The organism is Coriobacteriaceae bacterium, from assembly GCA_025993015.1.
In the GTDB taxonomy this organism is placed as follows: domain Bacteria; phylum Actinomycetota; class Coriobacteriia; order Coriobacteriales; family Coriobacteriaceae; genus Collinsella.
Window position 1 is genome coordinate 2,017,773 of the sequence record DAJPFV010000001.1, and the last position, 57,459, is coordinate 2,075,231.

Consider the following 57,459-nt stretch of genomic DNA (forward strand, 5'->3'; position numbering starts at 1 on the left):
GAGCGGCTGACCATGCGTGGCTCGGACAGCGATTGGATTTCGCATCCAGACGAGAACGTGGACTTGTGTGTACTGCCTATTGGCCCTGCTCTCAACGGTTTTATCCAGGCGGGTAAGCATCTGCTCACTATACCGCTCAGTCTGGAGCTGCTTCCGACGAAGACGCTGATTAAAGACATGGGCTGCATGGAAGAAGTGACCATGATCGGGTACCCCAACGGCATCTGGGACGAGGCCAACAACTTGCCAATCGTGCGCAGGGGAATCACGGCGACTCCCTACAGATACGATTATCGGGGCGAGAAGGAATTCTTAGTGGACATGGCTTGCTACCCGGGTTCAAGCGGTTCCCCTGTCTTCCTGTACAACGAGGGAACCTATCTCGAGAATGGCGCGGTCGTCGTGGGAAGCAGACTCTATCTGTTGGGCATTCTACGCGCTGTTCCCATTAGAAACGTTCTCGGTGATATCACCGTATCTACGATTGCTCACGTAAACGTTCAAGACATGTTGAACTTGGGCATCGTCATCAAGTCCGAACGCCTGAAAGACTTCGACCCAATCTTGAGAGAGCGCTTGAGTGTTCCAGAATAATATTTAGGTCGCCCGCCGCACGTGGCGTTGGCGCACCCGAGCGCTGCGGGCCTCGGTAGTCCGCGCCGAGTGCCGTCACCCGGCCTGTAGTGACCCTCACGTCATCGGTATGCCCGCGCCCCGGCCCTTCGCACACGGGTATGTCAGCGCCGCGGCCGGCGGGCGGCCAGCTGCCGGCCCGTTCGAAGCCCTACCTGAGTAGCTCGTTTGACCTGTATCGTTTTTTTCGGACACGCAGGCTGGAAGGACCGCGACACCGCGGTGCCTTAGACTGCATGTGGGCTGATAAACGAAAGGATTGCCGAATGGTCGCCAATCAGAAGAAGTACACCGACGGGATCAGGCGGGAGACCGCCGACTACGTCATCTCGACGGGGTGCCCATAGCCCAGGCCTGCGACGAGCTCGGGCTCAACGCCAAGACGGTTAACGACTGGGCGCTCAAGCGCCGGCGCGAGCTCTCCGGCGAGCCCGACCCGAGAGCCGAGGACCGCGAGCTGCGCGAGGCCAAGAAGCGAATATGCGAGCTCAAGATGGAGAATGCGTTCCTAAAAAAAGCCGCTGCCTTCTTCGCCAAAGAGAAGCACTCTAGCCAAGTGCGGGCTCGTGTTGCCGGAGAAAGGTAGCTTCGCGCTGACCATGATGGCCGGGGTGCTGGGGGTGAGAAGGTCGGGCTACTGGAGCTGGGCATCGAACGGCTGCCCTGAGGACGACTGGTCCGAGGTCCACGACGCCGTGCGGCGCGTGTGGCTCGATCCGACAGGCGCTTCGAGGCCCGCTTCATGAGGTGCTTCCTGTCCGACGTGCCTCGGGGCACGACCCTCTACTGCGCCAGCAAGGGCCGGTACGGCTCGCGCAAGATGAACGCGTCGCTCGATGGGTTGGCGTCGCCGCCACCCGCCGCCGTCAGCCGTCGCCGGGCCTTCCACATCATGAGGGGGAACGGCCCGGTTGGCGCATGCGGCAGGAAGAGGTTCAAGGTGCACCCCGGGGCGGTCAACGAGGCCGACGTGCCGAACGTCGTCGCGCGCGGCTTCGGCGGCAGGGCGCCGCGCACCCATATATGCAGCGACCTGACCTACGTGCGCGTCGGGGCCTCGTGGAACTACGTCTGCCTGCTCGTCGACCCCTGCAACAGGGAGATCGTCGGCCACTCCGCCGGGCCCAGGAAGGACGCCCGGCTGGTCAAGCCGGCGTTCGCGACGCCCTCCATCCCGATCCCGGACATCGAGGTGTTCCGCACGGGCCGCGGCAGCGAGTTCGACAACGCCGAGATCGACCTGATGCTCGAGGTCTTCGGCATAGAGAGGTCGCTATCGGCCAAGGGCTGCCCCTACGACAACGCCGTCGACGAGTCGACCGACAGGATACTGAAGGCCGGGCTCGTCCACCGTGAGGCGTTCGGCACGACGCGCGAGCTCCGGGCCAAGCTCTCGGACTACGTGCACTGGTACGACAACTTCAGGATCTACTCGACGCTGGGCTACATGTCTCCGATCGAGTCCAGGGAGGCGGGGCTGTCCCTCCCGGAATCGTCCAAATAGGTGTTGCCAATCCAACCGCCTCTTTGATTATCAGCCGGGGCTATCTCGGCTTTTTTGATTGGGGCGGTTGTTATGTTGCTGAATCTTTAAGGGACGAAGATTGTTTTTCAAAGGCCCACGATGTGCATCTGGTCACTCATATCTTTTCGAGACAGAACGATAAGAAGCTATATGATTCTCTTGTTTAAAGATGGTGAGTTCGATGATTCCCAGATTCCAAGAACTATTAGGTCTCTCCTAGATCCCTCTCTTCTTGCCCATTAGAAGATTCAAAGACGCGCGCGAGCGTTGCTTACTGGCGTTTGATTCATGAAGACCACGCTCTACTTTTCTTGAATGCGTTAGCCAGGCCACTCTTTCGATGAAGCCCCAGACGCCTCTGATACAAGCGAAACATTGGGGCATTTTGCTGTATTTCGCGGCTGCGTACACGCTTTCGTCGTCCGCCACGTGCTTAAACGAATTGCGTGCTTCAGTGGATTTTCGTGTCACTGGCGCTTGTGCTGTTTGGGGCGCCGCTAATTGCTTCAAAAACTAGAGCTAACACTGTGTCTATAGAAGGACTGAAAAACAAAAGTTTGCTGAGAACGTAACCTGCTTTTTATAAGAGCAGATTTCCGTCTGCCTTTATAACAATTCCCGCGCTTCGAATAACTGGACTTCCGATGCAGAAGGGATTGTAAGATAATCTTCTCTTAGTAACATCATTTGTGACGGGGGATTCGATATGAAAAAGGCATTGCGTGCCTCAACAGCTTTTTCTCTTGCTGGTCTTTTGACCATTTCATCCTTTATGGGCCCTGTGACTGCCGCCTACGCTGTGAGCAACGTCCCGTCTGCGGACGCTGCCGTGGACGCTGCGACTGCAGACAATGATGGCGTGGCCTCGCGTGATGCGGGCTCTGTCGATGTTGGCGCTGCAGATGACTCATCGTCGGCAACGAACGTTGACGAATCGGCTGATGAGGATTTTGGCGTTGATGTATCTGAGAACTATCAGCAGGCTGAACCGGTCGATTCTTCTTTCCAATATGTATATCTTGCCTCCCCGAGCCTTCCCAGCGGGACTGATCAGGTCGTTGCCTTTGCTACTCCCGATGACGACGATAGCCTTTCCTCCGCAACTCTCAACTATGTAAGTGCCAATGGGATTCAGGGGACTATTGAAGCATCTGGAACGGCTGACAATTCTGCTGCCTTTGTATTTGGCTCGACGTTGAAATCCAATACTTACTTTTTGACTTCGATAACCTATGTTTTGCGGGCCGATGACTCTGAGCATGAGTTGGATCTTTCCGACAGGGATTATTCGTTTACGGTCGTTGATAGCTCCGTGAGCTCCGAGGGCACTTCTGTTTACTATGCAGACGGTGATGGCAATGCCGTTGAGGCTCAATCAATCCAGCAGGCGTTGGAATGCGCTGATTCGCCTGATGGAGTATCTACCTACGCTGAGCGCTCCGCGCGTAATGTGGGGGTTATTGCACTTGACGCCGGACATGGCGGGGTGGATTCTGGCGCTCAGGGTAATGGCAAGAGTGAAGCCGACCTTACCTGGAAGATCATGACAGCCTGCAAAAATAAACTTGAAGCTTACGGCTTTAAGATCGTTCTTGCGCGCGAGCAGTCTGGCTACTATCCCAGCAATGATTATCTTTATCGCGTACAGCGCTGCATTGATCAGGGCGCGCAGGCCTTTGTTAGCTTTCACATCAACTCTGGGTCTTCTGGAGCTCACGGCGCAGAAGTTTATGCTCCTACCGCAAATGGCACCGACTACACGCAGGTCTCTGTTGAGCTTGCCAACAAGGTCATGAACAACCTTGCTGCTATGGGACTAACGTACCGCGGCGTATTTCAAATGGAGGTAGGCGACGAGTTCGCCGTTATCCGCTGCGCTCGCGAGCAGGGAATTCCAGGTATTCTTATCGAACATGGCTTTATCTCGAATTACGGTGATGTGGTCAACTATTTCTCGGACGATGGTTGCCGCCGTCTTGGCGAGGCTGACGCTGCCGCAATCATCGCGCAGTTCCCGCATCCCTACTCCGTCAATGGAATTTCCTTCTCGGAAGAACTGGGACATGCGGGGTCAACGGTAAAAATCGGTGTAAATGTTAGCGGCAAGACTGATGGCCTTAGATATAAGTTTGTTTGGCATAGGGCTGGGTCTGATTGGAGTGATTCCAATTGGGGTGTAATCGGTCAAGACTTAACTTCGCCGTCGATTTCTTGGACCCTGCCCCAGGCTGGTGAATATGAGATCTATGTTGATGTCATTGACTCCAATGGGTATGTGACTAGCACTTCTAAATACAAAGTTGTTAATTGGTCTCTTGAGTCGCTCGAAGTCTCGGGCGACGCCCGCTGCGGCAAGCCGGTCAAGCTGCAGGCCAAGGTGTCCGGCGACGCCTCCGGCCTCAAGTACAAGTTCGTCTGGGAGAAGGGCGGCTGGGCCAAGTGGGGCGTCGCCCAGCAGCCCTCCGCTGCCTCCTCCTGCGAGTGGACCCCGACCGAGCCGGGCGACTACACCGTCTACCTCGACGTGATCGACGGCTCCGCCGAGAGGCACCTGACCCGCAAGGTCACGGTCGGCGAGCGCTACTCCGTCGAGTCGCTCGAAGTCTCGGGCTCCGCCCTCTGCGGCAAGCCGGTCAAGCTGCAGGCCAAGGTGTCCGGCGACGCCTCCGGCCTCAAGTACAAGTTCGTCTGGGAGAAGGGCGGCTGGGCCAAGTGGGGCGTCGCCCAGCAGCCCTCCGCTGCCTCCTCCTGCGAGTGGACCCCGACCGAGCCGGGCGACTACACCGTCTACCTCGACGTGATCGACGGCTCCGCCGAGAGGCACCTGACCCGCAAGGTCACGGTCGGCGAGCGCTACTCCGTCGAGTCGCTCGAAGTCTCGGGCTCCGCCCTCTGCGGCAAGCCGGTCAAGCTGCAGGCCAAGGTGTCCGGCGACGCCTCCGGCCTCAAGTACAAGTTCGTCTGGGAGAAGGGCGGCTGGGCCAAGTGGGGCGTCGCCCAGCAGCCCTCCGCTGCCTCCTCCTGCGAGTGGACCCCGACCGAGCCGGGCGACTACACCGTCTACCTCGACGTGATCGACGGCTCCGCCGAGAGGCACCTGACCCGCAAGGTCACGGTCGGCGAGCGCTACTCCGTCGAGTCGCTCGAAGTCTCGGGCTCCGCCCTCTGCGGCAAGCCGGTCAAGCTGCAGGCCAAGGTGTCCGGCGACGCCTCCGGCCTCAAGTACAAGTTCGTCTGGGAGAAGGGCGGCTGGGCCAAGTGGGGCGTCGCCCAGCAGCCCTCCGCTGCCTCCTCCTGCGAGTGGACCCCGACCGAGCCGGGCGACTACACCGTCTACCTCGACGTGATCGACGGCTCCGCCGAGAGGCACCTGACCCGCAAGGTCACGGTCGGCGAGCGCTACTCCGTCGAGTCGCTCGAAGTCTCGGGCTCCGCCCTCTGCGGCAAGCCGGTCAAGCTGCAGGCCAAGGTGTCCGGCGACGCCTCCGGCCTCAAGTACAAGTTCGTCTGGGAGAAGGGCGGCTGGGCCAAGTGGGGCGTCGCCCAGCAGCCCTCCGCTTCCTCCTCCTGCGAGTGGACCCCGACCGAGCCGGGCGAGTACACCGTCTACCTCGACGTGATCGACGGCTCCGCCGAGAGGCACCTGACCCGCAAGGTCACGGTCGGCGAGCGCTACTCCGTCGAGTCGCTCGAAGTCTCGGGCTCCGCCCTCTGCGGCAAGCCGGTCAAGCTGCAGGCCAAGGTGTCCGGCGACGCCTCCGGCCTCAAGTACAAGTTCGTCTGGGAGAAGGGCGGCTGGGCCAAGTGGGGCGTCGCCCAGCAGCCCTCCGCTGCCTCCTCCTGCGAGTGGACCCCGACCGAGCCGGGCGACTACACCGTCTACCTCGACGTGATCGACGGCTCCGCCGAGAGGCACCTGACCCGCAAGGTCACGGTGGAGGGTACTCCAATTATGGGAAGTCTGCAGACTTCAGTTGATGCTATGGTGAACTTATATGAATCAACAGGACATACATATCCCTCAGACGCATTTGTTTCAAAGGGAGCACCTACTATTCGTGATTTTTGTTCATTAATTGTCGAAGCCGCTGTTTCTGAAGGGGTTCGCCCGGAAGTTGTTTTTGCTCAGGCTATGCTTGAGACTGGATGGTTGCAATTTGGAGGTTCCGTAAAGCCGAATCAGTGCAATTTCGCCGGACTGGGCGCCGTCAATCAACAATCGGGAGGCGCTAGATTTGACGATGTATATCAGGGCTTGCTTGCCCAAGTCCAGCATCTTAAAGGATATGCTACTGGTGCGGCGTTGAATAACACTTGTGTGGATCCTCGATATGAAGTCCTTCAGTCTAAGGGTTTTCTCGGAGTTGCGCCATATTTGGAAGATTTAAATGGCCGCTGGGCTGTTCCGGGTGACACATATGGTCAGAATATTGCGCGCATTATTTCTTTAATTGGCTAATATCAATATGAATTCTCTAGGTCGACTGCGCTGGTTGTAGTCGACCTTACTTGTATGGTAAATCTTGGCCTTAAATTGTTACTTGCTAGCAATATTATGTTGGAGTGAACTATCGGGGAGGTTCTATATGCATTTCTTTAGAAGTAAGGCTGTCCGTGTCGCTTTTTTCTTCTTTTATTTCTGTTTGGCCGTAACTCCTTGCTTTGGTTTGAGTGAAGCGGGCCTGTCTCCATCACAGATTGAAGATTCAACACGGGCCGATGATTTAAGTGCAACTTCGCCGGTTTCAGAGGACTACTCTGTCGACGGCCTCACGGCCAAGGCGTCCGATGGCGGGTCTCCTCTCCTGGGCGACCGCTGCTCGCTCGGCCTGACCGCGTCCGGCAACTCGGGCTCGGTCCGCTATAAGTTCGTCTGGGAGCAGGGCGGCTGGTCCAGGTGGGGCACCATCCGCCAGCTCGGGCCCGAGGCCTCCTGCGATTGGGTGCCGGAGGTCGCCGGCGACGTCAACATCTTGGTCGACGCCGTCGATTCGGCCGGCAACGTGAGGACCTGGAGGTTCCCCGTCAGGGTGGATGCCTGTCGCCTTTCCGTGAGCGGCGGGGATACGCTCGAGTGGAGCGGCGGAATGAAGGTCAATATCTCCGCCGCGGCGGCTCCCGGCGCAAAGATTAAATTCCTTTGGGAACGGGGCTCATGGTCCAAGTGGGGCGTCATCCAGGCAGCATCTGAGTCCGCCGCCTGTACCTGGACGCCCCCGTCTTCCGGCTCCTATACTCTCTATGCCGACGTCACGGTCGGCGGGCTCACGTCGACGTCAAGACTCCCCGTTCGCATCTCAGAGGACTACTCTGTCGACGGCCTCTCGGCCAAGGCGTCCGATGGCGGGTCTCCTCTCCTGGGCGACCGCTGCTCGCTCGGCCTGACCGCGTCCGGCAACTCGGGCTCGGTCCGCTATAAGTTCGTCTGGGAGCAGGGCGGCTGGTCCAGGTGGGGCACCATCCGCCAGCTCGGGCCCGAGGCCTCCTGCGATTGGGTGCCGGAGGTCGCCGGCGACGTCAACATCTTGGTCGACGCCGTCGATTCGGCCGGCAACGTGAGGACCTGGAGGTTCCCCGTCAGGGTGGATGCCTGTCGCCTTTCCGTGAGCGGCGGGGATACGCTCGAGTGGAGCGGCGGAATGAAGGTCAATATCTCCGCCGCGGCGGCTCCCGGCGCAAAGATTAAATTCCTTTGGGAACGGGGCTCATGGTCCAAGTGGGGCGTCATCCAGGCAGCATCTGAGTCCGCCGCCTGTACCTGGACGCCCCCGTCTTCCGGCTCCTATACTCTCTATGCCGACGTCACGGTCGGCGGGCTCACGTCGACGTCAAGACTCCCCGTTCGCATCTCAGAGGACTACTCTGTCGACGGCCTCTCGGCCAAGGCGTCCGATGGCGGGTCTCCTCTCCTGGGCGACCGCTGCTCGCTCGGCCTGACCGCGTCCGGCAACTCGGGCTCGGTCCGCTATAAGTTCGTCTGGGAGCAGGGCGGCTGGTCCAGGTGGGGCACCATCCGCCAGCTCGGGCCCGAGGCCTCCTGCGATTGGGTGCCGGAGGTCGCCGGCGACGTCAACATCTTGGTCGACGCCGTCGATTCGGCCGGCAACGTGAGGACCTGGAGGTTCCCCGTCAGGGTGGAGAGAAATCTATCTAACTTCACTTCAATAGATTTGAAATCTGATTCATCCAATTTGTGCGTAGGGGATACGCTTTCAATTACACCTCGGATTACCATCCGAAAGAATAACCAGATTTCATACAAATATGTTTGGATGCGGAACAACTGGGCTGAATGGGGTGTGATTGACTCCGGCAGAGGTAAATCCTCAATTGACTGGAGAGTCGATAAATCTGGCGCTGTCACCGTTTTTGTTGATGTTATTGATGAGGCCAACGATCAGACGATGACCTCGAAGACTGAATGCTCGATTGGCTCCGAGAAGTGGAATTACGAGTCCTTGAGTTCTTCTGCAACGCTTGTCAGGCCTAATGAAAGCACTGAGATCGATGCCAGATGCTCGGGTGATACTAATTACTTACAGTATAAGTTCGTCTGGAATAAGAATAATTGGGCTGACTGGGGCGTTGCTCAACAGGGCGCAAGTTCACACTTGCAATGGGCTCCAAAAGACGCCGGAGACTATGAATTGATCTGTGACGTTTCGGGGTCAGATGGAGTTGTCCAAACAAAAAGAACAATCATTAGCTGTTGGGATTTCTCGAGGATTACTGCAATTTCGACTGATGGCAATAATTCTTGGAGAGTTCGAGCTGATTTGGGAACGCTTGCAGCTGAAAAATCTGGGCAATTTCAGTTTAAATTTGTTTGGGCCAAGTCCGACTGGAGTAAATGGGGTGTTCTAAAAGAATTTTCCAGTGTGAATGACGCTTATTTCAATCCATCTGCACTTGGATTGCAAGATGGTTATTACGATCTTTACTGCGATGTCTTGCTTCCTGATGGCACTCTCCAGTCGAAGTCGACTCAGATTTACTACAGCCCATTTGGTAGCTCAACGGTTTTGGGGGTTAGTCGTATTGGACTCGTCACTTGGCTTACGTCGCATCAATTTGATGGCTATTATTTAGGAACGAGATATTCCGGTGGCTTCTCCTATGATAGTTGCCTTTACCCAAAAGGTGCCCCGAGATGGGATGGCTATACTGGCATGAATTGCACTGGCTTCGTGGCTCATGCTTATGCTGCGGTTGGTGGCGATGTCAATCGTATTGCGCAGAATAATAATCACTCTCCTTGGGCTGGGGGGCCAGGCGGTGGCGGCTATATTAACGCTTGGAGATGGTATGGCTATGCTCGAGATTTGGGATGCAAAATGTATGAGTTCCGTACTGTCCAAGATATGCTAAATAGTGGTTATGCTCAAAAGGGAGATATTATCTTCTTTAAGACTGACGGATCAATCGACTGTCATATTGGGTTCTTCTGGGGAGATAATCCGCATGACAATAAAATGTGGCATCAAATTCTGCCTGGGAATTTAATCGGACCCTGCTTTAACAATGCGAACAAAGGAGAGGTTCGGCAATCGGTTGTTCTGATTAAATAGTGCTTTAATTTCTGAATGGTATTTGAAGCAACTAATTGTGAAACGGTGATTCTGATAAGTAGCGCAAGCAGAAGACTTACTGGCATAATAATTACATATGGTTATATACTGGCTCAGGCTTTAGTCGGCTTTGTATATGTTCCGATGTTGTTGCAAAACATTGGACAAGACGAATATGGACTCTATCAATTGATAGGTTCTATCATGTCTTATATAGTTTCCATTAATGGGATTTTGTCTGCCGGTGTTGGGCGTTTTTATTGCAAGTATATGGCAGAGGGCAAAAATGACTTAATGGAGAATACACTCGCAATAGCTAGGCGTCTGTACTGGGTCCTATCTGTGTTCGTGATGCTAATAAGTTGCGTTCTCGCCGTGGTTGTTCGGTTTGTATATTCAGCCAGTTTTACAAACTCACAGCTTGATGAGTGTTCCGCAATGCTTGTTGTATTAGGGATCAACACAATTGTTATCATGAACAACACTATTAGCGTTGCGGCGATAACTGCTAATGAAAGGTTCGTTTTTTTGAAGGGCTCGCAATTGGCCGCCCTAATAGCTCAGCCTTTCATTGTGTATGGACTTACGACAATTTTTAAGAATGCATTAGCCGTATGTTTAGTTGTGCTTGTTACAAATGTGTTGTGCGCGGTGAGCCAGCGTTTGTTTGCTAAATATAATCTGCATATTAGTTTCAGATATCATGGCTGGGACATGAAACTGGCTAAAGGTTTGTTATTTTTTAGTGGCGCGATTGTATTGGTGACGATTGCTGACCAGATTTTCTGGAAAACCGATCAATTAATTGTCGGCTATTATTTTGGTGCTGCCGCCGTTGCGGTATATTCTGTTGGATCTCAAATCTACACGATTTATATGACAATTGGTACGGCAGCCTCTTCAGTTTTTCTTCCTCGAGTTTCAGAACTGTATTGCCAGAATAAGGATATGTCTGAAATTTCGGATCTCTTCATTAAAGTTGGTCGCATTTCCTTTATCGTCTGCGGATTTGTTCTTAGTTTATTTATTGTTCTGGGGAAAGATTTCATCATTATTTGGGCTGGTAAGGACTATATAGACGCTTTCTATATCGCCTTGATCGTAATGGTTCCATTTACCATTGACTTAATTCAGAACCTGGGACTTACCATAATGCAGGTTGCGAATGTTTACCTGTATAGGGGGTATATGTATCTTGCGATTGCGCTTGTCAACGTGGTCGTGACGATTATACTGCTCAAGCTTATGGGCATAGTGGGCGCAGCAGTTTCAACAGCCATCGCTATGGTTATAGGCAACGGTTTCTGTATGAATTGGTATTATTCTGAAAAGCTTGGGTTGAACATAAAGAAATTTTGGCTTGAAATTGCCAAACTTTCCGTCTTGGTTATTGTCGGTACGGGGGCTTTGCTGCTGCTCTATAACCTAATTAAAAGCCTTTTATCTGGCCTTGTGGTGGTTTTGGTTTCAGCAATAATTTATTTCTTTATCTATTTCTTCTTGGTTTTGATGTTTGGGCTAAACGAATCCGAAAAGATGAGCATATCTGCATTTATCAAGCGATAATCTGCGACGCTTATTAAGCAGAATAGCCTAATGTACTTTCATTACTTTTATGACCAACCGGCTTGCCTGACATTTGATTATCGAAGGCTAAGTCGGTTGGTTTTATTACTCGGTGCCAGGAAAAATGAGCGATGGCAACAGGGCGATTAGCTCAAGACTTTCAGTATCAATAGTTTTAGCTGTTCACAACAGCGTATTACTACTCGAGATAACAAATAGTGCTTATTCTTTGCCGCAAGGAACAGTAAATAGCTGTCAGGCCTGTAGGTGCTGCAAGGGACATCAGCTTTAATTGAGGGATTAAATAAGGCCTCTGAAATTGAAACAAAGTTACGTTTTTTGGTCTCATTATTGTCACTGAGCTCGTTGATCGATAGGAGATAAAGATACTGTTCCGTTCTTGTTTTCCATGCCAGCCTTTCTGTTTCTTCTCCCCAACGAGCAGCGATTTTCACTAGGCTTGAGGTGACGAAGGTTAAATCTGAAAGCTGTTTTTCCTTATAGCTGTGTGTTGCACTTTGTCCGTTTTGACAATTGTAATAATACAGCGCATCACTTATTTGTAAAACCGATCTGGCTGAATCGACTATGGGTATCATTTGCAGAAAATCTTCTGCAAAATCGATTCTCTTTGTATCGGTATTGCTTAAATCGTCAATCAGACAGTTTCTTTTGATTGCCTTTCCCCAAATTGAATTGAGTTTCCCTCGTGCCAAACATTTTCTGACTTCGGCGAGATCGTCACCTTCATAGATGCCAGACGGAAGGGCGGGATTGATAAACGGATCGTTTGAATAGTCTGGGTTTCTTGTATAGCTGAAACAGATTATGTCTGGATTGCACTTATCGATTTCGCGAGCAAGAATAGATAGGGTATCGAAGCGCAAAGAATCATCTGCATCAACAAAGACCAGGTAATCTCCGGCGCTTATCTCCGCGCCTTTTCGCCTGGCCTCATATACGCCCATATTATTTTGTCTAACGTAATGAGTATTGTTGTGAGATTCACAAAACACTTTGCAGACACTTTCAGTAGCGTCCGCTGATCCATCATTGATGAGAATAATTTCATAGCCGTCATATGTTTGTTGGTAGATGGATGATAGCGTTTCTGGCAAACTGGATGCCGCATTATATGCAGGGATAATAATTGAAAACAGCATTTAGTTCCTTTCCGTATTGGAAGAACAAGATGGTTAGTTAGAAAGCCCGTTTACAATGTCCCTGTATAAAATAAATTGACGCTTGGCAATGGCCTTCCATTGAAAGTGTTCAATTGCATACTTTCTAGCTGCATTTGCAAGTTTACAACGAAGCTCATCGTCATTGAACAGGGTGAGAATTGCGTTAGAAATGGCTTCGAGATCAGATTCTACACCGATTCCAATTCCTTTATTGTTCGCCGTTTCTTTCCATGTGGTTCCCTCGGTAACAATAATTGGGAGGCCATATGCTAGCGCTTCCAAAACAGACGTCGGGAAACCTTCAGTGCGTGAAAGTTGGATATAAAACTGCGATTTGAGAAAAGCGTCCGCTTTAGATTGACCATTAACTGGACCATTTAATAAAACAATATCGGATACTTGATTGTCGGCAATAAGTAGTTCCAGTTTGGCCATAGACCCATCTTCGTCTGGACCGTAGATGTAGATTTTAGCTCCGAGTCCTCTTAGCTCATCAGCAATTAGCGGCAGACTTTTGATCAGTAGATCAAGACCTTTGACCTCTATATCTAGGCGGCCAATAAAAAGCGCGATGCGGCTTTCTAAGTTTGAGGCTTTGGCTTTTGGGATGCTAACACCATTTGGAATAATTCTTGCTTTCCTATGTTTAAAGCCGTTTGAACTCATCGCCTCTTTTTTCGATAGAAAATGGATGCAATCAGCATTGCGAATAAAGGCGTTATAGAAGAAAACATTAAGCAATTGTTTAGCTAAATGATGCTGTTCTTGCGCCACATATGTTAGAGACCCATGTGGTGTGATGATGTATGGGATCGCACGTCTTCTGAGCCAATGGCTTAGTTTAATGTGATCCGGCCTATATATCTCATGAAATATTACGAGTGACGGATTGCAAAACGGTTCAGGAAGTTTTTCTATGCATGACTGAAAGAAGACGGGATATTTCGCATCTTTAGGTCTGTAGTTTGTAAGATTTAATAGAGCTATATTCATTTCCTTTATTTCTGACTGCTCATTTAGGTATTGAGGCACCACTGTAGACACGCCAGAAGCGAAATCACTTGTAATATATGCCACATGAAGGACTATTAAACTATCGGTAGTTTTCATTAGCGTTTGCTCCCGCAGCGGTGTTGGAGGTTTTAGTTGACAGATTCACAGTTGGTTTCAGTGCTCATGCCTTGTTATAGGGAGAGCGCCAAAGATTTTACTGAGGCACTAGCGTCTATTTTAAAGCAGACCTATCATCGAATCGAGGTGGTTGTTGTTTTTGATAATCCAGATGACAACACACTTTACGATATTGCTCAAAACTATAGCTCTCATGACAGCAGGATTTGCCTCGTGAGAAATGAACGCAATCTTGGTCTTGCTGCATCTTTGGAAAGGGCGTTCAAGGTCTCACGCGGTCAGTATATCTGCCGAATGGACTCAGATGACATTTCTGAGGCGCAGCGCATTGAACGGCAGTTGTCGTATCTTGAAGAACATGAGCTTGACCTAGTGGGTTCTTATTTGAACGCCATTGACGAAGACGGTAGTCAATTATATCTCGTTGATTCAATTCCAAGTTCGAGTGAAGGCGTTAGGCGTTCTCTTATGATTAGAAATTGCGTACCTCATCCGAGTTGGTTTGGAAGAAGGTCTGTATTTGAAATGGGGTATCGGTCTGTTCCGCTAGCAGAAGATTATGACTTACTGTTGCGTGCCGAGCTGGAAGGGTTCACTATTGGAAATGTTCCAGAGCCGCTCATTCGATACAGAATGACTGTTAATAGCATTTCGCGTAGCAATTTGTATAAACAGTTCGTTGTTTCTCAGTGTTTACGTTCAGCTTTCAAAGAGGGTCGATCACTGGATGTCGATAAGATTGATACAATCGTCGCCGAGCGGTTCGATCGGCGCCGAGCTGAGAACTATCTAAAGGCAAATGCATTATTTAATAATGGGTTGAGAAATATTCATTCTGGTAATCGAGCAAAAGGTATTTTCCAATTGCTTCAAATCCCATTTTGCTCTATGTCGTATTTAATGAATGTCATTAATATGGCGCGTGTGGTTGCAATTAAAACTTTTGAGAAAACCTCGTAGTTGTGCACCTACGCTTAGAGAGACATGGCGTAACCATGCCGTTCGACACTCGTAAGATTGCTAGCTTTGAAATCTAGGGCGAGGTTTGTTGCGGGGTTCTCGATGCCGTGTGCACCATTCGTGGTTGATTTCCGATCTCAGCCGAACACGCTGCGCAGATAGTTCGTATCCGCGGCTAGCCGAACGCCCCCGCGGCCCCCATGGACCCCGGGGGCTCCGTTTCCCCAGTTGAAGGAACGGTGGATATGTGTTCGATAGGTCCGGGGGCCATTCTCCGCCCTCAGTCTGGCACCTCTTTCCAGACTCAGCTGGACGGTCGGTCCGCCTATTCCGTTTTGCCTTTGGGCTAGGCCAGCGGGGCGACGCGCCTCTCTGCGCGTGCCCTCTCGATGAGGCTCGGCGTCAGGTCGAGTCTTCCGATGGGCACGTCCTCCAGGCTGTAGGCGTCTAGCAGCGCCTCCGCATCGCCGCCGAGCATCGCCTTGGAGGCGCGCGGGCGTCCAGCTCCAGCATCTTCTGGCCCGTGTCCCTTTCGTGTCTGGTGAGCCTGCCGTAGACACTCGGGGTTGCCTTCTCGGAACCCTTTTTCTTTTTTCCGGACATGCTGTCCTTCGAGTCCCCGGGGCCAACCGGTTCGGCTCTCAGGGTAACGGGTTCCCACATTCATCCGTCCATGTGAGTCCTAGGCCCTTTCGACACCACCTATATTGCGAATCAGCACCGCCGCCCACCCGACCGAATATTGCCGTTCGGCACCGCCATTAAATGCCTTCCCGCGCATCCCGTTACGCTCGGGCTGCCATGCAGTCCAGAGAACGAGGAGGTTCCACATGGCGAGAAGGATCAGGGCCAGGGAGGTCCTGAGGCTGAGGTCGGTGAACGGGCTTTCGCAGAACGCGATCGCCCGCACCGCCCACGTCTCGAAGCACAGCGTCCAGGACGTGCTGGAAGCCGCGAGGGAGCGGGGCGTCTCCTGGGAGGACGTCGAGGGGATGTCCGAGGAGGCCGCCTACGCGCTGCTGTTCCCCGGCAGGGGCGACGCCGGGCCGGTGCACGCCGACCCCGACTGGGCACGCGTCCACCGCGAGCTCGCGAGGACCGGCGTCACGCTCAAGCTCCTGCACGCGGAGTATGCCGACGGGTGCGCGGAGGCCGGCGCGCCGTCGATGTCCTACGACAGGTTCTGCAAGCGCTACCGCCAGTACACGGTGTCGCGCAACGTGGTGAGCCGCGTCGGGCACAAGGCGGGCAGGAACATGGAGGTCGACTGGTCGGGGCCCACGATGCGGCTCGTGGACCCCGCGACCGGCGAGGTCAGGAAGGTGTACCTGTTCGTGGCCTGCCTCCCGTTCAGCCGGTACAGCTACGTCGAGCCGACGCTCGACATGAAGCAGGATACATGGCTGCTGTGCCACGTGCACGCCTTCTCCTTCCTGGGAGGCGCGACGCCCTGCATCGTCCCCGACAACCTGAGGACCGGCGTCACCGCCCACCCCAGGGCCGGGGAGCCGGTCCTGAACGCGGCCTACGAGGAGCTCGCCGCGCACTACGGCTCCGCCGTGATCCCGGCGAGGGTCAGGAGGCCCCGCGACAAGCCGAGCGCCGAGAACGAGGTCTGGGCCGCCGCGACCTACGTGATAGCGGCGCTTCGCGACGAGGTGTTCGCCGACATGGCGGCCCTCCGCGCCGCCGTCGCCCGGAGGGTCGCGGAGCACAACGACGCGCCGTTCGCCAAGCGCGAGGGCTCGAGGCGCGAGGTGTTCGAGGAGGTCGAGCGCCCGCTGCTGAGGCCCCTACCGGCCGAGCCCTTCGAGGTGTGCGAGTGGGTCTACGGCCGCAAGGTCCAGGCCAACTGCCACGTCGCGTACGCCCGCAACTACTACTCGGTGAGCCACCTGCTCGTCGGCTCGACGGTCGACCTGCGCGTCACCGAGGGCAAGGTGGAGGTCTTCTCCGGCGGCGAGCGCGTGGCCACGCACCCCAGGTTCCCGTCCTACGCGAGGAACCGCTACTCCACGCGCGGCTCGGACATGCCCGAGGGCAGGGCGTGGTCGGACTGGGACGCGCCGCGCATCCGCGCCTGGGCCTCGAGGGTCGGGCCCTCCTGCTCCGAGCTGGTGGACAGGGTGTTCGCCTGCTACGAGTTCGACGAGCAGGGCTTCAACGCCGCGCTCGCCGTGCTCAGGCTGTCCAGGCGCTACACCCCGGCGAGGCTCGAGCGGGCGTGCGGGATGGCGCTCGCGACCGGGAAGAGGTCGCCGCGCTACCGCGACGTCGAGCCCGTGCTGAGGTCGGGGCAGGACAGGGCGCCAGCCGGCGAGGCGTCCGGGGACTGCGGCTACGTGCGCGGCGCCGGCTTCTACGGGGAGGAGTGAGCATGGACGTCAACGCGGAGACCGCCCGCAAGCTCAGGGAGATGGGGGCGGCCGAGCTGCTCGCCGCCCTCTCCGCCCAGGACGAGGCCGTGTGCGCCGGGATGGCGTTCGCCGAGCGCGTCCAGATGGCGGTGGACGAGGCGCACTCCGACTTCATCACGCAGAAGGTCCGCAACCTGACGAGGAGGGCCGGCCTCAGGTACCCCGAGGCCGACGTCCGCTCGGTCGACTTCTTCGAGGGCCGCGGCCTCGACAGGGTGGCGGTGGCCGAGCTCGCGACCTGCGGGTTCGTCGGGCGCGGCGAGAACGTGGTTCTCCAGGGCCTCACCGGCACGGGCAAGACCTACCTGGCCTGCGCGCTCGCGAAGGCCGCCTGCGCCAGGAGGGTGAGGTCGTGCTACGTCCGCCAGCCCGACCTCGAGGACCTCTGGCGCGAGAGCCGTGACCGGCCCGGCGGCGAGCGCAAGCTCGTCCGCAAGTACGGGGCGTTCGGCCTGCTCGTGATAGACGAGTGGCTGCTCGACAGGCCGGACACCGAGTTCAGGTCGATGCTGCTGGAGCTGATGGAGCTGAGGTACGGCACGGCCTCGACCGTATTCTGCACCCAGTTCAAGAAGAAGGACTGGCACCCGAGGCTCGGCGGCGGGGTGCATGCCGACGCCATCATGGACAGGATCGTGCACAACGCGGTCTGGGTCGACATGGGCGAGGCCAACATGCGGCAGCGCCGCGGATAGACCGGTAGCAATAAAAAAGCACCGGGGCCAGTGTCGGCCCCGGTGCCCAAGCGCGATATCGGCGGTGCTGTTTCGCGATATTCAACAGTGCTCAAGCGAGCAAATACTCAGTCCATGTACGGATGAATGTGGGAAGTGTTCTGATTAAGTTGATAATCAAGGGTGCACCATTCGTTGTGTCTATTTAACCATTTGTATATCTCTCGCTATAATAATGAGAAAAACTAGAGATCGGTTTATGTGTATATGACACCCAAAACTCTTATCGCTATTCCTGCTTATAATGAGGAGGAATGCATAGAAAAGACGATATGCGAGCTCAGGCAAATTGCACCTGAGTTTGATTTTGTTGTTATCAATGATGGGTCTCGAGATCGAACGCTAGCTATCTGCAAGGATCTTGGTTGTGACATCATTGATATGCCCATTAACTGTGGTTTGACCGTTGGGTTTCAGACGGCTGCGCGTTATGCGGTTGATCATGGATATGACTATATGGTTCAGTTTGATGCTGACGGCCAGCATTGTCCGGAATATATAAAGGTCCTTGTTGATAGGGCTCAATCTGATGGATCAGATATTGTCATTGGCTCTAGGTTTGTAAGCGTGCGCAAAGACAAGACGCTTCGCATGATCGGCTCGCGTATGATTACGGTGCTAATAAAGATTCTGACAGGCAAGAGGATCAGTGACCCAACGTCTGGATTTAGGCTATTTGGGCGGGATATTCTTAAGAAATACTATTACGACAATACCTTAAATCCGGAACCAGAATCTCTCGCTCTCTTTTTGAAGCAAGGGTATTCCATTTCAGAGGTACAGGTTAAGATGCGCGAGCGTCAAGGTGGCGAGAGCTATCTTAACCCTGTTAGGTCTATGCAGTATATGGTTCGTGTTTTCGTTACGCTCCTTGTCGTTCAGTGGTTTAGGTGATCCATTTGCCGGTCTCTCTTCGTATTTTGCTTCTTGTTTGCGCTGTTTTGGTATTCGTGTTCGTATTGCGCAAATTAAAAAAATCCCAAATGCAAGTTTTGGATTCTCTGTTTTGGCTGCTATTCAGCGTCAGTTTTGTAATTTTGGGCGTTTTTCCACAAGTTGCAATGTGGCTTTCAAGTCTATTTGGTTTCATGTCGGCTTCTAACTTCGTGTTCCTTTACGTTATTGCCGTTCTTGTGGTCCGTGATTTCTGTAATTCTCTTCGCCTCTCTCGACAGGAAGAGCGTTTAAACTCGCTTGTTCAGGCTGTTGCGTTAAGTAGGGAGAAGGAAAAGTAGGCTATGCGTTTCGCTTTAGCGTATAAATCATCTCGATGTGAATGTCCCTACTTATATTACTTTCAACAGTTGTGAACAGTGCTTGGTGCCCATACTTGTCATCCAGACGACTGGGAACGATTCTTCTAGGGCCCTTGCAGCTTGATTTGGATAAAGGTGAATTAGCTCCGTGTTGTCTCGATGCGTAAACCAAAAGCAAATAATGAAAGCCGTCTTCGTTGCTCTTCTCTTTATTGTCGAGCTTCTGTGCATGAAGCACTTTTATGCGAACCACTCTGTCTCACAGCTGTTTGTTTTAGCGCTCTATTGCGTCGTTGTAGATGTTGCCATTTGGCAATCATATTGTGTCTTCCTTTCCTCAGATGATGAAAAAAAGCGTGACAACTGTTCTGGTCGCTGCGCTCAATTATTAGTCCTGTTGCTTGCGGCATTTGCTGTGGCGGTCATCTGGGAGGGCTGTACCGTTCTTGGCTCGCCGGCTTCTCATTTCTCGAATATTGCTGACTGGAATAAAAAGCGGCTCATATTCTTTTTTCTGATTTCCTATTGCGCAATACTCAATTTATTCCAAAGCGGCTTTTCTCTGAAAGCGTTGTTCCATTCTGCTTCGGCGAGGGTCAAGGCTACCGACTACGTTTCCCTGCTGATTATCGCATTCTTTATTGTTTTTGGCTGCTCTACGATTGCATTCGTGAATGGGTTCATTAATGCTGTTGTTTATTTCCTGCTGGTAGTCATAACTTCGGTTTTCACGGCTTGCTCGGGCATTCGAAAGAGAAACTCTGCCCTTCCTGTTGCTTTCTTTATCGCTGCATTCTCAATTGGTGTTTTCCTTGTGGTGAGCACTCCGATAACGACGGGTATTTCATGGGATGATCAAATTCACTATTCCAATGCCCTTTCGACATCTTATTTATTTGAAACTCAAAAAACTGATACGGATATTAAATTTACTGACGAAGCGGTCCGTCGTGCACAGGGCTATGAAGAGCCCTCTCTTTCCCATTTTGATCGAGCGGAAATTCTTGAGCATGCTAGGCAGTTGAATGGCTCCTATAGATCTGATATCGCTTCTGGTCATGTGCAAGTTAACAAGCATGAAGAATTCGTTTATACGCTTAGCAGCATTGGGTATATTCCATCGGCAATTGGCCTTTGGCTCGCTCGCCTTCTGCATTTCGATTTTTCTTCTATGATTCAATTCGCTCGGATTTGCAATTTATTTAGTTACTGTCTTGCAATTGCCATTGCAATCAAGGTTACGCCCTCAAAAAAGGGACTATTTGCTTTTGTGGGAATGCTGCCAACTTCGATCTTTCTTGCGTCATGTTTCTCTTATGATGCATGGCTCATTTCGTTTATCATTCTCGGTTTTGCTTATTTTTTGAGGTATGCATGGGGTGATTTAAATGAATTTACAGTTCGCAATATAGCACTCGCATTTTTATTTACCTTTTTAGGACTCGCAGTCAAAGCTGTGTATTTTCCGATAATCGGTCTTTTCTTTATGGTTCCGCGTAATCGTTTTGCGGGCTCGAAGCAACGAGTTCATTACTATGCCGCCGTGTTTGTTTTGGGCTTGATTGCTTTTGCCTCATTTGCGCTTCCGTTCTTGTTTTCAACGGCCAGCGGATCTAACGTTGGCGATATGCGAGGCGGCTCCGATGTTAACTCTGGTCAGCAAATCGCTTTCATTCTCGCCGATCCATTGCGCTACGCGGAAATACTCGCCAATTATTTTTCAACTTATTATTTAAATCCGATAACCTCTTCTGGATATGCATTGAACTTTGCATACCTTGGATCGCTTGCTGCTCAGATTTCTGTAAATGCAATCCGTGGGTTGGTTCAGGTGCTTCCAGCTGTTTGCCTATTGTTGTTTGGGCTTTTTTCGGCCGATTCGATTAGCGTGAATCATATTGGTCTCGCACAATTTCTTTGGGCCTCATTTGTGTTTTTGTTTACGGTGATTTTGGTCGCTACAGCACTTTATGTATCGTTTACCCCCGTTGGCTTGGGGATGGTTAATGGTTGTCAGAGTCGTTACCTTTTGCCACTCCTGGTTCCTTGCCTCTCGTTTATTCTTAACCAGGATCGCTTGGTCTATGGGGATGGTAAACGATTCGTTTTAGTGTGCCTCGTATTGCCGTTTGTTCTGGCTGCGATTTGCGAGTTTGTATTAATTGTTGGAAAGTGTTGCTGATATGGGCATAGTTTTTAATACCGAATTTAACAATAAGCTAAATTGCCGTGGCGACGGCAAGCTATATCTACTGTATGAAGCCGCATCCGTTTTTCCTGATGCTGTTGAGTCGAAATCACCCAATGGGCAAATTCTGCCCGCAAGAATCATTCCTTTTTCAGAGACTGAATTTGTTGTTGTTCTTGCCGATTTTGGTGTCGACCAATCGCTGTCTTTCTTTAGCGGAGATAGTGTAATTTACCAGCGCCGCATCAATCCTGGCAAGTTTTCGATTGAGTCGAAAGTTAACGGCTTGCTGCGCGCGGAGCATTGTGGACAATTTCGCAATATTGACCGTTCTGGCGTGCATGCGCTCGCTTCTATCCAAATTGAGAGCTTTATTCCCTGCGTTGATGGCGTAATCGTTAGAGGTGTTCTTTCAGGTACTGATTGCCTTGAGGGTGATCGTATTGTCGCTTTTAATGAAGAAGCCTGCGTTATTGGCGAATCTTTGTTATTTAATAACTTAATAGCCGATGCGAATCCTGGTTTAATAAATTTCTCTCTTCATATTCCTAAGGTCGGGGATAGCCTGTGCATTTGCATGCACAGGGCTTCTGGTCATCTAGATACGTTTATCAATCTAAAGAAAGATATGCTTAAGGAGCTTTTGGATGAGGCTGATCGGGACCATGCGTGCGCATTCGATCAACCCCGTTATTTGTCCTGGTTTTCTGGGCGCAGATTGACTGGATCCGATTCGCGGGCACAAGCACAAATAAAACTTGCATACCAGCCCTTGTTTTCAATCATCGTTCCTCTATATAAGACTCCCTTGAATTTCTTCAGGGATATGGCTGATTCTGTGATTGCTCAGACGTATTCGAATTGGGAACTCATCCTGGTTAACTCTACGCCAGATTACGATGGCCTTAGCGATTTGGTCTCCGAGTATGTGACTGCAGACTCTAGAATTAAAGTTACTGATCTTGAGGGCAATCTAGGTATCACTGAGAACACCAATGTCGGAATCAAGATGGCCAAGGGAGACTACCTTTGCTTTTTCGATCATGATGATGTTCTCGAACCGAATATCTTGTTTGAGTATGCACACGCTCTAAATCAAAATTCGGATATTAATCTTCTCTACTGTGATGAAGATAAGCTATTGCCTGATGGGTCCTTGGCTCATCCTACTTTTAAGCCGGATTTTAGTCTTGATATGGCTCGAGACAATAATTATATTTGCCACCTTCTTACTATTAAGAGGGCATGTTTAGACAGAATTGACCTTTCTAACAGCGAGTTGGATGGCGCCCAGGACCATGCCATGGTGCTGAAGATTGCCGAACTTGGTGGGACGATCCATCACGTTCCTAAAATCTTGTATCACTGGAGAATAAGCGAGAATTCGACTGCGGGTAATTCCGATAGTAAACCCTATGCAACCCTCGCTGGAATAAAAGCTGTTCAGGAGCACCTTGATAGATGCGGTATCAAGGCGACTGTGGTCAATTCTCATAATCGTGCTTTTCGTTATAGCCCCATTTATGATGTTCCTTCATCTGAGTCCTGTTCATTAATCGTTACCACCCGCGGCAATTCTTCGGTTCTTTCGACTCTTGTATCTTCAATCAATGACACCGATTTTGATGATCTTGAAGTCGTTTTCGTGTGCTCGCAGGAAGCGGAAGCTGCTGTTAAGCAATCGAGCTCTGGACTTCGTTGCCGCTATATCGTTCACGCGCTTGATGACCCCTTTAATATATCTGTGTGGAGAAATGCCGGTGCTCTCGCCGCGCGTGGCGAGCAACTCGTCTTTATTCATGACGATATTCAGGCACTAGACTCCTCGTGGCTAAAGACTCTCGTCGGTTTTTCTCAGCGAGAGGATGTTGGCGTCGTTGGAACAATGACGTGCGATCTTGACGGCATTGTGCAGCAGGCAGGCCTGTCTTATGTTGGAGAATCAATCGTCAACCTGTCGCAAGGCATTCATCGCTCTTCTCCTGGCTATATCTATATGCCATTGACCGTAAGGGATGTATCGGCGGTGAGTGGTGTCTGTTTAGCTATTTCACGCGAACATTTTAATCGTCTGGGTGGTTTTGATGAGTCGTATCTTCTTGACTATTCGGATGTTGATATTTGCTTCAAGTCTTCTCAAGCTGGGTTAAAAGTGATCTATACACCAGAGGCATGTCTCTACCATATGGCATGTGTTGACAAATCCCTTGATAGTAAATCTCGCTCTCATAAGCATTTTGAGGATAAGGCACAATTATTGCATAACTGGTCCGAGCGTTTCTCTGAGGGAGATCCATGGTTCTCCGTTAACTTTTCTCGAGATCCCAAGCGCGCAGCGTTATATAAGTTCGATCCTTTTGACTACGAAGCGATTTGAGTGCTTTAAATGAAACAAATTGCCTGGATAATATCTCCGCCGGCAAAGGGTTCTGGCGGCTTTCGAACCATCTGCAGCAAGGCTTCCTTTCTAGATTCTCGCGGATATGAGAACTACTTTTACATTATGCCGGGCTGTGAAGCATACAAAAGTGCTCATAGAGTTCAGACCGAAATAAAGGATTGGTTTGGTTATTCGCCTAAAGAAGTTCGTGTGGCTCCGAGTGTGCCCGAGGATTTTTTTGCAGTAATCGCCACCGCTTGGAATACGGCGCACTTTGCATCTATGCAGAAGTGCACCCATAAGTTCTACTTCATTCAGGATTTTGAACCTTGGTTCTATCCGATGGGGGAGATGTATCTAAATGCCGAAGCAAGTTATCGTTATGAACTAAACCCCATAACAATAGGCAGATGGCTTTCTAAAAAAGTTGAACCCTATTATTCGCATGAAGTCCCATATTGTGATTTTGGCGTTAGCGATATATATACTGCGCAGGAACAAAATCTAAGCAGAGAGTATGCCGTCTGTGCTATTTATCAATCCAATAAGGATCGGCGTTTGTCTGGCATGTTGCTTGATGCAATTAAATTGCTTCTCAAGCTAGACGATGCAGTTGTCGTATATTTATACGGCGAAGACGCAATGCCTCCCATTCGTGATCCACGTGTACGCAGCCTCGGCATCTTGACCGCTGATGAATGCGCCTCGCTTTATGCCAAGTGTGTTGCCGGCGTATCGTTGAGCGTGACTAATCCCTCTCGCCTGCCTTTCGAAATGCTTGCATCGAAGCTCTCGGTAATTGAAATAAACCGTGAGAATAATCTACTCGACTTTCCGGAGGGCACCATCCACCTCGCTGAGCCCTCTGCTTGCGGCATTGCTTCTTCTATTCTTGAGGCTCTTTCAGGCTCAAAATGCGATTCGCCTAATCGATTTAGCTGCACGTCGATTGAGCGTGAAAATGAAATGTTCTTCGAGGCCTTTACACGTTATCTGAATGAAGAGCCATCCTTGGTTAGCGGGAAGTCCGCCTTCGGGAATGTGCTAAAAACCGAAGAACTAAGTAAGGTCTTCTTGCTCAGCGATCATCTCGCTGATGCTCGATTGCGATCGTCTGCCATGTCTCAAACGCTCATTCAAGCTTCTTCTGTTGATTTGACTGTGCGTTTTGAGTCGTCTTTGATGCCTGTGGATGTTCGCGCGGCAGTTTGGTGTGCCCTTGATCAGTCTGATATTCGCTGGATTAGTCTTGAATCTAGGGACGGTCTTTTTGCGGGGCATGTTCCGCTGTTTTTAAATGATGATGAAGAGGCCTATCTTCGCATTCATATATACTCTTTTGCGGAAGACGGCAAGAATCCGCTTTGTGTCGCCGAGCTAAGCCAACTAGTCTGTCTTTCGCCTTCTCGCAACGCTCATCCTGTTGTTCGTTCGGTTGAAAGTGGCGCATGCAGCGTGTCTGCCGTTTTTAACCTATCTGATGATTATTGTGAACCGTTTCAGCCTTCTGCTTCGACGGGCGTCGAAGGCGGTCACGGTGCTCTACTCAAACGTTTATTTCGGAGAAACTAATGGCGCGCTTTAACCAATGGACTCAGCTACTTAAAGCCTCTGCGACATCGCGCAGGCACGATGAAAAATCCGATGGTGTTAAGCAAGAACGCTATCTCCTTTTGGATACGGCTATGGGAAGCGAGAACTCTGGTGACCATGTGATCATGGATGCCTGTGGCTGTATCGCGGATCAAATCTTTGGCGGTGCGTTGCCCCATGTGGCAACGCACTATTATTCCAAAGAGCTTGAAATGTATCCTGAATACGTAAAGCTGTTGTGCGGCACCAATATTCTGTATACGCATATGGCTGATCAGCAGCAATGGGCGCTTGCCAAGCGGTTGGGCAATAATAGAAATGTTGTTTTGTTCGGCGTGGGCATGTCTGATATTGGGGTGGACGATGCTATCGACGCCTATACAAAGAAGTTCTATAAAACCTTGCTATCCGATGAATATCTTCATAGTGTTCGAGATGAAATGACTAAGAAGAGGCTTAACTCTATTGGCATAGAGAATGTTCTTAATACCGCATGTCCGACCATGTGGTCGTTAACCCCATCTAGGCAACTCGAGATATCCTCTAAGCGTTCTAAAAACGTTGTTACGTCAATTACCGATTATTGTTTCGATGCGGAACGTGACCGTAAGATGCTGGAATTGCTGTCGTCGGAATACGAAAATGTAACGATTTGGATTCAAGGAAGCCATGATGTTGATTGGTGTCTTGATCAAATAGTCGATCTGAAGCAATTTAATGTCATAGGCCCCAATATCGAAGAGCTTAATCGTGTAATTGAAACCGAGGAGTTTGATTATGTGGGGACGCGTCTCCATGCGGGCATCCGCTGTTTAAATGGAGGACATCGCTCTCTAATTATTGCAATTGATAATCGAGCCCGCCAGATCGGTGAAGACACGGGACTTCCCGTTCTTGAACGCGAGGACGGCTATCTCCATAAATTAGCTGATTGGGTAAACCATCCCGTTAAAACTGAGATTAATCTTCCCTGGACGAGCATCGATAAATGGAAGAAACAGTTTAATTAGCTGTATTCCTTGGCTATTGCTTTCCCTATTTCTTATCGTGTGGTGCCTTTGGCGTTTCTCCGATTATCCAACCCATATTTGTGGCTCGAATTAGATTCGTCAACATATAGGCGACTGATCCAAATCCAATCAGGTTAATTGCTGCCATCGCCATTGGGGCTATGTTGGGCCAGTAGGTAAAAGAAATGTAAACCAGTGGAGAATGAAAAAGATATATTCCCATACTGTTTTTGCTAATCTTTTCGGTTAGTAGGTTTGCCTTTTGGGGGATGACACAATAAATTGATGCAAGCGCCATGCAAGTAAGGGCGGTGGAAGTGAGTCCTAGGCCCTTTCGACACCACCTATATTGCGAATCAGCACCGCCGCCCACCCGACCGAATATTGCCGTTCGGCACCGCCATTAAATGCCTTCCCGCGCATCCCGTTACGCTCGGGCTGCCATGCAGTCCAGAGAACGAGGAGGTTCCACATGGCGAGAAGGATCAGGGCCAGGGAGGTCCTGAGGCTGAGGTCGGTGAACGGGCTTTCGCAGAACGCGATCGCCCGCACCGCCCACGTCTCGAAGCACAGCGTCCAGGACGTGCTGGAAGCCGCGAGGGAGCGGGGCGTCTCCTGGGAGGACGTCGAGGGGATGTCCGAGGAGGCCGCCTACGCGCTGCTGTTCCCCGGCAGGGGCGACGCCGGGCCGGTGCACGCCGACCCCGACTGGGCACGCGTCCACCGCGAGCTCGCGAGGACCGGCGTCACGCTCAAGCTCCTGCACGCGGAGTATGCCGACGGGTGCGCGGAGGCCGGCGCGCCGTCGATGTCCTACGACAGGTTCTGCAAGCGCTACCGCCAGTACACGGTGTCGCGCAACGTGGTGAGCCGCGTCGGGCACAAGGCGGGCAGGAACATGGAGGTCGACTGGTCGGGGCCCACGATGCGGCTCGTGGACCCCGCGACCGGCGAGGTCAGGAAGGTGTACCTGTTCGTGGCCTGCCTCCCGTTCAGCCGGTACAGCTACGTCGAGCCGACGCTCGACATGAAGCAGGATACATGGCTGCTGTGCCACGTGCACGCCTTCTCCTTCCTGGGAGGCGCGACGCCCTGCATCGTCCCCGACAACCTGAGGACCGGCGTCACCGCCCACCCCAGGGCCGGGGAGCCGGTCCTGAACGCGGCCTACGAGGAGCTCGCCGCGCACTACGGCTCCGCCGTGATCCCGGCGAGGGTCAGGAGGCCCCGCGACAAGCCGAGCGCCGAGAACGAGGTCTGGGCCGCCGCGACCTACGTGATAGCGGCGCTTCGCGACGAGGTGTTCGCCGACATGGCGGCCCTCCGCGCCGCCGTCGCCCGGAGGGTCGCGGAGCACAACGACGCGCCGTTCGCCAAGCGCGAGGGCTCGAGGCGCGAGGTGTTCGAGGAGGTCGAGCGCCCGCTGCTGAGGCCCCTACCGGCCGAGCCCTTCGAGGTGTGCGAGTGGGTCTACGGCCGCAAGGTCCAGGCCAACTGCCACGTCGCGTACGCCCGCAACTACTACTCGGTGAGCCACCTGCTCGTCGGCTCGACGGTCGACCTGCGCGTCACCGAGGGCAAGGTGGAGGTCTTCTCCGGCGGCGAGCGCGTGGCCACGCACCCCAGGTTCCCGTCCTACGCGAGGAACCGCTACTCCACGCGCGGCTCGGACATGCCCGAGGGCAGGGCGTGGTCGGACTGGGACGCGCCGCGCATCCGCGCCTGGGCCTCGAGGGTCGGGCCCTCCTGCTCCGAGCTGGTGGACAGGGTGTTCGCCTGCTACGAGTTCGACGAGCAGGGCTTCAACGCCGCGCTCGCCGTGCTCAGGCTGTCCAGGCGCTACACCCCGGCGAGGCTCGAGCGGGCGTGCGGGATGGCGCTCGCGACCGGGAAGAGGTCGCCGCGCTACCGCGACGTCGAGCCCGTGCTGAGGTCGGGGCAGGACAGGGCGCCAGCCGGCGAGGCGTCCGGGGACTGCGGCTACGTGCGCGGCGCCGGCTTCTACGGGGAGGAGTGAGCATGGACGTCAACGCGGAGACCGCCCGCAAGCTCAGGGAGATGGGGGCGGCCGAGCTGCTCGCCGCCCTCTCCGCCCAGGACGAGGCCGTGTGCGCCGGGATGGCGTTCGCCGAGCGCGTCCAGATGGCGGTGGACGAGGCGCACTCCGACTTCATCACGCAGAAGGTCCGCAACCTGACGAGGAGGGCCGGCCTCAGGTACCCCGAGGCCGACGTCCGCTCGGTCGACTTCTTCGAGGGCCGCGGCCTCGACAGGGTGGCGGTGGCCGAGCTCGCGACCTGCGGGTTCGTCGGGCGCGGCGAGAACGTGGTTCTCCAGGGCCTCACCGGCACGGGCAAGACCTACCTGGCCTGCGCGCTCGCGAAGGCCGCCTGCGCCAGGAGGGTGAGGTCGTGCTACGTCCGCCAGCCCGACCTCGAGGACCTCTGGCGCGAGAGCCGTGACCGGCCCGGCGGCGAGCGCAAGCTCGTCCGCAAGTACGGGGCGTTCGGCCTGCTCGTGATAGACGAGTGGCTGCTCGACAGGCCGGACACCGAGTTCAGGTCGATGCTGCTGGAGCTGATGGAGCTGAGGTACGGCACGGCCTCGACCGTATTCTGCACCCAGTTCAAGAAGAAGGACTGGCACCCGAGGCTCGGCGGCGGGGTGCATGCCGACGCCATCATGGACAGGATCGTGCACAACGCGGTCTGGGTCGACATGGGCGAGGCCAACATGCGGCAGCGCCGCGGATAGACCGGTAGCAATAAAAAAGCACCGGGGCCAGTGTCGGCCCCGGTGCCCAAGCGCGATATCGGCGGTGCTGTTTCGCGATATTCAACAGTGCTCAAGCGAGCAAATACTCATGGAAGCAATGGGGGGCACCACTTGTTTTAGTAAGTTTACAAGGAATAATAGTATTAGGACTATTGATATGCTTTTACGCCTTTTATAGCTCTCGAACCATTTGTTTGCTTCCAAGTAGTGGATTGTTAGGCCAAGCGCAAACCATATTGCATTTGCTTCTGCCAAATTGATATATCTGTTCGCTGATGGTATTCCAAAATGGTAAAGATAAATTGAAGCGCCGAAAACTATCGGAACCTTAAAACTTGTTAGAGGGCTCTTTTCGAGTATTTGAAAGATGCACGACGTGGCTGCTGTAATGAAAAAAAGAGTCGGGAGAAACCAAAGGTGACCGTTGTCTTCGCCCAACAGAATTGATTTAAAGATGATGTGCGGTACAGTTAGGCCATTGTAATAGGGATACTTAACGAGCATCCTGATGGGGAAGAGCCAACATATTCCAATCATGATATAGGGGATAATTAAGCGTTGGGCTTTTTTAATGATCTGACTGATAAAATCGCTTGATCGATTCCAGCTCCATAAAAAACAAAAGCCAGACAACGAAAAGAACAAGGGCATCTGGATTCCGTTTATTAAGAATTTGAGATTATCCAACAGAATTGATTTTTGTTCAGTTGGATAATATCCCCACGCACTTGAATACAGAATAATGCTGTGGCCTAGGACTACAAGGAATATTGCAAGGGCCCTCACGTTCGTTATGTCGTCTCTACGGGTTGTGTCCTTGCGGTTGTTCATCAATTGCTTCTTTCGTTAATATTGAGAAGGATTAACTTAATAGAATATCAAACTCTTACTAACCGCTCGATTTATAACTATTTTCGATTGTAGAGGACGGATTATATGAAAGGCATCATCCTCGCCGGCGGGTCCGGCACGCGCCTGTACCCGCTCACGCTCGTGACCTCCAAGCAGCTGCTGCCGGTCTACGACAAGCCCATGATCTACTACCCGCTGTCCACCCTCATGCTGGCGGGCATCCGGGACATCCTGGTCATCTCCACCCCGACCGACCTGCCCAACTTCGAGCGCCTGCTCGGGGACGGCTCGCGCTACGGCGTGAGCCTCTCCTACGCCGAGCAGCCGAGCCCCGACGGCCTGGCGCAGGCCTTCACCATCGGCGAGGAGTTCATCGCCGGCGAGCCGTGCGCGCTCGTGCTGGGCGACAACATCTTCTACGGCAACGGCCTGTCGCGCCACCTGACGCGCGCCGTGCAGAACGCCGAGTCGGGGAGGGCGACGGTCTTCGGCTACCACGTGGACGACCCCGAGCGCTTCGGCGTCGTGGAGTTCGACCGCGAGGGCCGTGCCGTCTCCATCGAGGAGAAGCCCGAGAAGCCCAAGAGCTCCTACGCCGTGACCGGCCTGTACTTCTACCCGGGCGACGTCGCCGCCAAGGCGCATGAGGTCAAGCCGTCGGCCCGCGGCGAGCTGGAGATCACCACGCTCAACCAGATGTACCTGGAGGAGGGGACCCTGTCCGTGGTGACCCTCGGCCGCGGCTACGCGTGGCTGGACACCGGCACCATGGAGAGCCTGCACGAGGCCGCGGAGTTCGTCCGCGCCGTGGAGCACTCCCAGGACCTGCCCGTGTCCGTCCCCGAGGAGATCGCCTGGGAGAACGGCTGGATCACGACCGCCGAGCTGGAGGAGGCCGCGAAGGCCTACGGCAAGTCGGTCTACGGCCGGCACCTGAGGAAGGTCGCCGCCGGCGAGATCGTCAACAGCCCGCGCGAGTACTAGCGCCAGCTTGTTTTCTTTTAGGGGTCACCGTTTATCTGGTGGCCCCTTTCGTTATGATTACGTTGACCATAAAGACAATATGATTGGGAGTGGATGTGTTAAGCGTCTACTTTGGCGATATGCCAGAAGCGATTTACAACACAGCGACATATTTCAAAAACTCTTACCGGTCTACTTGGATTACGGATCCCTATGCAGTCTCGATAATTAAAGATGTCGATCGATCGGTTGTTGTCTCCGAAAACGTCATCGAAAGCCCTGTGCTTGGATCCATCTCCCCACTCCAGCTTTCTGGTGGCGTGAAAACGCTGCTGCTTATGAGATTTGATCGTAAGCATATTTTTAACGCTTCTACCTGTGGTGACAACTGTGCCAAGTGGATTCTCGACATGGCGAAAGACCGCAAGCTCGTTGTGAATCTCTATCATGTGATGGACTTTGGTCGCGAGGATTTTAAAATTAAAGTCGTGAATAGCGGCCGAATCGTTCACAACATGGCCGATTTGATTCACGAGTCGATTCCGTATCTGTAGGTGCTGCTTATGAACGGTTCGCATCTCGTTAAGATTTCCCGCCGCAGGGGAACCAAGTACACATTTACCATTAAACGGAACATTACTATTGTGCGTGGGGATAGTGGCACGGGTAAGACGACACTGTTTGACATGGTCGCAGACTACATGCGAACGGGCGAGCAGTCGGGTGTTTCCTTGCAATGCGATTGTCCCTGTGTCGCCCTGACCGATTATGATTGGCGAAACCAGCTTTCGTCCGTTCATGACTCGATTGTATTTGTCGATGAGGGCTTAAAAGAGATCCATTCTGATGAGTTTGCCCATCATGTGCTGTATTCCTCGAATTATTTCGTGCTGATCTCAAGGGCTGATTTCCCCAATCTTCCGTATAGCGTGGATGAGATTTACAAGATTAAGACGAGCGGAAAATACCATTCTTTCGTCCCTGTTTATCAAGATCGCGGGAATCATCGTTATGCTATTTCCCGGTCGGCGCCAAAACAGTGTTAGCGCCGGGCGATTTTAGCCGCTAATAGTCAAACTATTTTGACCAATCCCGGTCACCGAATAATGGCCACCGTGCCTCCCCGCCGCCACTACGCTGGTGGTGCCAACACGCCGGCGTTAGGAGGACCATTGAGGTGAACGAGAGACACGATGACCTACAGGAGATTATAGACGCGGCGCTCCGGGAGATGGCCGCGGAGGAGGGCGACGGGTTCGACCCGCAGGCATGCAACCTCGCGGAGTTCTGCAGGAGGACGGGGCTCACCCGCTCCCGTGCGAGGACGGTCAGGGCACACGGGTTCAGGGCCCTGCCCCACGGGAACAGCGGGAGGAGGGCCGCGCCGGGCGTGCTTGCCGGCCACACCGGCCTGGTGGACGACCTCCTGCGGAAGGGCGTCACCAACTCGCAGGTGATATTCGAGCGGCTGCTCGGCCAGGGCTACGCCGGCGGCCTCACCACGGTGAAGACCTATATCGCCGCGCACCGGGACCTCGTGCCCGCGAAGAGGCGGCAGGTGGCCCCGCAGGGCTGCCGCGGGCAGCGCTTCAGGACGGCGCCCGGAGAGGCCTACCAGATGGACTGGGGCTTCGTCGCGGTCGAGCGCCCCGGCGGCGAGCGGGCGCGGATCGCCTGCTTCGCCATGGTCTGCCACCATTGCGGGAGCGCCCACGTCGAGTTCTTCCCGAACGCGCGCCAGGAGAACCTCCTCATCGGGATGCTGCACGCGTTCTCGGCGCTGGGCGTGCCCGCGACCGTGCTCACCGACAACATGAAGAGCGTGGTCGTCCGCCGCGATGCCGACGGCCGGCCCGTCTGGCAGGCCGACTACGCCGAGTTCATGGGCGTCGTCGGCTTCCGCACCAGGCTGTGCAGGCCGCGCCACCCCTATACGAAGGGCAAGGTGGAGAGGCTCGTCCGCTTCGTGAAGGGGAACTTCCTCGCGGGAAGGTCCTTCACCGACCTTGACGCCCTCAACCGGGAGGCCGCCCTCTGGTGCGCCGAGCAGGGAGGCCGCTGGCGGCGCCCGGCGGCATGCGTCCCGATGCGCGAGCACGAGGCGGCGTGCTCGGCGAACACCAGGCCGCTCGAGGTCACGGCCGAGGTCGAGCGGTACCTGTGCCCGCGCCGGAAGATCTCCTTCGACGGCTTCGTGAGCTTCGAGGGGCACCGCTACGGCGTGCCCTACTGGTACGGCCGCCGCGAGTGCAGGGTGAGCCGGGAGGGGCGCGTGGTGCACATATACAGCGACGACCTCTCCCGCGAGCTCGTCGCCCACGCCGTCGGCGCCGGCGCCGACGGCTGGTGCGAGGGCCAGTGGGAGACATCGCCGGCGCAGCCCGAGGAGCTGCCGACCCAGCCGGTCGGGACCGTGGTCGAGCAGATCGCCCCGCCCCGTGCGAAGCCCGGTTTCGAGAGGTTCGACTTCGGGAGGGCCGAATGATGGCGGGCCCGGCGGCATAGGGAAGACGCACCTCGCGCAGGCCTACGGGCGCGAGTGCTGCATGCGGGGGATCAAGACCTACTACATAAAGGCGACCGAGCTCAGGGACAGGTTCCAGAAGGCCGTCCAGCGGGGAAACACCTCGCGGGTCGTCTCCTCGCTCGTCAAGCCGTCGTGCCTCATCGTTGACGAGGTGGGGAGATGCGTCTACGACAGGCCGTGCACCGACCTGTTCTTCGATGTCGTCGACAGGCGCTACGAGAAGGAGGGGCCGAACGCGATGGTCCTCACGAGCAACATCGCCCCGAGCGGGTGGGATGAGTTCTTCACGGGCGACGACACGCTCCTCTGCGCCCTCGACAGGCTGTTCGACAAGGCGTCGGTGTTCGTGATGCGGGGCCCGAGCTACCGCGGCAGGGGGCTCGACACCTACTCGGTGGAGGCCGTCCCCCAGGCGGTGAAGGTGAGGGGGATCCAGCCCGAGGGGATGTAGGGAAGCGATAGGAAAGACATAGATGCGGGCGTGTTGGCTAAAATGGGTCGGCCGGGATTGGTCAATCTCGGCCGACTATATTTGGCTAAATTATTCCGACGCTAACAACAGGACTTTTCTATCCTTCTATGCGAGGACAGTAAGTCTGGTTTCCAGTTCTTTAAACGGCATTTTGCTGACAGTGAGCTTACCTGTACTTCGGCCATGACGAACAGCGCGATTTTGGGCTGGTTGGATCAGCATCTCGACGATCGCGTGTTTGTTGTCGCGGACGGGGCGGCATTTGGGTGCTATGCGGACCGCGTCCTTAAGCTGCAAGACATTCACCGCGATACTGTTACGGTTTGTCTTCCCGAGTCGTTCGAATGGCTTCTGCTGAGCTCCGGCGTATTTTCAGGGCTAGATGTTAAGACGGTTTTGGAAACCCCAGAAGCCTTTGTAAACAGTGAGAAGTTTAAAAGCTGGGAGGATTTCTTCTATAAGTACTTACGTGAAATAACTGGGGATTCGGTTTTTCACTACGACAAAGACTGCATTTCGGAGGCGTTTTGTACAGGAGGTAATTCTGCGAAGGTTATGGCTCTTATCGCATGCCGAAATGTCCGATAGTTTTGTTGAATAGCGTCGCGGCGTCACTTCCTGCGGCATACTAAAGAAGCTGTACATGCTTCAGATTGGATTTTCATGTCTGAGATTTTCGAACCCAAGAATATCATCGTCACTGGCGGCTGCGGCTTCATCGGCAGCAACTTCGTGCACTACGTCGTGAACAACCACCCGGGCGTCCACGTCACCGTCCTGGACAAGCTGACCTACGCCGGCAACCCCGAGAACATCGCGGGCCTGCCGTCGGACCGCGTGGAGCTCGTCGTGGGCGACATCTGCGACGCGGAGCTGCTGGACAGGCTGGTGCCGGGCCACGACGCGATCGTGCACTACGCCGCCGAGAGCCACAACGACAACTCCATCGCGGACCCCGAGCCGTTCCTGCGCACCAACGTGGAGGGCACCTTCCGCCTGCTGGAGGCCGTGAGGAAATACGGCATCCGCTACCACCACGTCTCCACCGACGAGGTCTACGGCGACCTGGCGCTCGACGACCCCGCCAAGTTCACCGAGGAGACGCCGTATCACCCGAGCAGCCCGTACTCGAGCACCAAGGCGTCCTCCGACATGCTGGTCCGCGCCTGGACCCGCACCTACGGCCTGCGCACCACGATCTCCAACTGCTCCAACAACTACGGCCCCTACCAGCACGTGGAGAAGTTCATCCCCAGGCAGATCACCAACATCATCGACGGCGTGCGCCCCAAGCTCTACGGCCGCGGCGAGAACGTCCGCGACTGGATCCACACCGAGGACCACTCCTCTGCCGTCTGGGACATCCTCACCAAGGGCCGGATGGGGGAGACCTACCTCATCGGCGCAAATGGCGAGAAGAACAACATCACCGTCCTGCGCATGATCCTCGAGGCGATGGGAAAGGACCCCGAGGACTTCGACTGGGTCGCCGATCGCCCCGGCCACGACCGCCGCTACGCCATCGACTCCACCAAGCTCCAGCGCGAGCTGGGCTGGAGGCCGGCCCACACCGACTTCGCCGAGGGGCTCAAGCGGACCATCGACTGGTACGTCGCCAACGAGTCCTGGTGGCGCCCCGCCAAGGAGGCCACCGAGGCCCGCTACCGCGCACAGGGCCAGTAAGACTGCATTCCGGCGAACCGCACCGCGGGGCGCCCGCGCGGGGCCGCAGGGCATGGGGATGACCCTGCGGCCCCGCGCGGGCGCCCCCGGTTATACAACCTCTTCGATAGGAGCTTTTCCCACATGGCAGACATCGCATTCGAGAAGGACCTCTCCGTCGCCGAGACCGGCATCGAGGGCCTCAAGGTCGTCGACCTCGCCGTCCACGGCGACTCGCGCGGCTGGTTCAAGGAGAACTGGCAGCGCGCCAAGATGACCGCCCTGGGCATCCCGGACCTCAGGGTCGTCCAGAACAACATCTCCTACAACGACAGCCGCGGCGTCACCCGCGGCATCCACGCCGAGCCCTGGGACAAGTTCATCTCCGTGGCGCGCGGCAGCGTCTTCGGCGCCTGGGTGGACCTGCGCGAGGGCAGCGAGACCTACGGGAAGGTGTTCACCTGCACGCTCGACCCGTCCAAGGCCATCTACGTCCCGCGCGGCGTGGGCAACTCCTTCCAGGCCCTGGAGGACGGCACCGCCTACACCTACCTGGTGGACGCCCACTGGTCCCTCGAGCTCAAGAAGACCTACACCTTCGTGAACCTCGCCGACCCCGAGCTCGCCATCGAGTGGCCGATCCCGTTCGATGAGGCCACCGTCTCCGAGGCCGACCTCAACCACCCGATGCTCAGGGACGTCGTCCCAATGGCGCCCAAGAGGACGCTCGTCACCGGCTGCAACGGCCAGCTGGGCCATGCTGTGCGCAGGCTGGCGGAGGAGCGCGGCGTCGCCAAGGACTTCGACTTCTGCGACATCGACACCTTCGATATGTCAGACCCGGACGCCTACACACAGTACGACTGGTCGCTCTACGGCACCGTGATCAACTGCGGCGCCTACACCGCCGTGGATAGGGCGGAGACCGCCGAGGGCCGCGCGACCGCCTGGAAGGCCAACGCGACCGGCCCCGCCCTCCTCGCCCGCACATGCTCTGATCACGGGATCACCCTCGTCCACGTGTCCAGCGACTACGTCTTCGACGGCACCGCCGAGGTGCATGACGAGGACGAGCCCCTCAGCCCGCTGTCCGTCTACGGCCAGACCAAGGCCGCCGGCGACATCGCCGTGGCCGGGTGCCCGCGCCACTACATCATGCGCTCCAGCTGGGTCATCGGCGAGGGCCGCAACTTCGTCAAGACGATGAAGGGCCTGTCCGACCGCGTCGCCGACCCCGAGGACGGGCTCGAGCAGGTCACGGTCGTTGACGACCAGCTGGGCCGCCTGACCTTCACGCGCGACATGGCCGAGGCCATCTTCCACGTGCTGGGGACGCACGCCCCCTACGGCACCTACGACTGCACCGGCTCCGGCACCGTCAAGTCCTGGGCCGATATCGCCCGCGCCGTCTTCGAGGCCGCCAACGGCAACGGGGGCAGGGTCGTGCCGGTATCGACCGCCGACTACTACGCGAGCGCCGAGGGCCCCGTCGCCCCGCGCCCGGTCCACTCCGCGCTCGACCTGTCCAAGCTCGAGGCTGCCGGCTTCCACATGCCCGACTGGGAGGAAGAGCTGGGGGAGTACATCAAGACGCTCTAGCCGCTATTAACTTTTCGAGAGTAAAAGCCGCCGTTCTTTAACGGCGGCTTTTCTTGTTGGTGGCTATCTGCGCAGTGGTGCCAATAGTATTTTGCGGAAGATCTACCTCTCGCTTGGCATGGAAGTAGGGTGGCCGGGCTGGTCGTCGTAGGCGTATTTGCTGTACACGTTGACCTCCCACTGCTTTTTTTCGACCTTTGCTACAGAATCTAGGATGAAGCCGGTCGCAAGGCTCAGGCCGCACAGGAACATAAACGAGGCGGCGAGCATAGCGGTGGGGAAGCGCGGGACGAGGCCGGTCTGGAAATATTCGACAACGATGGGCATGCCCAGGGCGAGGCCGAATACCGCGAACAGAAGCGCAACGAGGCTGAAGAACTTCAGCGGGCGGTAGTCCTTGAACAGCGTGCCGATCATCGCAACGACTTTAATGCCGTCGCTCACGGTGTTGAGTTTGGACTCGGAACCCTCGGGACGGTCGCGGTACTCGATGGGCACATCTTTGATGCGCCAGCGGTGGTCGACGGCGTGGATCGAGAGCTCGGTTTCGATCTGAAAGCCCTCGGAAAGCACTGGGAAGGTTTTAACGAACGGGCGGCTCATGGCGCGGTAGCCTGTCATGACGTCATCGAAGCTGTAGCCATAGATCCACTTGATCATGGCGCGGACCAGATTATTGCCAAAGCCGTGGAAGGCACGCTTGTTCTCCTCGGCGTAGGTGCCGTTGGAAAGGCGATCGCCTACGGTCATGTCGGCCGTGCCGTTAAGGATGGGCTCGCAGAGGGCCTTGGCCGCCTCGGCGGGGTAGGTGTCGTCTCCGTCGACCATCAGGTAGCAATCGGCGTCGATATCGCGAAACATCTGGCGGCACACGTTGCCCTTTCCCTGACGGGGCTCAAAGCGGACTGTGGCGCCGTGCTCGGTGGCAATGCGTGAGGTATCGTCCGACGAGTTGTTGTCATAGACATAGACCGTCGCCTGCGGAAGCTCGCGGTGAAAGTCGTCGATGACTTTGCCGATCGTGAGCGCTTCGTTGTAGCAAGGGATGATGACGGCGATGGATTCAGAATTCACTTAATGCTCCTTATACATTCAATCCTAGAAAGTATAGCCGTTTGGGCCTGGCATCCTAAGATGTGGGTTAGTTCTCCAGTTTTGTTGCGCGAATCGTTTGCATGGCCGTCGGGTCTATACTGTTCGTTTGTCAACGATTACGAGTAAAGGAGTTGCATCCGTGTCGGATCAGACAAAGCAACAAGAAACTCGCAGTCTGCCTGCGACGTTTGCTAAGAACGAATTTGAGAAGGACGCGTTTATCCTTCGTCAGCTGGTTACCAAGGATTTTAAGATCAAGTATCGCCGTAGCGTTCTGGGCGTCGCATGGTCGGTGCTCAACCCGCTGCTGATGATGATCGTCATGGCCATCGTGTTCTCGACGATTTTTGGCCAGGGCCGCAATGGCTCAATGACGCCCGAGATGTACCCGCTGTACTTGATCGTGGGTAACATCACCTTTGCCGTCATGTCTGAGTCTACTAACCAGGCCCTGACGTCGATCGTGGGCGCTGCCCCTCTGCTCAAGAAGGTTAAGGTGCACCGCTGGGTTTTCCCGGTGCAGAAGGTGCTCTTCTCGCTGGTCAACTTTGCCTTCTCGCTGGTCGCCGTCGCCATCGTCATGCTGTGGTTCCGCGTTATGCCTTCTTGGCACCTGATTCTGTTGCCGGTTTGCCTGCTGCTGCTTATGTGCTTCTGCATGGGCCTGGGCATGATGCTCTCTGCCCTTACGGTCTTCTTCCGCGACGTTATGCATCTGTGGAGCGTCGTCATTACGGCGTGGACTTACATTACGCCCATCTTCTGGACGACTGACTATATTGCGCAAATGCCGCATCTCGTGCGTATCTTGATGTATGCGAACCCCATGTTCAACTACCTGCAGTTTATGCGCGATATCTTCCTGTTCCAGACTACGCCCTCGCTTATGACGTTTGGTATGTGCGTCGCTTGGGCGGTTCTTGCGCTTATTATTGGCTATACCGTGTTCCATAAGTCCGAGCGCAAATTTATCCTCTACATCTAAGGAGTGCTGTGATGACTGAATCTGTTGTTGATTACAGCGAGCAGCCTCTGGCTGTCGAGGTCGACGACGTCACCATGATCTTTAACATGGCGTCCGAGTCGCTGACCAACCTCAAGGAGTACTTCATTAAGCTTGCCAAGCACGAGCTGTTCTTTGAGGAGTTTAGGGCGCTTAAGCACATCTCGTTTGATATTCATCGCGGCGAGGTTGTGGGTCTGGTCGGCACCAATGGCTCCGGCAAGTCTACGATGCTCAAGATTATCGCTGGCGTTCTTGAGCCTAGCGAGGGCAGCGTTAAGGTGCACGGTAACATCGCGCCGCTGATTGAGCTTGGCGCCGGCTTTGACCCCGAGCTGACCGCCCGCGAGAACATCTATCTGAACGGCGCCCTGCTCGGCTATACCAAGGAGTTCATCGACGCCAACTTTGACGGCATTATCGAGTTCGCTGAGCTGCAGAACTTTGTCGATATGCCGCTTAAGAACTTCTCTTCGGGCATGGTGGCGCGTATCGCCTTTGCAATCGCGACGATTACCGAGCCCGATATTCTGATCGTTGACGAGACGCTGTCCGTCGGTGATGTGTTCTTCCAGCAAAAGTGTGAGGCCCGCATCCAGCACTTTATCCAGAGCGGCGACGTGACGGTTCTGTTCGTTTCGCACTCTATGGAGCAGGTTGAGCGCATCTGCCAGCGTGCCGTTTGGATTGAGAAGGGTGACCTTCGCATGGACGGCCCGGTCGATGAGGTCTGCAAGGCGTACCGCGAGCAGTTCAACTAGGTTATAATTACTTGCGCCTGACAGGCTTGTGCTTGCTTGGGCGTGCGGTTATTTGCTCCATTAGCTCAGTTGGATAGAGCAGGGGACTTCTAATCCCAAGGTCGACGGTTCGAATCCGCCATGGAGCACCATCGTTTATTAAGCCCAGACCGCTTGGTGGTCTGGGCTTTTTTCATCTTGTGTGTTGCTGGAGCCGAGCGCGAGCAAGCCGCTGCTGTTTGTTGGGGTTGGCATTTTACTTTTCGAGATGCTCTTTCAGCAGCTCCAACGCGTGGGCGTAGCCCTTCAGGCCCTCGCCGGTGATGGTGGCGAAGCAGGCCAGGCGGGCGTAGCTTACCTGGCGGAAGTCCTCGCGCGTCTCTACGGCGCTGATGTGGACCTCCACAGCCGGGATGGCGACGGCCTTGAGTGCGTCGAGGATCGCGACGCTTGTGTGCGTGTAGGCCGCCGGGTTGATGACGATGCCGTCGACCTTGCCGTAGGCCTCCTGGATCTTGTCGACGATGGTGCCCTCGTGGTTAGACTGGAAGACCTCGACTTCTTCGAAGCCCTGTGCGGCGCCCGCTTCCTGGCAGATCTGCACTAAGCGGTCGTAGTTGTCGTTGCCGTAGATGCCCGGCTCGCGAATGCCGAGCATGTTGAGGTTGGGGCCGTTGATGACGAGTGCTTTCATGGTTGCTTCCTTTGCAGTCGAGAAACCACCACAAAGGTGCCTGTCCCCTTTGTGGTGGTTTTGGTTAGAGAGCGGGTTGGAGGGTCTCGAGGAGGGCTTGGGCGGTGTTGGCGGCGCAGTCGCGTGAGTCGATGATGTAGTCGGCCCAGGCGCGGTAGCGCGGCATGCGCTGCTCGGCCAGCTTGTCGATGCCGTCGCGCGCGGTGATGGGGCGGCCCTTGTGGGCGAGCTCGTCGAGCTTGCGGTTGAGCATCACAATCTGGCTGTTCTGGTGTAGCAGCGGGTAGTTCTCGTCGCGTGTGACCACGCCGCCGCCGGTGGAGAGCACCAGGCCGCTGCGCTTGGAGATGTCGGCCAGCGCAGCCGTCTCCTGTTCGCGGAAGGCCGCCTCGCCGCGCTCGACGATAAAGTCGGCACAGGGCATGCCCAGACGCTCCTCGAGCGCGTGATCCAAGTCGATGTGCTCGCGGCCCGTGAGCACATCGACTTGCTCACCCACGCGGGTCTTGCCTGAACCCGGCATGCCGATCAGCGCGATGTTCTGTTCGCGGCGTGACAGGCGCTCCGTTACGTCCAGGATGCGCTCGCGCGGGGTGACTTGGCCGGTGTAGCGTTCGACAGCCTGCGCCGCTTGGGCCACGAGCATGAGCAGGCCGCCGATGCAGGGGATGCCGCGGCGCTCGGCCTCGAGCATGAGTCCCGTGCGAGCGGGGTTGTAGACAATGTCGATAACGCCCTCGAGCGCATCGAGCCCCTCGAGCGTGCAAGGCGCGTCGGGGCAGTGGGGGAACATACCGGCGGGCGTGCAGTTGACGAGCAGCGTTGCATCGGACTGCTGAGCGATGTTGCTGTAATTGACCTCGCTCGTGCGACCCACGGGTACGACGATGGCGCCCAGATCTCCGAGCACCATACTGGCCGTAGTACCCGCACCACCGGTGGCACCGAGCACGAGGACCTTCTTACCGGCAACCTCAACGCCCAACTCTTCGACCAGGCACTGAAAACCAAAGTAGTCGGTGTTGTCGCCGCGCAGGCGGCCGTCGGGCAGGCGCGTGATGGTGTTGACGTTGCCCATGCGCTCGGCGAGCGGGCTCAGTTCGTCAAGGTAGTCCATGACGGCGCGCTTGTAGGGGATGGTCACGTTGGTGCCCTCCCACTCGTCGCCGGTCATAAAGGCCGCGAGGTCCTCGGGCTCGCGCTCAAAGCGCACGTACTCGAGCCCAGCGAGCTCTTTGTAGATGGTCGGGGTGTAGCTGTGGCCCAGCACACGGCCCAGCACGCCGTAGGGACGGGTTGCAGTGATATCGGTCATCTAGAGCACCTCCGTGTAGCTGCCAAAGTAGGTGAAGCTCTCGCACACGTCGTCGATGGAATCGAGCAGGTCATCGAGGGCCTTGCTGCCAAAGGGGCAGTCCAGATCAAAGTAGAACATAAACTCAAAGTCGCGGCCGGGGATGGGGCGGCTCTCGAGCTTGATCAGGTTGATGTTGAGTGCGTAGAAGCGCTCGAGCACGCGATAGAGGGCGCCCGGCTCGTTGGCCGTGGTGATCATGAGCGAGGTGCGATTAGCGCCGGGGTAGACGCGCGGCTCACGGCTGATGACGACAAAGCGCGTGTAGTTGTTGTCCGAGTCCTGAATGTTGGGCTCCAGCACCTCCAGGCCATACAGCGTGGCACAGCTGCGCGAGGCGATGGCGGCGACGTCGGTGCGCTCGGAGTTGGCGACCATCTCGGCCGACATGGCCGTGTTTGGGTACTTGGTGGCGTGCAGGTCGTGGGACTCGATAAAGCCGGCACACTGGGCAATGGCTTGGCCGTGGCTGTAGACCTCGCGCACGTCGGCGAGCTTGGTGCCGGGCTTGACGAGCAGGTTGTGGTCGATCTTGAGTCGCAGCGAACGCACGATGTGGAAATCGAACTGGGCGAGCAGGTCGTAGACGGCGTTGACCGATCCGGCGGTGGAGTTCTCGATGGGCAGCACGCCAAACTCGCAGAAGCCGTCGCGCACAGCGCGCATGACGCCTTCGAAGGTCTCGAAAAACGCGATGTCGGGCACGTCGAAGAGTTTGCACGCGGCGATCTGGCTATAGGCACCTTCCACGCCCTGGCAGGCGACGGTGGCCGTTTGAGGGAAGGGCGTGTCGGAGGCTGCAGCCGTGGCGTGTGCCTTTTGCGAGACGGTGATGCCCTTGAGCTCGTTGATGTAGCGCTGCTGCTCGGCCTTGCTCATGCTCATGAGGAGGCGGAACAGGGCGATGGTCTGTGCCTGGTAGCGCTCGGGCGCGCGGCTGGCGAGGTTGTTGAGCTTGGAGCGCTCGCGGGCGGGGTCGAAGACGGCCTTGCCCATCTCGATTTTTGACTTGGCGACTTCGGTGGCAATGTCCATGCGCTCGACAAAGCTGTTGAGGAGCGTGGTATCGATGCCATCGATGGCCTGGCGGATGTCAGCAAGGTCCATGGAGGCCCCTTTCACGTAACGGCTGAGTTGACAGGCAACCCAGGTGAGTCGGGTTAGAGCTGGGCGACGTCCTCGAGGAGAGCGTCCCAGATGGCGAGCGCCGCGGCTGCCTCGGCTACGGGGACGGCTCGGGGGACGATGCAGGGATCGTGACGGCCGTGCACCGAGAGCTTGGCATTTTCCATAGCGTCCATGTCTACGGTCTGCTGCTCGCGGCCAATTGAGGGCGTCGGCTTTACGGCCATGCGCCACATGACGGGCGCGCCGGTCGAAATACCGCCCAGGATGCCGCCGGCGTTATTGGACTCGACCTCGATTTCGCCGGTCTCGGCATCGATGCGATATGGATCGTTGTTCTCGCTGCCGCGCATGGCGGCCACGGCAAAGCCCATGCCAAACTCCACGCCCTTTACGGCGGGAATGCCAAACGCGATTTGCGCGATGCGGTTCTCGATGCCGTCGAACATGGGGTCGCCTATGCCCGTGGGAAGCCCGTAAATGCCGCACTCCACGATGCCGCCGATGCTGTCGAGCTCGTCGCGCGCGGCCAGAATCTCCTCGCGCATGCGGCCGGCTGCGGCGGCGTCAATGCACGGCAGATCGTTCGTAAGGATCGCCTTGCGGTCGGCCTCGCGATAGACCATATCGTCCATCGGCAGGTCGGAGATGCCGCCGATCTGCGCGACGTGCGCCATGACCTGAATGCCGCGGGCCTCGAGTGCCTGCAGCGCAATGCCGCCGGCGATGCATAAGGGTGCCGTTAGGCGGCCGGAGAAATGCCCGCCACCAGCGACATCGTGCATGTTGTGATACTTCACGCGCGCAGGGAAGTCCGCATGTCCGGGGCGGGGCTTGCGGCGCAGCTCGGAGTAATCCTTGGAGCGCGTGTTGGTGTTCTCGATAATCGCGGCGATGGGCGCGCCGGTGGTATGTCCATCGACAACACCGGCGATGATATGCGCGGCGTCGGCCTCGCGGCGTTTGGTTGCGGTCTCGTCGCGGCCAGGGGCGCGACGGTCGAGGAAGGCCTGCAGCTTCTCCTGGTCCACGGCGATGCCCGCCGGGATGCCATCGAGCGAGCAGCCGATGGCGGGGGAGTGCGACTGGCCGAAAATGCTCAGATGCAAAACGTTGCCAAAGGTCGAGGACATGCTATTCCTCCTCGAGCGTGACCTTGCCGCCCAACAGGCGGTAGTGGTCGAAGAAATCGGGATAGGACTTGTTGACGGCCTCGGCGCCGTGGATCACGACCTCGCCGGTGGCGCGACTTGCGGCGATGGCTGCCATCATGGCGATGCGGTGGTCGTTGTGCGAATCGACCTTGCCGCCGGTAAGGGCATCGACGCCCTTGATGATGAGGTCGTCACCGGCGATGCGCACCTGTGAGCCCAGCGCGGTGAGCTCGCGGGTGGTGGTGACCAGACGGTCAGATTCCTTGATGCGCAGACGTGCGCAATCGCGGATAAAGGTGCGGCCCTGCGCCAGCGAAGCCACGGCGGAGATGACGGGCACCAGGTCGGGAATATCGTGGGCGCTCATCTCAAAGCCGGCGAGCTTGTCGGACTGCACAGTGGCGGCGTTGGTGGAGCGCACGATGCGGGCACCAAAGCGCGAGAGCGCGGCGAGCACGTTGCGGTCGCCCTGTGCGGAGCTGAGCGACACGCCCTCGACGGTGATGGGGTCGGTACCGATGGCGCCGGCGCACAGCCAAAAGGCGGCGTTGGACCAGTCGCCCTCGACGGCTACGCTGCCGGGCGTGCGGTACGAGCCGCTGCTCACGCGGAAGTTCGTGACCTCGGGCTGGCCGTCCTTGGCCGGAATGCGCTCGACGTTGACCTCGACGCCAAAGGCCTTCATGGCCTGTATCGTCAGGTTGATGTAGGGGCGGCTCTCGATGAGGCCGGTTACCTGCACGCAGGAGGGCTGGGCCAGCAGCGGGGCTGCCAGCAGCAGGCCCGAGATGTACTGCGAGCTCACGTTGCCCGGAAGCACAAAGGTGCCCGGGCGCATGCGGCCGCTCGTCTTGAGCGGAAAACCGCCCAGACCCTGTAGGTCGCAGCCGGCGGCGATGATCTCGTCCGAGAGCGGGGAGAGCGGGCGGGCGCCCAGGCGGCCCTGGCCTACGAAGGTGGCATCCGCACCCAGCGCGCAGGCGACAGGCAGCATAAAGCGCAGCGTGGAGCCACTTTCACCGCAGTCAAGCGTGCCGCCGGCAAGGGCCTTGAGCAGGCCAAACTCAACACTCTTCATGGTGGGGTGGACCTGGAAGCCGTCCTCGACGGTCTCGATGCGAGCACCCAGTGCCGTAAGGCAGCGCACCGTGGCCTCGATGTCGGCGCAGGTGGTGTTGCAGGTGACGTGCGTCTCGCCGTTGGCAAGCGCAGCGCAGATGATCAGGCGATGCGCCATCGACTTGGACGCGATGGCGGGAACGGTGCCCTTAAGCGGGGACGGGGTGATGCGGGCTAGCATGCGGATGCGTCTCCCTTCTGGCCGAGGCCCTCGGCAATTAGATCGTGGAAGGTGGAAAGCGGTGTGCGGTCGATGCTGCAACGGCCAATGCCGTGCGGAATCACCAGGTCGATCGTGTCACCGGTGCGTTTTTTGTCGTGCAGCGCTTCGGCAAAGACGGCGTCGGCGGAAAGCTCACAGCGGGTCTTGAGGCCGTGACGCGCGCAGAGCTCCTCGATGCGGCCGGGCAACTCAGCGTCGCAAATGCCATGTAGCGCTGCGGCGCGCGTGATGATGCCCATGCCGATCGACACGCAGTTGCCATGTCCCAGCTCAAAGTGCTCGCAGGCCTCGACGGCGTGTCCGGCGCTGTGTCCAAAGTTGAGGAGCTTGCGCTGGTTGGTCTCGCGCTCATCGGCGACAACCACGGCGCGCTTAATGTCGATATTGCGGGCGATGATGAGCGCTACGCGGGCCACATCGCGGTTGAGCAGCTCCAGCGTGAGCGGGGTCTTCTCCAGCTCGGTGAAAAGCTCGGGGTCGGCGATCACGGCGTGCTTGACGACCTCGCCGCAGCCGTCGGCGAACTGCTCGGGCGTGAGGGTGGCCAGGCATCCCACGTCGGCGATAACCACGCTCGGCTGCCAAAAAGCACCGGCCAAGTTTTTGCCGGCAGCGAGATCGATAGCCGTCTTGCCGCCGACCGACGAATCCACCATGGCGAGTAGGCTCGTGGGGATCTGTACAAACTTACAGCCGCGCATGTAGGTGGCGGCCACAAAGCCGGCCACGTCGCCCACGACGCCGCCGCCGAGTGCCACGATCACGTCGGAGCGCGAAAGCTCGTGCTCGGCCACAAACTCCAAAATGGACACGTAGGTCTCGGCGCGCTTATGGGCCTCGCCGGCCTCGAAGGTACAGATGCTCACCTCGTAGCCCGACGCCTCCAGGCTCTGCTTAACGGGCATCTGGTAGAGCGGGCCCACGTTGGTGTCCGTCACGATGACGGCGCGGGTGCCTCCGGCGGTGGCGCGTACGAGCGGGCCCGCCTTCTCCAGCAAAAACGTGCCCACATGCACCTGGTAGGGGCGAGCGGTGTCAATATCGATGGTAATCGCCATAAGCTTCGGTCCTTTCGACCTGGCGTGATAGGTGGTCTAGTGGGAGGTCTCGTCGTCGAGCGCGCGCTTAATGCGGTCGCCCTCGGCAAGGAGATTCTCCAGATAGCGCTGGTCGCGGTCCTTGAGCGCACGGCTGTAGGCGCCGAGCGATTCGATCAGATGGTCGATCTCGTAGGCGAGCGCGTCGGCGTCGTCGATCATGAGCTCGGACCACATTTGCGGGTTGAGGTGCGCCACGCGGGTGAGATCGCGGTAGCTACCGGCCGAAAAGCCGTGGTGGACCTGGGCGGTGGGGCTTTTGACGTAGGCGTTGGACACCACGTGCGCAAGCTGGCTCGTGAAGGCGATGACGCGGTCGTGCTCGGCGGCGCTGGTCACGCTGAACTTGCCAAAGCCCAAGGGGCGCACCATCTCGCGCACCTGGCCCAAAAGCTCCAGTTTGAGCGCATCGTCCACCGCGGGCGGCACGAGCACGAGTGGCGCGCCCTGGAACAGGTCGGCGCGGGAGTGTGCGTAGCCCGAGTACTGCGTGCCCGCCATGGGGTGTGCGCCCACAAAGTAAAAGCCGTGCTCACGGGCAAGCTCAAAGGCACGTTCGCACACGATGCCCTTGACGCCCACGGTGTCGATCACCACGGGACCCATGATGGCCTCGGTGTCGGTGGCGTCGGCGAGGGCCTGGGCATGCGCCTCGAGCCACTCGATGCAGGCCTCGGGGTAGCAAGCCAGGACGATGATGTCGCATTCGCCGAGTGTCTTGTCGTTGAGCTCTCCGGCGACAGTGCCCATGCTGGCGGCCGTCATGACATCGTCATCGGGGTCCCAGGCCAGCACGCGGACGCCCGCCTGGGCATAGCCGCGGGCAAAGCTACCGCCGATGAGGCCAAGGCCGACGATACCGGCGCACTTGGGGCCGCCCTGGTTAACGCGCGCGTTTCTCACCGTACCCATGGGCTACTCCATGGTCTCTTGGCAGACGACCTCGCGGATGGCGCGAATGCGGCGCATGGTGTCGTCGAACTGGTCGGGGGTGAGGGCCTGGGCGCCGTCGGACCATGCGCGGCTGGGCTCGTCGTGGACCTCGATCTCCAGGCCGTTGGCGCCGCAGGCGGTCGCGGCGAGCGCCATGGGCTCAACGTAGCGGGTGTAGCCGGTGGCGTGGCTGGGGTCGGCGACGACGGGCAGGTGCGACAGGTGGTGCAGAACCGGCACGGCGTTGAGGTCGAAGGTATTGCGGGTGCGGGTCTCGAAGGTGCGGATACCGCGCTCGCACAGGATGACGTTGTCGTTGCCCTCGCTCATGATGTACTCGGCTGCCATAAGCAGCTCGTCGATCGTGCCGGACATGCCGCGCTTGAGCAGAATCGGGGTCTGGGTCTTGCCGACCTCCTTGAGCAGGGGGAAGTTCTGGGCGTTGCGGGCGCCGATCTGCATGACGTCAATCTTCTTGTCCAAGAAGACCTGCACGTCGCGCGGGTCCATGATCTCGGTGACGATCGGCATGTCGAGCTCGGCAGACGCCTCGCACAGCAGGTCGAGGCCGGCGGGGCCCATGCCCTGGTAGGCGTAGGGGGAGGTGCGGGGCTTGTAGGCACCGCCGCGCAGCATCGTGGCGCCGGCGGCCTTCACGCGGCGTGCGATGCGGATGAGGTTCTCGCCCTCGACGGAGCAGGGACCGGCGATGACCTGGAACTGGTCGCCGCCGATCTTGACGCCGTGACCGCAGTCGATGACGGAGTCCTCGGGGTGGAACTTGCGGTTGGCGCGCTTGAACGGCTCGGAGACGCGCTGCACGCGCTCGACGACATCCATGGACTCGAGCAGGAACGGGTCGATCTTGGTCGTATCGCCCACCAGGCCGATAATCGTCTCATTCTCGCCGCGCGAGACGTCGGTCTTCAGGCCTTTTTTCTCAATCCAGCTGACAATATGGCTGACGGCCTCGTCGCTGGCGCTCTGCTTTAGAATTGCAATCATGGTGTGCCTCTCACCTCGATGGATAACTTTTGCAAAAACGGCCCGCATTGCGAGCCGTGTATATATGGTGCATGAGAGTTTATACTATCCGACTCGCTTTTGCCTTCTAAAGTGGGCCGTTGCGCCGCGTCTTCCTCGGAATTGCAAACCTTTTTCTTTTATTTTGATAGCCCATGGTGCACTTGGGTATAATGCCAAACGTTGGCCCTATTAGCTCAGGGGATTAGAGCGTCTGCCTCCGGAGCAGAAGGCCGTTGGTTCGAATCCAACATGGGGCACCATTCCAATTTTGCTCGAACCCGCTGGATGTCCAATCTGGCGGGTTCGCCCTTTTTGTCGTAGTTCAGCGTGACCAGTATCTCGTCCTCCGAGACGACAGCCTGCCACACGAACGCCTTCAGCAGCGTCGCGTCGTCGAGCGCCGTCCCGCACTGCAGGAAGTCGGCGAAGCGCTCCGGGTCTATCCGCTCGTCCGTGATGGCCTCGAGGTCGTACCTCGCGCGCGCCTGCTGCTCCTCGAGCTCGGCTATGCGCTCGTTCACGCCCGGCGCTATCACGCCCTGCTCGATGGCGTTGAGGATGTTCCTCAGGCCCCTCTCCGCGGCCCTGAGCGAGTCCTCCGCCTGCCTGCGGCGCGCCCTCACCTCGGCAGTGTCCGCGCGCTCCGCTACCATGTTGGCTATCTGCAGCGCCTCGCCGCGGTCGCCCAGCAGCTCCCTCAGCGCCGAGGCTATGGAGCCCTCGAGCTCCTCGCGCCTGATGTTGCGGACGCACGACCCCGGGCAGCTGTAGTACTCGTACTTCACGTTGTTGCGGCCCCTGCCGCTCACGCCCTGCAGGTTCCTGCCGCATTCCGCGCACAGCGCCGCCCCCGCGAGGGCGAAGTCGCCCCAGTTCTCGCTCGAGCGCTGCTTGCGGCACTTGATTCCCTGGACCTCCATGAACGTCACCTCGTCCACGATCTACGGCATCCCGCCCTCGCGGACGATGCCTCCCCACTCGTACCTGCCCGTGTACCTTCGGTCGCGCAGCATCTGCTGCACCATCGCCTGGCCGCACGGGTTGCCCTTGCGCGTCCTGAGGCCGCGCCGCGCGAACTCGCGCGCTATCGCGTTCATGGACATGCGCTCGAGCCTCAGCGCGAAGGCCTCGCGCACCCACGCCGCCTGCGCCTCGTCGACCTCGTACTCGTCGTCCCCGTTCCTGCGGTATCCGAAGATGCGCACGCCGTTGGTCTTGCACTTGAGGGCGTTGCCCTCCATTCCGCGCTTGGTCCTGATGGCGGTCTTCCTCGACTCGCAGGCGGCGAGCCCCTCGAGCAGCTTCTCGTAGATGATGCCCTCAGGGCTGTCGGGTATCTGCTCGAGCGCCGAGACCAGCTTGACCCCGTGCGTGGCGAGCTCGCGCTTGTATATCGGCGCGTCGTACTCGCCGCGGCTGAAGCGGTCCATCATGTAGACGAGGACGATCTCGCTCTCGCCGGCGTTGGCTATCATCCGCTGGAACTCGGGGCGGTCGTCGGTGCGCCCCGACACGGCGCGGTCGCAGTACTCCGCCGCGACCTCGTAGCCCTCGCGCGCGCACCACTCGCGGCAGACGCGCAGCTGGTCCTCGATCGAGGCCTCGCGCTGCCTGTTGCACGAGAACCTCGCGTATATCACTGCCTTCTTTGGCATAATGTGGATGTCACCCTTTCTTCACGTTGTTGAGTTTGCATGGGTGTACTGGTTGGATGCCCTGTCGGCTATAGCGGTACCAGCGCTGCCGACGGGGCTCTTTTGTGTTTACTCGCGGTACGATTCTGCTCTATCGAGTAGGTCGTCCACGGATATTCCCATGGCTTGAGCAACCTTTCTCACGACACTAACCTTTGGGTCTCTTATCTTTCCGCTGAAAAGCTGTGAGACGTGGGCGTCTGATAGGCCCGATTTTCGGCAAACGTCGACCTGTCGCATGCCGAGCTCAGCAATGTATTCATTCAGTGCGCGCGCCAGCTGCATGTCGTGAGCTTCCCACGCGCCAGTTCCCAGCAGCTCGTCCGCCGAGCATCCATAGAACCTTGCGAGCTTGGCAATCTTGTCGCCACTTGTCGTGCGCGTGCCACTCTCCATCATTGAATAGCTGGATACGGAAACGCCCAGTATCGATGCGACTTCCGCCTGCTTAGCTCCGTACTTCAGTCTGGCTTCTCTCAGCCTTAACCTCGCGGCCATCGTGGCTATCACTCTCCAAGCGTTTTCCTTGCCATTTCATCGAGAGATACGCCCAATGCGTCAGCTATGGCCTTTGCTTTCCCCAGCGTTGGCTCCTTGGCCCTTCCGCTGAGGAGCGCAGAGACCGTTGAGCGCGGTGAGCCGATTTTGGCAGCTAGCTCAGCCTGTGACATCCCTGCCTTATCTAAGTAATGGGCAAGTACGTAGCGGTATTCCATGTCGTGGCTATCCCTATTCCTTCAGCAGGTTTCTCTCAAGTGAGCTTCCTAACTTCCTTCAATCTGGTCTGCATTTAACGCATCCCGCTCTCTTTTTCTAATGGAAAAGTCTCGGCGAGGCCTTTTGCAGTGGCCATTAAGGCCTTTTGGCCGTCTTTATTCATTGAGTTAAATAGATTCAAAAGCTCGCGATCAGGCCGCCAATTTGTTCACCGTCACCTTCTTCAAGGTCAAACAGTTCTCCGATGGTGCATTTGAAATAACGAGCAAACTCAGCCGCCGTGTCCATGTCGGGGCTAGTGTTTCCAAGCTCATAGTTTTGATAGGTCCGGTATTTGAGGCCGAACACGTTCGCGGCCTCTTTTTGCGTCAACCCAGAACGCTGCCGAAGGTCTTTAAGACTCATAGCTATTCCTAAACGTAAACGCCAGCCTGAGCATCATTAGATATATGCAAAGAAAGCGATCTTGCAACATCGAGCAATACCGCTCGACCTTCTGCGCTTAATTCATCAAAGAGCTGATCAAGTTCACGGCGCTGCATATCAAATTCTCTTGCGCATACGTCGGTCATCAAAATGTAATCAACGTTTGAGTTAAACAAACGGGCCGCTTCGATAAGCTGCTCGCCATTCATGATGACTCGTCCCTGTTCCCAGTTTCTATATGTACCGAGGGAAACGCCGAAGGCCTCGGCAGCATCCTGCTGCTTATAGCCGGCCGCCTTACGAACCTCCTTCAACCGCGTATGCATATCTCACGCCCTCCTTAGAATCTGTAAACGCTTACTTCTTATAGTTCGCATAGTACCAATATAAAGCGCAATTGTACAGATTTCTTCTTGACATGTACTAGTACCGTGCGTACTATAAAGCTCGTAAGTACTAACCAGATGCATAGTTGATAGGAGGAAGTACCAATGAGGAACCTAGCATCTGAGCGTACGCGTCTCGGACTGAAGCAAGCGGAGGCGGCTTCAAAGCTCGCCGTATCTCCCAAAACGCTTGCGAAATACGAGAACGACCCAAGAAGCATGCCAGGAGACTTTATCTACCGTGCATGCCGATTCTATGGCTGTAACGCCAGCTACCTGCTCGACATGTGCGATGAGCGAGCCGTAAACGCTATGGCTGCGGTCTAAATGGCCAGCGAGGCCAAGCAGCAGGAGAACAAGCCCAAGACCCCGCGCGAGATAGCGCTCGACACCATGTGCTCGACGCTTCGGGCGGCATACCGGGAATGGGAGAGGAAGGAGGGGAGCAAGAGACAGTGAGGCCATGGTCGACACGTGAGATCCGGTACCTGAGGGAGCACGCCGGCGACGGAGCCAAGGAGATAGCCAAGGCGCTCGGACGGACTACCGAGGCCGTGAAGCTCCAGGCGAGGAAGTGCGGCATATCGCTCCGGCAGCGCTGGATGTGCCCGAAGTGCGGGCGCATGACGTTCAAGCCGCTCAACAAGGCGAACGGCTGGTGCGCGGAGTGCACGAAGGAGGGCCACGTGGCAGACCTCAGGGAGCAGGCCAGCGCGATGCGCGAGGAGGCTGCGAGGTCCAAGCGGAACGACCGCGAGCGGCAGAGGTGCTACAGCGCCAAGAGCCGCGCGAAAAAGTCCCAAAAATAAAGACCCTAAAAAGCACCCTAGCCCTGACCTGCGGAAACATCAGAAGGGAACACAAGATGTACACATACAAAGAAGCGAGCGCCCCCAGCTACCAACTTGTGAGCACTCGCCGAAACAGCCCCAGACATGAGGCTCAGACCATCATAGCACCCAAGCCATATCGACCGACCGTCCGCGAGCAGCTCGACTCCGATGCGTTCAGGGCGGGGGCCATGGTCGGCTTCATCGCCGCCGCGGTCCTGTTCGCGGCGATCCTGACCGTCTTCGTCCTCCCGACGATGGACGGCGCGGTCCAGGCGGCAAAGGCGGCATGCGCGGCGGGAGCTGTCAATGCGTAACGACGAGAGGTACCGCCAGAAGCCGATGAGCAACCAGCTCGAGATATTCGGCCTCGGCGCGGACGGCGAGCAGGACATGGCGGACGCGCGCGCGTGGATAGGCGAGCACCCGCGGGCGTGGGACTTCATGGTCGAGCAGGCCACCCGCCTCAACCGCAAGGGCTACGTCTCGATCAACTGCCTCATCCACATGGTGCGCAACGAGCTGCACGTCGGCGTGAAGAACGGCCTCGCGCCGAGCCTCGCCCGCATCATGGAGGCGCGCTACCCGCACCTGAGGCACGCATTCAACAAGCACCGCTCGAAATCGGACGGTTTTGTCGATGAGTAGGAGCAGGAGGACCGCCAAGGACGCGGGCACGAGGTTCGAGCGACTGGTCGCCGACTACCTCGCCGGGAGGCTGGGGAGCGACATCGACAGGCAGGTCAAGACCGGCTCGCACGACACGGGAGACATCCGCGGCGTGTCGATGGCCGGGCGGGGCATCGCGATCGAGTGCAAGGACTACCAGGGAAGGCACGAGCTGCCCAAGTGGCTGCGCGAGGCGGAGACCGAGCGCAGGAACCGCGGGGCCGAATACGGCGTGGTCGTCTGGAAGCGCCGCGGGACCGCCATCCCCGGCGAGCAGTTCGTGACCATGACATTGGAGACGTTCGCGGCGATGCTCGCGGGCGCAGGCAGGGAGGAATAGCAATGGAGAGCACAAACATACCGGTGGAGATCGAGGCCAAGTTCAAGCAGGCCACCGTTAAGGGCGGCGTCGCCGTCCTGCAGTTCGAGGTCGACACGGAGGACAGCGCGGCGTTCGAGGCCATCCGCAAGAGCGGCGAGGAGGTCTGGCTGTCCATCCAGAGCAAGCAGCCCCAGATCCTGTTCGTGAGCCACGACGGGGAGGTGACCGAGTGATGGAGGACTACAAGGGAATGTTCGCCGAGCTGGCCGACCTCGCCACGGAGGAGCAGGCGATGTTCACCATCTCGGTCATAACGAAGTCCGACGAGGCGTTCGACAAGTTCATGGACGCGCGCGAGAGGCTCGCCAAGTGGATCGTCGAGCACGCGGTGGTCATCGACGAGGCGCTAACCGAGAGGAAGTACAACCGGATGCTCAACGAGGAGGTCAGGTAATGTCCGAGGAGAACGGGGCCGAGGAGGTCGTGGCCGAGGTCATCGAGGAGCAGGGGGCGCCCGACCTCGTCGTCACGTACTCGCCGTCCGTCATCAGCGCGAACTTCGACGCGATGGAGGACAGCATCCGCGCGAAGGTCGCGGACTACGAGGGCGCCAAGTACGACCTGACCAAGGACGAGTCCATCAAGGGGGCCAAGAACGACCGCCTCTACCTCAACGGCCTGAAGAAAGAGATAGAGGAGCGCCGGAAGGCCGTGAAGCGCGAGTACAACAAGCCGCTCGCCGCCTTCGAGAAGCGCTGCAAGGAGATCACGTCCATCATCGACGGCGCGTCGGACGGCATCAAGGCGCAGCTCGACCAGGCCGAGGAGGACCGCAAGTCCCGCGCAATGGCCAAGCTCAAGGAGCACTACGAGACGTTCGCGGAGCTGCTCGCGCCGGTCGTGCCGTACGAGCGCCTCCACGAGAAGCAGTGGCTCAACAAGGGCTTCGGCGAGGTCAAGGCGAAGAAGGCGCTCGAGGCCAAGGTCTCAGCCGTCGCGCGCGACTGGGACACGCTCAAGGCCCAGCGCGACTCCATGGCCCACTACGAGGTCGCCGAGCGCGAACTGTTCCGCACGCTCGACCTTGGCTCGGCGCTCAACGCCGCCCGCGCCGCCGACGAGGAGGACGCCCGCATCGCCGCCATGCGCGAGGCGGTAGAGTCCAAGCCCGCGCCGCGCCCCGCGCCGAGGCGCCGGGCGGAACCCGCCGTCGCGGCGCGCCCCGAGCTGTCCTGCGCGTGGACGGTCGAGATTCCGTCCGCCACGCGCTCGCAGATGGAGCTGCTCGCCGCGGCGCTGCGCGAGCGCGGCATCACCGGCACCATCAAGTGCAAGGGGGTGTGCTAGGTGGACGACGAGAAGATGACGCTCTCCCAGGCGATAGCCAAGGTTCAGCGCTCCGTGACCGTCCCCAAGGCGCGCTACAACGCGTTCGCGAAGTTCAGCTACCGCTCGTTCGAGGACATCGTCGCCGCGCTCAAGGAGCCCTGTAAGGAGGCGGGCGTGGCGTTCACGCTCCACGACAACATCTGCAAGGTGGGCGACCGCTACTACGTCGAGGCCACGTGCACCCTGTTCTTCGTGGACGGGCACGGCGAGAAGAAGGAGTTCAAGGCCTACGCCCGCGAGGCGGAGCACAAGAGCGGCTCCGACGACGCGCAGGTGACCGGGATGGCGTCGAGCTACGCGCGCAAGTACGCGCTTTGCGGCCTGTTCGCCATCGACGGGCAGAGCGACCCGGACGCGCTGTCGGACAAGCCCGAGAAGAAGCCGCCCGAGAGCGGCGGCTTCACGGCGAAGTGCAAGGCCTGCGGCACGGCCTACGCCTTCGAGTCGAAAGAGCAGTACGAGGAGTTCAAGAAGCATCCCGGCTGCTGCGCCACCCCGACGTGGCGCGTCCTGTAGGCCATGCAGGACATGTATGCGCAGCGCGAGGAGCTGTTCGAGCGCCTCATGGCGGAGCTGGACACGCTCAGGCGGACCGGCCAGCAGTACGCCGAGAACGAGGCGGACTACCGCAAGGCGCTGCGCATCGCCATCCTCGAGGAGCGCTCCAAGGGTACGCCGGTGACTGTCATCGGCGACCTGTGCCGGTGGCGCGAGGAGATAGCCGAGAAGAAGCAGCTGCGCGACTGCGCCGAAGCCCTCTACAAGGCATCGAGCGAGGCGATCATGGCGCTGAAGCTGCGAATCAAGACAGTAGACGCCGACATCCAGAGGACATGGACGAGCGGCGGAGAGGAGACATACAGATGAGCATCAACAGAGTGGTCGTGTCGGGCAATTTGACCCGAGACCCCGAGCTGCGCGTCACGCCGGGCGGCACGCAGGTGCTGGGCTTCGGCGTCGCGGTCAACGACCGCCGCCGCAACCAGCAGACGGGGAAGTGGGAGGACTACCCTAATTTCATCGACTGCACCATGTTCGGCAACCGCGCCGAGGCGCTCTCGCGCATCCTGCGCAAGGGCATGAAGGTCGCCATCGAGGGGAAGCTGCGCTACAGCTCCTGGGAGGACAAGAACGGCGGCGGCAGGCGCTCGAAGGTCGAGATCATCCCCGACGAGGTCGTGCTCATGAGCCAGAACCCCAACGGCCAGCCTGCGCCGCAGCAGTATGCGCCGCAGGGCTACCAGCAGCAGGCGTACCCGCCCCGACAGGCGCCACAGCCCGCGCCGCAGGCGTACGCCCCGCATCCGGCGCCCCAGCAGCCCGCGCCGCAATGGAACGCCCAGCAGGCCTACCAGAACCCGCCGGCGGTCCCGCAGCGGCCCCAGCAGGCGCCGCAGGCCGCGCCGCAGCCCGCGCCCGCCCAGCAGCAGCTGGACGTGTACGACGAGGACATCCCGTTCTGATGAGGCGCGTACCCGACACCATCCGCGACCACTGGGAGGCGGCCCTGTTCGCCGCCTCCTTCGCCGCGGGTTTCCTGTTCTTCTCTTCGCTTCTCTGGGGGTGGTTCTGATGGCGAGCAAGTTTACGTGGTTCCCGACGCTCACCGAGACGCTTGAAACCATGCCCGAGGAGCCTCGTTCCAAGATGCTGTGGGCGCTCGTCCAGTACGGGACGAACGGCATCGAGCCAGATTTTGGAGACGACTGGTTCCTCGACACCATCTTCACGGGCCTCCGCAACGACATCGACAACAGCATCGCCGCCCGCAACAAGAACAAGGGAGGCAGGCCGCGCAAGGACACCAAGGCCGAAACGGGGGTTTCGGGGCGTACGGAAACTGCCGAAACGGGGGTTTCTGAAAACGGAAACGGGGGTTTCGGGGTTTCGGAAACTGCCGAAACGGGGGTTTCGGAACCTGAAAACCCCTCCTTATATATCAATCCATACCAGTCCATACCAAGCCAGGCCAATGCAGGGCAGTGCATCGCGCCCGACGCGCCCGAGGGCTTCGAGCCGCCGACCGCCGAGGAGGTCGCCGCGTACTTCGGGGCCAACTGCCTGAACGGCGACCCGCAGGCGTTCTTCGACTTCTACGCGTCGCAGGGCTGGCGCAAGTCAAACGGCATGCCGATCTCGGACTGGCAGCCGCAGGCCCGGCAGTGGCACCGCCGCCAGCGCGAGCTCGACGCCGAGGCCCGGAGCCGCGGCAAGCCCACCGCCTCGGAAGTCGAGGCCGCGACGTTCAGGCCGACCAGGACGCCCGAGGAGGCGCTGGCCGAGCAGGAGCGCCGGTGGGCGTCCGAGCACCCGGGCATCGACCCGGCCAAGGTCGAGGCCCCGCGGGGCACGACCGCGAGCAGGGACCAGTTCGGCCTGTACCAGGACGCGCTGAGGCTGCTGGCCGCCCGCGCCGCGTGCGAGAGGAGGCTCTCATGATCCTCGACGCGGGCCTGCTGAGGGGATGG

The 57,459-nt window shown here is 57.4% G+C and carries 58 protein-coding genes and 2 tRNA genes (2 of these 60 running past the window's edge); 44 read left to right on the plus strand and 16 right to left on the minus strand.

Going from position 1 to position 57,459, the window contains the following annotated elements; translation table 11 throughout:
* From OIL77_08625 to OIL77_08650, 6 genes are all read left to right on the plus strand, one after another.
* Positions 1-594, plus strand: partial view of a serine protease gene (locus OIL77_08625; GenBank protein ID HJI45462.1) — the 3' portion only. Its footprint begins 222 nt before the window's first position; only the last 594 of its 816 coding nucleotides appear in the window; its start codon lies off the left edge, out of view; its stop codon occupies positions 592-594.
* 376 nt (positions 595-970) lie between these two features.
* Positions 971-1,219 carry a hypothetical protein gene (locus OIL77_08630; protein ID HJI45463.1) on the plus strand — a complete coding sequence of 83 codons (249 nt, stop codon included), beginning with the start codon at positions 971-973 and terminating at the stop codon, positions 1,217-1,219.
* Positions 1,220-1,453: 234 nt separating this feature from the next.
* Positions 1,454-2,137 carry an IS3 family transposase gene (locus OIL77_08635; protein HJI45464.1) on the plus strand — a complete coding sequence of 228 codons (684 nt, stop codon included), beginning with the start codon at positions 1,454-1,456 and terminating at the stop codon, positions 2,135-2,137.
* Positions 2,138-2,912: 775 nt separating this feature from the next.
* Complete coding sequence (locus OIL77_08640) at positions 2,913-6,617, plus strand: N-acetylmuramoyl-L-alanine amidase (protein HJI45465.1); 3,705 nt, start codon at positions 2,913-2,915, stop codon at positions 6,615-6,617.
* Positions 6,618-6,744: 127 nt separating this feature from the next.
* Entirely contained in the window at positions 6,745-9,726 is a 2,982-nt protein-coding gene (locus OIL77_08645) for an NlpC/P60 family protein (GenBank protein HJI45466.1), read from the plus strand.
* 15 nt (positions 9,727-9,741) lie between these two features.
* Complete coding sequence (locus tag OIL77_08650) at positions 9,742-11,292, plus strand: oligosaccharide flippase family protein (protein ID HJI45467.1); 1,551 nt, start codon at positions 9,742-9,744, stop codon at positions 11,290-11,292.
* Between the two features lie 146 nt (positions 11,293-11,438).
* Here OIL77_08650 and OIL77_08655 read toward each other — a convergent pair whose 3' ends face one another.
* Positions 11,439-12,455 (minus strand): glycosyltransferase, encoded by a 1,017-nt coding sequence (locus OIL77_08655; protein ID HJI45468.1) that lies wholly within the window; start codon positions 12,453-12,455, stop codon positions 11,439-11,441.
* A 33-nt stretch (positions 12,456-12,488) separates the two neighbouring features.
* On the minus strand, positions 12,489-13,586 hold the full coding sequence (locus OIL77_08660; GenBank protein ID HJI45469.1) for a glycosyltransferase: 1,098 nt from the start codon (positions 13,584-13,586) through the stop codon (positions 12,489-12,491).
* A 36-nt stretch (positions 13,587-13,622) separates the two neighbouring features.
* On the opposite strand from OIL77_08660, the gene OIL77_08665 reads away from it, so the two are divergent.
* From OIL77_08665 to OIL77_08755, 19 genes are all read left to right on the plus strand, one after another.
* Positions 13,623-14,567 (plus strand): glycosyltransferase, encoded by a 945-nt coding sequence (locus tag OIL77_08665; GenBank protein HJI45470.1) that lies wholly within the window; start codon positions 13,623-13,625, stop codon positions 14,565-14,567.
* 830 nt (positions 14,568-15,397) lie between these two features.
* The gene (gene istA / locus OIL77_08670; GenBank protein HJI45471.1) at positions 15,398-16,942 is read left to right on the plus strand and encodes an IS21 family transposase; all 1,545 of its coding nucleotides are present in this window, start codon (positions 15,398-15,400) and stop codon (positions 16,940-16,942) included.
* A 2-nt stretch (positions 16,943-16,944) separates the two neighbouring features.
* On the plus strand, positions 16,945-17,679 hold the full coding sequence (locus OIL77_08675; GenBank protein HJI45472.1) for an ATP-binding protein: 735 nt from the start codon (positions 16,945-16,947) through the stop codon (positions 17,677-17,679).
* Between the two features lie 246 nt (positions 17,680-17,925).
* Positions 17,926-18,612: a glycosyltransferase family 2 protein gene (locus OIL77_08680; protein HJI45473.1), complete on the plus strand. Its 687-nt coding sequence runs from the start codon at positions 17,926-17,928 to the stop codon at positions 18,610-18,612.
* Positions 18,609-18,953, plus strand: coding sequence for a DUF2304 domain-containing protein (locus OIL77_08685; GenBank protein ID HJI45474.1), 345 nt, complete (start codon positions 18,609-18,611; stop codon positions 18,951-18,953). Before OIL77_08680 ends, OIL77_08685 begins: the two co-directional genes overlap by 4 nt.
* A gap of 250 nt (positions 18,954-19,203) precedes the next feature.
* On the plus strand, positions 19,204-21,156 hold the full coding sequence (locus OIL77_08690) for a DUF2142 domain-containing protein (protein HJI45475.1): 1,953 nt from the start codon (positions 19,204-19,206) through the stop codon (positions 21,154-21,156).
* A gap of 1 nt (position 21,157) precedes the next feature.
* Positions 21,158-23,539 carry a glycosyltransferase gene (locus OIL77_08695; GenBank protein ID HJI45476.1) on the plus strand — a complete coding sequence of 794 codons (2,382 nt, stop codon included), beginning with the start codon at positions 21,158-21,160 and terminating at the stop codon, positions 23,537-23,539.
* Between the two features lie 9 nt (positions 23,540-23,548).
* Positions 23,549-25,114 carry a hypothetical protein gene (locus tag OIL77_08700; GenBank protein ID HJI45477.1) on the plus strand — a complete coding sequence of 522 codons (1,566 nt, stop codon included), beginning with the start codon at positions 23,549-23,551 and terminating at the stop codon, positions 25,112-25,114.
* On the plus strand, positions 25,114-26,145 hold the full coding sequence (locus tag OIL77_08705; protein HJI45478.1) for a polysaccharide pyruvyl transferase family protein: 1,032 nt from the start codon (positions 25,114-25,116) through the stop codon (positions 26,143-26,145). The genes OIL77_08700 and OIL77_08705 overlap by 1 nt, the downstream gene beginning before the upstream one ends.
* Positions 26,146-26,617: 472 nt before the next feature.
* Entirely contained in the window at positions 26,618-28,162 is a 1,545-nt protein-coding gene (gene istA / locus OIL77_08710; protein ID HJI45479.1) for an IS21 family transposase, read from the plus strand.
* Positions 28,163-28,164: 2 nt separating this feature from the next.
* Positions 28,165-28,899: an ATP-binding protein gene (locus OIL77_08715; GenBank protein ID HJI45480.1), complete on the plus strand. Its 735-nt coding sequence runs from the start codon at positions 28,165-28,167 to the stop codon at positions 28,897-28,899.
* Positions 28,900-29,856: 957 nt separating this feature from the next.
* Positions 29,857-30,756 (plus strand): glucose-1-phosphate thymidylyltransferase RfbA, encoded by a 900-nt coding sequence (gene rfbA, locus OIL77_08720; GenBank protein ID HJI45481.1) that lies wholly within the window; start codon positions 29,857-29,859, stop codon positions 30,754-30,756.
* Between the two features lie 119 nt (positions 30,757-30,875).
* The gene (locus tag OIL77_08725) at positions 30,876-31,289 is read left to right on the plus strand and encodes a DUF4869 domain-containing protein (protein ID HJI45482.1); all 414 of its coding nucleotides are present in this window, start codon (positions 30,876-30,878) and stop codon (positions 31,287-31,289) included.
* 9 nt (positions 31,290-31,298) lie between these two features.
* On the plus strand, positions 31,299-31,781 hold the full coding sequence (locus OIL77_08730; protein ID HJI45483.1) for a hypothetical protein: 483 nt from the start codon (positions 31,299-31,301) through the stop codon (positions 31,779-31,781).
* Between the two features lie 131 nt (positions 31,782-31,912).
* Positions 31,913-33,220, plus strand: coding sequence for an IS21 family transposase (istA, locus tag OIL77_08735; protein ID HJI45484.1), 1,308 nt, complete (start codon positions 31,913-31,915; stop codon positions 33,218-33,220).
* A complete protein-coding gene (locus OIL77_08740; GenBank protein HJI45485.1) occupies positions 33,174-33,713 on the plus strand; it encodes an ATP-binding protein in 540 nt (179 codons plus the stop codon). The genes istA (OIL77_08735) and OIL77_08740 overlap by 47 nt, the downstream gene beginning before the upstream one ends.
* A 204-nt stretch (positions 33,714-33,917) precedes the next feature.
* Positions 33,918-34,322, plus strand: a complete 405-nt coding sequence (locus tag OIL77_08745) for a hypothetical protein (GenBank protein HJI45486.1) — start codon at positions 33,918-33,920, stop codon at positions 34,320-34,322.
* Between the two features lie 75 nt (positions 34,323-34,397).
* Positions 34,398-35,417 carry a dTDP-glucose 4,6-dehydratase gene (gene rfbB, locus OIL77_08750; protein HJI45487.1) on the plus strand — a complete coding sequence of 340 codons (1,020 nt, stop codon included), beginning with the start codon at positions 34,398-34,400 and terminating at the stop codon, positions 35,415-35,417.
* A 123-nt stretch (positions 35,418-35,540) separates the two neighbouring features.
* Positions 35,541-36,995: a sugar nucleotide-binding protein gene (locus OIL77_08755; protein ID HJI45488.1), complete on the plus strand. Its 1,455-nt coding sequence runs from the start codon at positions 35,541-35,543 to the stop codon at positions 36,993-36,995.
* 102 nt (positions 36,996-37,097) lie between these two features.
* On the opposite strand, the gene OIL77_08760 is transcribed toward OIL77_08755, so the two are convergent.
* Complete coding sequence (locus OIL77_08760) at positions 37,098-38,069, minus strand: glycosyltransferase family 2 protein (protein ID HJI45489.1); 972 nt, start codon at positions 38,067-38,069, stop codon at positions 37,098-37,100.
* A gap of 160 nt (positions 38,070-38,229) precedes the next feature.
* On the opposite strand from OIL77_08760, the gene OIL77_08765 reads away from it, so the two are divergent.
* From OIL77_08765 to OIL77_08775, 3 genes are all read left to right on the plus strand, one after another.
* A complete protein-coding gene (locus OIL77_08765) occupies positions 38,230-39,075 on the plus strand; it encodes an ABC transporter permease (GenBank protein ID HJI45490.1) in 846 nt (281 codons plus the stop codon).
* 11 nt (positions 39,076-39,086) lie between these two features.
* Positions 39,087-39,854 carry an ABC transporter ATP-binding protein gene (locus OIL77_08770; GenBank protein HJI45491.1) on the plus strand — a complete coding sequence of 256 codons (768 nt, stop codon included), beginning with the start codon at positions 39,087-39,089 and terminating at the stop codon, positions 39,852-39,854.
* A 54-nt stretch (positions 39,855-39,908) separates the two neighbouring features.
* Positions 39,909-39,985 (plus strand) — tRNA-Arg (locus OIL77_08775).
* 104 nt (positions 39,986-40,089) lie between these two features.
* Here the strand turns inward: OIL77_08775 and aroQ are convergent.
* From aroQ to aroF, 8 genes are all read right to left on the minus strand, one after another.
* Entirely contained in the window at positions 40,090-40,527 is a 438-nt protein-coding gene (gene aroQ, locus OIL77_08780; GenBank protein HJI45492.1) for a type II 3-dehydroquinate dehydratase, read from the minus strand.
* Positions 40,528-40,591: 64 nt separating this feature from the next.
* Positions 40,592-41,842 carry a hypothetical protein gene (locus OIL77_08785; GenBank protein HJI45493.1) on the minus strand — a complete coding sequence of 417 codons (1,251 nt, stop codon included), beginning with the start codon at positions 41,840-41,842 and terminating at the stop codon, positions 40,592-40,594.
* Complete coding sequence (gene pheA, locus OIL77_08790; GenBank protein ID HJI45494.1) at positions 41,843-42,988, minus strand: prephenate dehydratase; 1,146 nt, start codon at positions 42,986-42,988, stop codon at positions 41,843-41,845. It lies immediately after the preceding gene.
* 53 nt (positions 42,989-43,041) lie between these two features.
* Complete coding sequence (gene aroC, locus OIL77_08795; protein HJI45495.1) at positions 43,042-44,139, minus strand: chorismate synthase; 1,098 nt, start codon at positions 44,137-44,139, stop codon at positions 43,042-43,044.
* A 1-nt stretch (position 44,140) separates the two neighbouring features.
* A complete protein-coding gene (gene aroA, locus OIL77_08800; GenBank protein HJI45496.1) occupies positions 44,141-45,460 on the minus strand; it encodes a 3-phosphoshikimate 1-carboxyvinyltransferase in 1,320 nt (439 codons plus the stop codon).
* Positions 45,454-46,560, minus strand: coding sequence for a 3-dehydroquinate synthase (gene aroB, locus OIL77_08805; protein HJI45497.1), 1,107 nt, complete (start codon positions 46,558-46,560; stop codon positions 45,454-45,456). Before aroB ends, aroA begins: the two co-directional genes overlap by 7 nt.
* Positions 46,561-46,596: 36 nt before the next feature.
* Entirely contained in the window at positions 46,597-47,511 is a 915-nt protein-coding gene (locus OIL77_08810) for a prephenate dehydrogenase/arogenate dehydrogenase family protein (protein ID HJI45498.1), read from the minus strand.
* A 3-nt stretch (positions 47,512-47,514) separates the two neighbouring features.
* Entirely contained in the window at positions 47,515-48,537 is a 1,023-nt protein-coding gene (aroF, locus tag OIL77_08815) for a 3-deoxy-7-phosphoheptulonate synthase (protein ID HJI45499.1), read from the minus strand.
* Between the two features lie 204 nt (positions 48,538-48,741).
* On the opposite strand from aroF, the gene OIL77_08820 reads away from it, so the two are divergent.
* Together OIL77_08820 and OIL77_08825 are read left to right on the plus strand one after the other, a co-directional pair.
* Positions 48,742-48,818: transfer RNA gene (locus OIL77_08820), tRNA-Arg, on the plus strand.
* A gap of 67 nt (positions 48,819-48,885) precedes the next feature.
* The gene (locus OIL77_08825; GenBank protein ID HJI45500.1) at positions 48,886-49,329 is read left to right on the plus strand and encodes a hypothetical protein; all 444 of its coding nucleotides are present in this window, start codon (positions 48,886-48,888) and stop codon (positions 49,327-49,329) included.
* A 170-nt stretch (positions 49,330-49,499) separates the two neighbouring features.
* Here the strand turns inward: OIL77_08825 and OIL77_08830 are convergent, their stop codons facing one another.
* From OIL77_08830 to OIL77_08850, 5 genes are all read right to left on the minus strand, one after another.
* Complete coding sequence (locus tag OIL77_08830) at positions 49,500-50,213, minus strand: recombinase family protein (protein ID HJI45501.1); 714 nt, start codon at positions 50,211-50,213, stop codon at positions 49,500-49,502.
* Between the two features lie 108 nt (positions 50,214-50,321).
* Positions 50,322-50,762, minus strand: coding sequence for a transcriptional regulator (locus tag OIL77_08835; GenBank protein HJI45502.1), 441 nt, complete (start codon positions 50,760-50,762; stop codon positions 50,322-50,324).
* Positions 50,759-50,968: a helix-turn-helix transcriptional regulator gene (locus OIL77_08840; protein HJI45503.1), complete on the minus strand. Its 210-nt coding sequence runs from the start codon at positions 50,966-50,968 to the stop codon at positions 50,759-50,761. The genes OIL77_08835 and OIL77_08840 overlap by 4 nt, the downstream gene beginning before the upstream one ends.
* A 178-nt stretch (positions 50,969-51,146) precedes the next feature.
* Positions 51,147-51,374: a helix-turn-helix domain-containing protein gene (locus OIL77_08845; protein ID HJI45504.1), complete on the minus strand. Its 228-nt coding sequence runs from the start codon at positions 51,372-51,374 to the stop codon at positions 51,147-51,149.
* Between the two features lie 8 nt (positions 51,375-51,382).
* Entirely contained in the window at positions 51,383-51,721 is a 339-nt protein-coding gene (locus OIL77_08850) for a helix-turn-helix domain-containing protein (protein ID HJI45505.1), read from the minus strand.
* A gap of 165 nt (positions 51,722-51,886) precedes the next feature.
* Between OIL77_08850 and OIL77_08855 the strand changes: the two genes are divergently transcribed.
* The 14 genes from OIL77_08855 to OIL77_08920 form a co-directional block, all read left to right on the plus strand.
* Positions 51,887-52,108: a helix-turn-helix transcriptional regulator gene (locus OIL77_08855; GenBank protein ID HJI45506.1), complete on the plus strand. Its 222-nt coding sequence runs from the start codon at positions 51,887-51,889 to the stop codon at positions 52,106-52,108.
* Positions 52,109-52,240: a hypothetical protein gene (locus OIL77_08860; protein ID HJI45507.1), complete on the plus strand. Its 132-nt coding sequence runs from the start codon at positions 52,109-52,111 to the stop codon at positions 52,238-52,240. It begins immediately after the preceding gene.
* On the plus strand, positions 52,207-52,590 hold the full coding sequence (locus OIL77_08865) for a hypothetical protein (protein HJI45508.1): 384 nt from the start codon (positions 52,207-52,209) through the stop codon (positions 52,588-52,590). The genes OIL77_08860 and OIL77_08865 overlap by 34 nt, the downstream gene beginning before the upstream one ends.
* Before the next feature lie 98 nt (positions 52,591-52,688).
* Positions 52,689-52,928, plus strand: a complete 240-nt coding sequence (locus OIL77_08870; protein ID HJI45509.1) for a hypothetical protein — start codon at positions 52,689-52,691, stop codon at positions 52,926-52,928.
* Positions 52,921-53,259, plus strand: a complete 339-nt coding sequence (locus OIL77_08875; GenBank protein HJI45510.1) for a hypothetical protein — start codon at positions 52,921-52,923, stop codon at positions 53,257-53,259. Before OIL77_08870 ends, OIL77_08875 begins: the two co-directional genes overlap by 8 nt.
* Positions 53,252-53,620 (plus strand): hypothetical protein, encoded by a 369-nt coding sequence (locus tag OIL77_08880; protein ID HJI45511.1) that lies wholly within the window; start codon positions 53,252-53,254, stop codon positions 53,618-53,620. Before OIL77_08875 ends, OIL77_08880 begins: the two co-directional genes overlap by 8 nt.
* A 2-nt stretch (positions 53,621-53,622) precedes the next feature.
* Positions 53,623-53,835 (plus strand): hypothetical protein, encoded by a 213-nt coding sequence (locus tag OIL77_08885; GenBank protein ID HJI45512.1) that lies wholly within the window; start codon positions 53,623-53,625, stop codon positions 53,833-53,835.
* Entirely contained in the window at positions 53,835-54,056 is a 222-nt protein-coding gene (locus OIL77_08890; protein ID HJI45513.1) for a hypothetical protein, read from the plus strand. The genes OIL77_08885 and OIL77_08890 overlap by 1 nt, the downstream gene beginning before the upstream one ends.
* A complete protein-coding gene (locus OIL77_08895) occupies positions 54,056-54,949 on the plus strand; it encodes a DUF1351 domain-containing protein (protein HJI45514.1) in 894 nt (297 codons plus the stop codon). Before OIL77_08890 ends, OIL77_08895 begins: the two co-directional genes overlap by 1 nt.
* A 15-nt stretch (positions 54,950-54,964) precedes the next feature.
* Positions 54,965-55,507, plus strand: coding sequence for an ERF family protein (locus tag OIL77_08900; protein ID HJI45515.1), 543 nt, complete (start codon positions 54,965-54,967; stop codon positions 55,505-55,507).
* A gap of 3 nt (positions 55,508-55,510) precedes the next feature.
* The gene (locus OIL77_08905) at positions 55,511-55,858 is read left to right on the plus strand and encodes a hypothetical protein (GenBank protein ID HJI45516.1); all 348 of its coding nucleotides are present in this window, start codon (positions 55,511-55,513) and stop codon (positions 55,856-55,858) included.
* Positions 55,855-56,454 (plus strand): single-stranded DNA-binding protein, encoded by a 600-nt coding sequence (gene ssb / locus OIL77_08910; GenBank protein HJI45517.1) that lies wholly within the window; start codon positions 55,855-55,857, stop codon positions 56,452-56,454. The genes OIL77_08905 and ssb overlap by 4 nt, the downstream gene beginning before the upstream one ends.
* 109 nt (positions 56,455-56,563) lie before the next feature.
* Complete coding sequence (locus OIL77_08915; protein ID HJI45518.1) at positions 56,564-57,430, plus strand: hypothetical protein; 867 nt, start codon at positions 56,564-56,566, stop codon at positions 57,428-57,430.
* On the plus strand, positions 57,427-57,459 hold the start of the coding sequence (locus OIL77_08920; protein HJI45519.1) for a hypothetical protein. Its footprint extends 420 nt past the window's final position; only the first 33 of its 453 coding nucleotides appear in the window; the start codon lies at positions 57,427-57,429; the stop codon falls past the right edge of the window. Before OIL77_08915 ends, OIL77_08920 begins: the two co-directional genes overlap by 4 nt.

Excerpts from the sequence above, each read along its gene's own strand:
- OIL77_08725 (HJI45482.1), top strand. The coding sequence starts at position 30,876 with ATGCCAGAAGCGATTTACAACACAGCGACATATTTCAAAAACTCTTAC.
- OIL77_08745 (HJI45486.1), top strand. The coding sequence starts at position 33,918 with ATGACGAACAGCGCGATTTTGGGCTGGTTGGATCAGCATCTCGACGAT.
- OIL77_08865 (HJI45508.1), top strand. The coding sequence starts at position 52,207 with ATGGGAGAGGAAGGAGGGGAGCAAGAGACAGTGAGGCCATGGTCGACA.
- OIL77_08645 (HJI45466.1), top strand. The coding sequence starts at position 6,745 with ATGCATTTCTTTAGAAGTAAGGCTGTCCGTGTCGCTTTTTTCTTCTTT.
- OIL77_08715 (HJI45480.1), top strand. The coding sequence starts at position 28,165 with ATGGACGTCAACGCGGAGACCGCCCGCAAGCTCAGGGAGATGGGGGCG.
- OIL77_08650 (HJI45467.1), top strand. The coding sequence starts at position 9,742 with ATGGTATTTGAAGCAACTAATTGTGAAACGGTGATTCTGATAAGTAGC.
- OIL77_08680 (HJI45473.1), top strand. The coding sequence starts at position 17,926 with ATGACACCCAAAACTCTTATCGCTATTCCTGCTTATAATGAGGAGGAA.
- OIL77_08690 (HJI45475.1), top strand. The coding sequence starts at position 19,204 with ATGAAGCACTTTTATGCGAACCACTCTGTCTCACAGCTGTTTGTTTTA.
- OIL77_08635 (HJI45464.1), top strand. The coding sequence starts at position 1,454 with ATGAACGCGTCGCTCGATGGGTTGGCGTCGCCGCCACCCGCCGCCGTC.
- OIL77_08810 (HJI45498.1), bottom strand. The coding sequence starts at position 47,511 with ATGGGTACGGTGAGAAACGCGCGCGTTAACCAGGGCGGCCCCAAGTGC.
- rfbA (HJI45481.1), top strand. The coding sequence starts at position 29,857 with ATGAAAGGCATCATCCTCGCCGGCGGGTCCGGCACGCGCCTGTACCCG.
- OIL77_08895 (HJI45514.1), top strand. The coding sequence starts at position 54,056 with ATGTCCGAGGAGAACGGGGCCGAGGAGGTCGTGGCCGAGGTCATCGAG.
- istA (HJI45471.1), top strand. The coding sequence starts at position 15,398 with ATGGCGAGAAGGATCAGGGCCAGGGAGGTCCTGAGGCTGAGGTCGGTG.
- OIL77_08855 (HJI45506.1), top strand. The coding sequence starts at position 51,887 with ATGAGGAACCTAGCATCTGAGCGTACGCGTCTCGGACTGAAGCAAGCG.
- OIL77_08875 (HJI45510.1), top strand. The coding sequence starts at position 52,921 with ATGCGTAACGACGAGAGGTACCGCCAGAAGCCGATGAGCAACCAGCTC.
- aroF (HJI45499.1), bottom strand. The coding sequence starts at position 48,537 with ATGATTGCAATTCTAAAGCAGAGCGCCAGCGACGAGGCCGTCAGCCAT.
- OIL77_08785 (HJI45493.1), bottom strand. The coding sequence starts at position 41,842 with ATGACCGATATCACTGCAACCCGTCCCTACGGCGTGCTGGGCCGTGTG.
- pheA (HJI45494.1), bottom strand. The coding sequence starts at position 42,988 with ATGGACCTTGCTGACATCCGCCAGGCCATCGATGGCATCGATACCACG.
- rfbB (HJI45487.1), top strand. The coding sequence starts at position 34,398 with ATGTCTGAGATTTTCGAACCCAAGAATATCATCGTCACTGGCGGCTGC.
- aroB (HJI45497.1), bottom strand. The coding sequence starts at position 46,560 with ATGGCGATTACCATCGATATTGACACCGCTCGCCCCTACCAGGTGCAT.
- OIL77_08705 (HJI45478.1), top strand. The coding sequence starts at position 25,114 with ATGGCGCGCTTTAACCAATGGACTCAGCTACTTAAAGCCTCTGCGACA.
- OIL77_08840 (HJI45503.1), bottom strand. The coding sequence starts at position 50,968 with ATGGAATACCGCTACGTACTTGCCCATTACTTAGATAAGGCAGGGATG.
- OIL77_08915 (HJI45518.1), top strand. The coding sequence starts at position 56,564 with ATGGCGAGCAAGTTTACGTGGTTCCCGACGCTCACCGAGACGCTTGAA.
- OIL77_08770 (HJI45491.1), top strand. The coding sequence starts at position 39,087 with ATGACTGAATCTGTTGTTGATTACAGCGAGCAGCCTCTGGCTGTCGAG.
- OIL77_08850 (HJI45505.1), bottom strand. The coding sequence starts at position 51,721 with ATGCATACGCGGTTGAAGGAGGTTCGTAAGGCGGCCGGCTATAAGCAG.
- aroQ (HJI45492.1), bottom strand. The coding sequence starts at position 40,527 with ATGAAAGCACTCGTCATCAACGGCCCCAACCTCAACATGCTCGGCATT.
- OIL77_08905 (HJI45516.1), top strand. The coding sequence starts at position 55,511 with ATGCAGGACATGTATGCGCAGCGCGAGGAGCTGTTCGAGCGCCTCATG.
- OIL77_08700 (HJI45477.1), top strand. The coding sequence starts at position 23,549 with ATGAAACAAATTGCCTGGATAATATCTCCGCCGGCAAAGGGTTCTGGC.
- OIL77_08730 (HJI45483.1), top strand. The coding sequence starts at position 31,299 with ATGAACGGTTCGCATCTCGTTAAGATTTCCCGCCGCAGGGGAACCAAG.
- aroC (HJI45495.1), bottom strand. The coding sequence starts at position 44,139 with ATGTCCTCGACCTTTGGCAACGTTTTGCATCTGAGCATTTTCGGCCAG.
- OIL77_08695 (HJI45476.1), top strand. The coding sequence starts at position 21,158 with ATGGGCATAGTTTTTAATACCGAATTTAACAATAAGCTAAATTGCCGT.
- OIL77_08660 (HJI45469.1), bottom strand. The coding sequence starts at position 13,586 with ATGAAAACTACCGATAGTTTAATAGTCCTTCATGTGGCATATATTACA.
- OIL77_08885 (HJI45512.1), top strand. The coding sequence starts at position 53,623 with ATGGAGAGCACAAACATACCGGTGGAGATCGAGGCCAAGTTCAAGCAG.
- OIL77_08860 (HJI45507.1), top strand. The coding sequence starts at position 52,109 with ATGGCCAGCGAGGCCAAGCAGCAGGAGAACAAGCCCAAGACCCCGCGC.
- OIL77_08675 (HJI45472.1), top strand. The coding sequence starts at position 16,945 with ATGGACGTCAACGCGGAGACCGCCCGCAAGCTCAGGGAGATGGGGGCG.
- OIL77_08880 (HJI45511.1), top strand. The coding sequence starts at position 53,252 with ATGAGTAGGAGCAGGAGGACCGCCAAGGACGCGGGCACGAGGTTCGAG.
- istA (HJI45479.1), top strand. The coding sequence starts at position 26,618 with ATGGCGAGAAGGATCAGGGCCAGGGAGGTCCTGAGGCTGAGGTCGGTG.
- OIL77_08830 (HJI45501.1), bottom strand. The coding sequence starts at position 50,213 with ATGCCAAAGAAGGCAGTGATATACGCGAGGTTCTCGTGCAACAGGCAG.
- OIL77_08755 (HJI45488.1), top strand. The coding sequence starts at position 35,541 with ATGGCAGACATCGCATTCGAGAAGGACCTCTCCGTCGCCGAGACCGGC.
- OIL77_08890 (HJI45513.1), top strand. The coding sequence starts at position 53,835 with ATGGAGGACTACAAGGGAATGTTCGCCGAGCTGGCCGACCTCGCCACG.
- OIL77_08845 (HJI45504.1), bottom strand. The coding sequence starts at position 51,374 with ATGAGTCTTAAAGACCTTCGGCAGCGTTCTGGGTTGACGCAAAAAGAG.
- OIL77_08655 (HJI45468.1), bottom strand. The coding sequence starts at position 12,455 with ATGCTGTTTTCAATTATTATCCCTGCATATAATGCGGCATCCAGTTTG.
- OIL77_08900 (HJI45515.1), top strand. The coding sequence starts at position 54,965 with ATGACGCTCTCCCAGGCGATAGCCAAGGTTCAGCGCTCCGTGACCGTC.
- ssb (HJI45517.1), top strand. The coding sequence starts at position 55,855 with ATGAGCATCAACAGAGTGGTCGTGTCGGGCAATTTGACCCGAGACCCC.
- aroA (HJI45496.1), bottom strand. The coding sequence starts at position 45,460 with ATGCTAGCCCGCATCACCCCGTCCCCGCTTAAGGGCACCGTTCCCGCC.